Source organism: Achromobacter sp. ACM02, assembly GCF_014851605.1.
Lineage (GTDB): Bacteria > Pseudomonadota > Gammaproteobacteria > Burkholderiales > Burkholderiaceae_B > Achromobacter > Achromobacter aegrifaciens.
The window spans coordinates 508,297-564,585 of the sequence record NZ_JACUZY010000002.1 but is presented as its reverse complement, the minus strand read 5'-3'; the positions used below and the strand labels follow the sequence as shown (position 1 = coordinate 564,585).

The following is a 56,289-nucleotide window of genomic DNA, read 5'->3' as shown; positions in this document are numbered from 1 at the left end:
TTCCAAGCACGAGATCAAGAAGCCCGAAGACATGAAGGGCCTGAAGCTGCGCGTGGTGGGCTCGCCGCTGTACATCGACACCTTCACCGCGCTGGGCGCCAACCCCACGCAGATGAGCTGGGCCGATGCCCAGCCGGCGCTGGCCAGCGGCGCAGTGGACGGCCAGGAAAATCCCCTGTCGATCTACACCGGTTCCAAGCTCTACACCGTCGGCCAGAAGTACCTGACGCTGTGGAACTACGTGGCCGACCCGCTGATCTTCGTGGTCAACCGCGAGGTGTGGAATTCCTGGTCCGAGAAGGACCGCGACATCGTGCGCCAGGCCGCGCTGGACGCCGGCAAGCAGCAGATCGTGATCGCGCGCAAGGGCGTGACGCCTGAAGACCCGTCGCTGCTGAAGGAAATCGCCGGCCACGGCGTGACCGTGACCTCGCTGTCGCAGGCGGACCACGAGGCCTTCGTCAAGGTGACCAAGCCGGTCTATGACAAGTGGAAGAAGCAGATCGGCGAAGACCTGGTGAACCTGGCTGAAAAGTCGATCGCCAGCCGCAAGAAGTAAGCCCGCCAGAACAAGCAGCAAGCCCCAGGGGAACGGCGGCGCAAGCCGCCAACCGAGGCAGGGACGTCAGATCCCGCCCACCAACGGGCGCCAGCCACAAGCTGGCGCCCGTTTTCTTTCATGCGGGATAGCTGACTTCCAGGATGTCCAGCTCTTCGATACCGCCGGGCGTGCGCAGCACCACGGTGTCGCCCTCCTTGGCCTTGATCAGGGCGCGCGCCACCGGCGAGATCCAGCTGATCTTGCCCGCCAACGGCTCGGCCTCGTCGACGCCCACGATGGTCACGTTGTGTTCCTCGCCGGCCTTGTCCGAATACAGCACCGTGGCGCCGAAGAACACCTGGTCGCGGTTGGGCTGCGCGGCCGGATCGACCACTTCGGCGATATCCAGCCGTTTGGTCAGGAAGCGCATGCGGCGGTCGATCTCGCGCAGGCGCTTCTTGCCGTACAGATAGTCGCCGTTCTCGGAACGGTCGCCGTTGGACGCGGCCCACGACACCACCTGCACGACAGAGGGGCGCTCCACGTTCATCAGGTGCGTGAGCTCGCTGCGCAGGCGCTCGTAGCCGCCGGGCGTCATGTAGTTCTTGGTGCCGGCAGGCAGCGCCTGGGCTTGCGGCAGATCGTCGTCGTCCTCGTTGTCCGACTCTTTGACAAAGGCTTTGTTCATGGCGGTTGCGCCGGTCGGGCGCGATTACAGTCGATTGTGTGCAAGGGCTGGCGACATGGCCGCCGCCTGCGTCAGAACCAGTCGTGCCAGACCGGTTTGAGGTCGGGCGGCAGCGCCGGCAAGCGGCCCAGGTCCACCCGGCTTTCCTTCGGACTATGGAAGTCCGAACCGCGCGACGCCAGGAATCCATAGCGGCGCGCCACATCCGCATAATAGCGGGCCTCTTCCGGGGTATGGCTGCCGGTGTTGACCTCGATGCCGAGGCCGCCCAGCTGCAGGAATTCGTCGAACAGCGCGGCGAACTGTAGCGGCGTGTACTTGTAGCGGCCGGGATGCGCGATGACGGCGATGCCGCCCGCGCCGCGGATCCAGCCCACGGCTTCCGCCAGCGTGGCCCACTGCATGGGTACGTGGCCCGGGCGGTCGTCGCCCAGGTGCTTGGTGAACACGGTCTGCACGTCGGGGCAATAGCCGGCTTCGACCAGATAGCGCGCGAAGTGCGTGCGGCTGATGAGTTCGGGGTTGCCTGCGAACGGCAGCGCGCCTTCGTAGGCGCCGGGCATGCCCATTTCCGCCAGGCGTTCGCCGATGCGCTTGGCGCGTTCGGCGCGGCCGGAGCGGGTCTTGCGCAGGCCTTCGGCCAGCGCGGCGTTCTCGGGGTCGAAGCGCAGGCCCACGATGTGCACGGTGACGCCCGCCCAGGTCACGGAGATCTCGACGCCGGTGGCGAAGTCCATGTCCAGCTCGCGCGCCGCGCGGGCCGCTTCGGCCAGGCCGCCGATTTCGTCGTGGTCGGTCAGGGCCCAGACGTCCACGCCGTTGGCATGCGCGCGCTGCGCCACGTCGCGCGGCGCGAGGGCGCCGTCCGAGACGGTGGAATGGCAGTGCAGGTCGATATTCAATGTGCGCGCGTTCATCCAGCTATTGTAGAGAAGGCCCGGCAGCGTGGATAGCGCCGAGCCGTCCCTTGTTTACGGCGCGGTCAGGACAGCAGAAAGGACGCGACCGGATCCACCTGCTCGTCCGAGATCAAGGTGGGCGCATGGCCCACGCCGGCCACTTCGTGGGCCTGCGCCCGCGGATTGCGCTTGAGCATTTCCTCGACGGTGGCGCGCGTCAGCAAGTCGGATTCCGCGCCGCGCACGATCAGCACGGGACACGGCAGGGAATCATACGAACGCCACAGGATCTGTTCGCCGGCCGCCAGTTCCTCGGGAGTCTGCGCGGCCAGGGCCTGCGACAGCGCCAGGTCGTAATGCTTGACCCATTTGTCGCCCTGCTGGGGATACAGATAGCGCGCCAGGTCCGCCCACTGCGCGTCGGTATGCGGGCCGAACGTGACGGAGTTGGCGCGCATGGTGGCCACGGCCTCTTCGAAGCTCGCGAACTCGCCCGGCTCGCCCACATACTGGCCGATGCGCGCCAGGGCGCCCGTCTCCAGACGAGGCCCGACGTCGTTGAGCACCAGTTTGTCCAGGTGGAAGCCTTGCTCGGGCGGCAGCATGCCCGCGTGCGGGCGCATGGCCAGCATGGCGCGCGCGAACACCGCCGCGCCCGACAACGCCAGGCCGATGAGCCCCCCCATGGACGTACCGACCCAGGCCAGCCGCGCCGGCTTCAGGCGCGCCAGCAGGGTCACCATGTCCGAGACGTACTGCGGCACCGTGTAAAACGCGGGATTGGCCAGCCAGTCGGAACGGCCGCGTCCCACCACGTCCGGGCAGACCACGCGATAGCGCCCCGCCAGCCGCCGCGCCAGCGTATCGAAGTCCCGCCCGCTGCGGGTCAGGCCATGTACGCAGACCAGCACCTGGTCGTTGCCCGGGTCGCCCCATTCCCAGTAGGCCATGCGGTGCAGGCCCGCCGGGCTGGCGCATGTGACGAAATCCAAACGGGGTTCCAGGCTGGCGTCCACCATCGATACACTCCACGAGTCGTTGCGCGCCATGGCGAAGGCGCGCCAGGCCGGTATCTTATAGGACGGCAGGCTGCGCCGCCGCAACACCCGGCGGTGGGGTTCTGGACTATCGGCCCGGTCGTCGCTACGATCCTTGCATCCGGATCGCCGCCCCCACCTCCACGCACCGCGGGGTGCCTTTGCCTATCGAGGCGATCCAATCATTAAATTGGAGTTGCGGACCTGTTAGGATCAGACTCGGAAGTTTCAAGCATTGCCAGATCAGTCATCCCAAAATTGATATGGAGTCCGTATGCAGCAGAGCAGTCCTTCCTCGCCGTTGGCCGCCGGCCATCAATCCGCCAGTTCCCCTCCCCCCGAACCTCCCAAGGTGCTCCAGGACGTCCTGGCCCGCGCCGATGTCCGCATCAACGGCAACCGCCCCTGGGACATACAGGTTCATGACAAGCACATGTACGAGCGCGTCTTCGCCAGCTGGTCGCTGGGCCTGGGCGAATCCTACATGGACGGCGAATGGGACTGCGACCAGCTCGACGAACTGTTCACCCGCCTGCTGCGCGCCGACATGGGGTCGGCGGCGCTGGGCCTGGCGCGCGTCAAGCTGATCGCCGAGCACCTGCGCCACAAGCTGTTCAACCTGCAGTCCAAGAACCGCGCGTTCGAGGTCGGCGAACAGCATTACGACGCGGGCAACGACGTGTTCGAGGCCATGCTGGACAGCCGCATGATCTACTCCTGCGCCTACTGGGAAAACGCCCAGACGCTGGAAGAAGCGCAACTGGCCAAGCTGGAGATGATCTGCCGCAAGCTGCAGCTGCGCGAAGGCGAGACGCTGCTGGACATCGGCTGCGGCTGGGGCGGACTGGCGCGCTTTGCCGCCGAACGCTACGGCGTCAAGGTCACCGGCGTGACCGTGTCCAAGGAGCAACTGGCCCTGGCGCAGGAAAGGGTCCAGGGCCTGCCCGTGCAACTGCTGCTGCAGGATTACCGCGACCTGCAGGGTAGTTTCGACAAGGTGGTGTCGGTGGGCATGTTCGAGCATGTCGGCCCCAAGAACTACGACACCTACTTCAGCAACGTGCAGCGCCTGATGGCGCCGGACGGCGTGTTCCTGCTGCACACCATCGGCATCGCCTCCACCAGCCAGAGCACCGATCCCTGGATCGACCGCTACGTCTTCCCCAACGGCAAGCTGCCGTCCGCGCGCGAGATCGCCGCCGCCGTGGAAGGCCGCTTCATCATTGAAGACTGGCACAACTTCGGCGCCGATTACGACCGTACCCTGATGGCGTGGTGGGACAACTTCGAACGCGCCTGGCCCGGACTGGAATCGCGCTACGGCAACCGCTTCTACCGCATGTGGAAGTACTACCTGATGTGCTGCGCGGGCTTTTTCCGCTCGCGCGAGGGCCAGCTCTGGCAAGTGATGCTGACCCACCCGCAACGCCAGGAAATGTACCGTTCGCTGCGCTGAACGCGGTGACGCCATCGCCAGAAAGCCGCCCTTTAAGGGCGGCTTTCTTTTCTGCCGCGGCCACGGTAGATTCAGCGCCCTGCAGCGTCCTCGCGGATCATGTCGGCGGCCCGCTCCGCGATCATGATGGTCGGCGAATTGGTGTTGCCCGACGTGATCAAAGGCATCACCGAGGCGTCGGCCACACGCAGGCCCTCCAGGCCATGGACGCGCAGCCGCGCGTCCACCACCGCCCCGCCGTCCGCGTCGCGTCCCATCGCGCAGGTCCCTACCGGATGGAAGATGGTGGTGCCGATCTTGCCGGCCGCTTCCCGCAGCTCGGCGTCCGTCTGGAACGCAGGTCCCGGCAGCCACTCCTGCGGCTGGTAGCGCTGCAAGGCTGGCGCCGCCGCGATCCGCCGCACCAGGCGGATCGAGTCCGCCGCCACGCGCAGGTCTTCCTCGGTGCTCAGATACCTGGGCGTGATGGCCGGCGCGCCCTGCGGCCCCTGCGCATGCACGCTGCCGCGCGAGGTCGGCCGCAGATTGCACACGCTGGCGGTGAAGGCGTCAAAGCCATGCAGCGGTTCGCCAAACGCGCCCAGCGACAGCGGCTGCACGTGGAATTCGACGTTGGCGCGCGCCTGGCCCGGATCCGACTTGGCAAACGCGCCCAACTGCGACGGCGCCATGCTCATCGGGCCGCTGCGCTTGAGCAGGTACTCCAGGCCGATGCCGGCCTTGCCCAACCAGGTGGAGGCGATGCGGTTCAGCGTCTTCACGCCCTGCACCTGGATGATGACGCGCAGTTGCAGATGGTCCTGCAGGTTCTCGCCCACGCCCGGCAAGGCGTGCTGCAAGGCGATGCCGCTTTCGCGCAGGCGCGCGGGCTCGCCCACGCCGGAGAGTTCCAGCAGGTGCGGCGTGTTGACCGCGCCAGCCGCCAGCACCACCTCGCGGCGCGCGCGCAAGGTAGCGCTCTGGCCGTTGCGGCGCAGCTGCACGCCGACGCAGCGCTTGCCCTCGAACACCAGTTGCTCGGCATGGGCGCCCGTCATCACGCGCAGGTTCGGACGCTTTTGCACCGGCCGCAGGAATGCCTTGGCGGTATTCCAGCGCCAGCCGCCGCGCTGGTTCACTTCGAAATAGCCGCAGCCGAAATTGTCGCCGCGGTTGAAATCCTGCACGCGCGGAATGCCCTCCTGCTCGGCCGCGCCGGCAAAGGCTTCCAGGATGTCCCAGCGCAGGCGCTGCGATTCCACGCGCCATTCGCCGCCTGCGCCATGGAATTCGTCCGCGCCGCGGTGATAGTCCTCGCTGCGCTTGAACACCGGCAGCACCTGGTCCCAGCCCCAGGCGGGGTCGCCGGACAGTTCGGCCCAGTCCTCGTAGTCCTGGCGCTGGCCGCGCATGTAGATCATGCCGTTGATCGATGAACTGCCGCCCAGCACGCGGCCGCGCGGGTAGATCAGGGAACGGCCGCCCAGACCGGCTTCCGCCGCGGTGCGGTACATCCAGTCGGTCCTGGGATTGCCGATGCAATGCAGGTAGCCCACGGGGATATGGATCCAGTGGTAGTTGTCGCGGCCACCTGCTTCCAGCAGCAGCACCTGCACGGCAGGGTCGCGGCTCAGGCGGTTGGCCAGCACGCAGCCGGCCGAGCCCGCGCCAACGATGATGTAGTCGTATGTCTCCATAAGCTCTTCTTATCTTCTTGCCGGGGCGGTACGCCTGCGGACTGGGTGAGCCGACCCGGCTCTGGCGACCTTGCGCGCGCCGGGCATCTACCGTGACTCTCGCGCAGCCGGGTGGAACTGTCCAATGAATTGTTGAAAAACGGTTTATAAGCAACTTAAATAATGCTCAGCCCCTTTTGCTCGCCGCCTACTCCGGGAACCGCCCCATGGACCTGAAGCACATCCGCACTTTTGCCGCCGTGGCCCGTGAGGGCAACCTGACGCGCGCGGCCGAGCATCTGCACCTGACCCAGCCCGCGCTCAGCCTGCAGTTGAAGAACTTCCAGGAATCGCTGGACCTGACCTTGTTCTCGCGCACCGCCCAAGGCTTGGCGCCCAATGCCGACGGCCGCGCGCTGCTGCCTTCGGCGCAGCGCATCCTGGACGCGCTGGACGACTTCCAGCGCGCCCTGGGCGCCCTGCGCGACACCGTCCAGGGCGATCTGCGCATTGGCACCATCCTCGATCCGGAATTCCTGCGCCTGGGCGCCACGCTGCAATACCTGGTGGAGCACTATCCCAAGATCCGCCCCACCCTGCGCCACGGCATGTCCGGATCGGTGGCGAAACAGGTACGGGCGGGCGAACTGGACGTGGGTTTTTCCCTCGGCCCGCAAGGACGTGACGCGGCGCCCGCCGGGCTTGAAGCAATGCCGCTCGCCTCCTTCGCCTATTTCGTCGTGGCTCCCAAGGGCTGGGGCGCGCAGGTGGCCGGCCGCGACTGGGCCGCGATCGCCGCCCTGCCCTGGATCTGGACGCCGCCGGATTCGGTGCACCACCGGCTGCTGTCGGACAAGTTCGACGCGCTGGGCGTCGCGCCCAACGCCGTGGCCGAAGTGGACCAGGAAGCGTCGATGCTGGACCTGGTGCGCTCGGGCGTGGGCCTGTCGCTGGCGCGCGACTCCGTCGCGCTGCGCGAATCCCAGGCCAGCGGGCTGGTGCTGGTCAAGGGCCTGGCGATCCAGGCCGAACTCGCCTTCATCACCCAGGCCTCCCGCCGCAGCGATCCCCTGGTCGCCGCTGCCTTCGCCGCCGTCCAGGCGGCGTTTGCCTAGACCGCTGCGCTGCGCCAAACGGGTGCGGCGCCGCACAGGAATATGCACCGCCTTGATGCACGCCGGCCGGGGCGGTGCGACGCGCGACGCGGCCGCAAAAGCGATCCTGAGGCCGCTTTCCCTATGAAGCGCCCGGCGCGCCCACTCGCGCCGCTGACCGCCGGCATCCCTGGCATGGACTTTGCTTGATGATTCATGCGCGGGCCGCAAGGCCGGCGAGACAACTAGAGCAGTAACGGCAATGGCGCCCCGACCGCAAGGTCCAGGGCGCCTTTGCGTTTTCTGAAACCCGAATACCCAAGCCCACGGGGACATCCCATGAAAGTAGCGGCCTCATCCGATTCTCTGCAGACCCTCGTCGTCATCGGCAACGGCATGGTGGGCCACCATTGCGTCGAACAACTCATCGCCGGCGGCGCGCTTGCGCGCTACCGCATCCACGTCTACGGCGAAGAAAGCCGCCGCGCCTACGACCGCGTGCACCTGTCCGAATACCTGAACGGACGCGACGCCGAATCGATGGCGCTGGGCGACGCGGCGCTGTATGAACAGGAAGGCGTGACCGTGCACCTGGGCACGCCGGTGCTGGAGATCGACCGCCGCCGGCGCGAGATCGTGACCGCGCGCGGCCGCGGCGCCTACGACAAACTGATACTTGCGACGGGCTCCTACCCCTTCGTGCCGCCGATCACGGGCGCGGAAGGCGCATCGCGCCTGGTGTACCGCACTCTCGACGACCTGGACCTGATCCGCGCGGCCGCCCACGGCGCGCGCCGCGGCGTGGTGGTGGGCGGCGGCCTGCTGGGGCTGGAAGCCGCCCATGCGCTGAAGTCGCTGAAGCTGGAGGCGCACGTGGTCGAATTCGCGCCGCGCCTGATGCCGGTGCAACTGGACGAGCAAGGCGGCGCGGCGCTCAAGGCGCGCATCGAGGCGATGGGCGTGGGCGTGCACCTGTCGCGCGCCACCCAGGACATCAAGCCCGGCACGCAGTACCGCTACCGCATGCGCTTTGCCGAAGGCGCGCCGCTGGAAACCGACCTGATCGTGTTTTCGGCCGGCATCCGGCCGCAGGTGACGCTGGCGCGCAAGGCCGGGCTGACGCTGGCCGAGCGCGGCGGCGTGGCCATCGACGATCAGTGCCGCAGCAGCGATGAGCACATCTACGCCATCGGCGAATGCGCGGCCTGGAACGGCAGCGTGTTCGGGCTGGTGGCGCCCGGCTACCAGATGGCGCGCACGGTGGCGGCGGCGCTGTGCGGCAACGGCCTGCAGACATTCAGCGGCGCCGACATGTCCACCAAGCTCAAGCTGCTGGGCGTGGACGTGGGCTCGATCGGCGACGCCCACGGCGCCACGCCCGGCGCGCGCAGCTACCGCTACATCGACGAAGCCGGCGCCGGCTACCGCCGCCTGGTGGTGTCCGCCGACGGCAAGCGCGTGCTGGGCGCGGTGCTGGTGGGCGACAACAGCTACTACGACACGCTGCTGCAATACGTGCAGAACGGCATCGCGCCGCCCGCGGACCCGGCCAGCCTGATCCTGCCGCAGGGCCAGGGTGCGCCGCTCCTGGGCGTGGATGCGCTGCCCGCCGCCGCCACCATCTGTTCCTGCCATAACGTGAGCAAGGGCGCGGTCTGCGCCGCGATCGACGGCGGCTGTGCCGACCTGGCCGCGGTCAAGGGCCGCACCAGGGCGGCTTCCGGCTGCGGCGGCTGCGCCAGCCTGCTCAAGCAGGTGGTCGAACACGAACTGGCCAGCCGCGGCGTGGCCGTGGACAAGAGCCTGTGCGAACACTTTCCCCACACCCGCCAGGAGCTGTACGCCATCGTGCGCGTCAACGGCATCGAATCCTTCGACGAGCTCCTGGCCAGCCACGGGCGCGGCCAGCAGGGTTGCGACATCTGCAAACCCGCGGTGGGCTCCATCCTGGCCTCGTGCTGGAACCGCCCGATCCAGGATCCCCATCTGGTGCCGCTGCAGGACACCAACGACACCTTCATGGCCAACATGCAGAAGAACGGCACCTATTCGGTGGTGCCGCGCATACCCGCGGGCGAGATCACGCCCGACGGCCTGATCGCCATCGGCGCGGTCGCCAAGAAGTACCAGCTGTACACCAAGATCACCGGCGGCCAGCGCATCGACCTGTTCGGCGCGCAACTGCACGAGCTGCCGGAAATCTGGGCGGAACTGATCGCCGCCGGGTTCGAGACCGGCCATGCCTACGGCAAGTCCACCCGCACGGTGAAGTCCTGCGTGGGCAGCACCTGGTGCCGCTATGGCGTGCAGGACAGCGTCAAGATGGCGCTGGACATCGAACACCGCTACAAGGGCCTGCGCTCGCCGCACAAGCTGAAGTTCGCAGTATCCGGCTGCACCCGCGAATGCGCCGAGGCGCAAAGCAAGGACATCGGCGTCATCGCCACCGAAAACGGCTGGAACCTCTACGTCTGCGGCAACGGCGGCATGCGCCCGCGGCACGCGGAGCTGTTCGCCACCGACCTGGACGACGCCGCCCTCATCCGCACCATAGACCGCCTCTTGATGTTCTACATCCGCACCGCCGACAAGCTGCAGCGCACCTCGGTCTGGCGCGAATCGCTGGAGGGCGGCCTGGACTACCTGAAGCAGGTGGTGCTGGAGGACAGCCTGGGCCTGTGCGCGGAGCTGGAAGCGCAGATGCAGCTGGTGGTCGACCGCTACGAATGCGAATGGGCCAACGCGCTGAACGATCCGGAAAAGCTCAAGCGCTTCCGCACCTTCGTCAACGACGCCAGCGCCGACCCCGGCATCCGGTTCGTGCAGGAACGCGGCCAGCCCCGACCCGCTCCCGCGCGCGTCATCGCCATTACCGAGGAGATTGCCTGATGGACGCCCTGATCCACGAATCCCAAGACTGGCGGCCGGTTTGCCGGCGCCAGGATCTGGTGCCAAATTCCGGCGTGGTGGCGCTGGTGGATGGCGCGCAGATCGCCTTGTTCTACGTGCCGCAAGCCGCGGGCGACGGCGTTTATGCGATCGATAACCGCGACCCCAAGTCTGGCGCCAACGTCATCGGCCGCGGCATCGTCGGCCACGTAGGCGGCGAACTCGTCGTGGCCTCGCCGCTCTACAAGCAACACTTCCGGCTCGCCGACGGCGCGTGCGTGCAGTACCCGGAGCAACGGCTGCGGACCTGGCGGGCGCGCTTGAACGGCGATGCGGTGGAGATCGCCTGAAGCGCAAACGCCTCCGGCTCAGCCCAGCCCGATGCGCCGGGCGCCCGTCCTGAACAGCGCCTCGGCATCTCCGGCCAGGCGGAAGGCCGCCAGGAAGTCGTCCACGCAGTATGAGGGATGCGTCTTGCGGATCGCGGCCAGCAGGCCGGAGGTCTCATCGTCCTTGCCGGCTATCGCCAGGCAGCAGGCTGCGATCGCCAGGATGTGCACATGGGCGTTGGGGCGGGCCGCCGCCTTCAGCGCCCAGCCGGCAGCTTCCTCGAACCGGCCCAGGCGTACCAACGCCAATGCGCGCACGGCCAGCATGCCGAACAGCAGCGGGTCGTACGGGCTCAGGTCGCGCGAATGGTCGGACGAGCCTATCGCGGCCTCGGCGTCGCCCGACTGGCAATGGACGAAGCCCAGGGTGTAGTGCGCCAGGGCGAAATTCGGGCTCAAATCCACGGCGCGCGTCAACTCGGCCAGCGATTGATCCTGGCTGCCGCGCAGCCATAGCGCCCGGCCCATGGCCCAATGCGCCGCCGGGTCGCGGTCATCGGCGATCAGGCCCTGGCCGGCGGCTTCGAACGCCATGTCGACGGCCGGCGCCTGCTCGCCCCAACGCTGGAACGCGTCCTGCCAATGGGTGAATGACAAGCCCGCGTAGGCCCGCGAGAACGTCGGATCGAGCCTCAAGGCCATCTCGAAAAAGTGCCGCGCCTGCTCGTTGTCGGCGCGGTTGAAGCGGTACATATGCCACAGGCCGCGGTGATGGGCCTGCCAGGCGTCCAGGGAGTTCGGCGGCTTCAGAATGGCCCGGTTGCGCTCGGCGGCCTCGATTTCGATGTCGATGGCGGCCACGATCCGGTTGCCGATTTCGTCCAGGGCCAACAGGGCATCGTCCAGCTGCCGGTCGTAGACGTCCGCCCACACGATGCGCGCGGTCCGGGCTTCTATGAGTTCAACGGCTACGGCGATGCGGTCTTGCCGGCGCTGCAGCCACCCGCTCACGACATAGTCCACATTGAGCGTGCGGCCGGCCTCGTCGGGTCCCACGTTGCGCTGGTCCAGCGCGAACACCGTGCCTTGCGCTATGACGAACAGGCTGCGCAGCTTGGCCAGCCGGGTGATGATGTCATAGGCCAGGCCATCGGCCAGCCCGCCGCGCACGCCGGCCTGCGCCGAGCGGTCCACGAAGGGCATCACCGCGATCGACGCGCGGCCCGCGCGCTCCGCGGACGCCGCCTCTGACGCCGCTCCTGGCGCCGCCTCGAGCCGCGGCGTCTCGCTTGCCCGCCCCCTCAGATTCCGCCACGTATCGCGCAAGGGCCGCCAGTCCAGCCCGTCCGCCTCGAAGGCGCGGACCGCCGCGGCCAGATGCTCCTCGCCTTCGCGCCATTGGCCGCGCTGCGCCAGCAAGCCCAGCAGCAGCTCATGCGCACGCCGGTCGAAGGGCGCGAGCTGCAGCCACTTATCCAGGCAGGCGAAGGTATCGCCCGACCCTGCCGGAAGGCTGGCCGCCAGATGTTCCAGGACCGCGGCATGGCAGGCCCTCAAACGCCGGCGCTGCGCGGTCAGCCAGTTGTTGAAAAAGGGGTTGCGGTCGATCTCCAGCCCCTCGAGGAAATCGCCCGAAAACAGCGCGGCCAGCGCTTGCAGCCGCCCGCAGTCCAGCTGGGCGATGCCCTGCTGCATCGCGCTGCCGATTTCGATGGCGTCGACGTGGCAGTCGACGAGGTCCAGCCTCACCGTGTCCTGCACGGTCTCCACCCTGCGCCGGCCGGGCTCGTCCAGCAGAGTCCTGGCCTTGCTGAGACACCAGCGCAGCTCGCCGCGCGGATCGTTGGGAACGTCCCACAGCAGTTCGCACAGATGCGCGCGTTGCACGGGATGCGGGGCCAACGCCAGATAGGCAATGAGCGCGCGCAGCTTGCGCGACGGCGGCAGCGCCAGGGCCGTGCCCGCCCGGCTGATCGCCATGGGTCCGAGCAGGCGCAACCGAACCTCGCCGCCGGGGACGGAACCGGACGGCTGCGCGGGGCCGGCCGAACCCTCGGCCGATTCCACGCCGGCTACCACGCCCGCCTCCATGGCCCGCTCTTAACTTGGATTCCGGGAAGCACGGCACACGCAAACCCGCGCGGCGCCGGTTGCGGTTCCCCGGCAGGCCCGCATCGTGCACTGCCGCATACACAGAGCCTTAACGGAGACAGACCATGTCCATTTCCTCCCTCGCCACCAGCCCCGTGCGCGATTCCGCGCAGCCCGACCTGGCCGCCTTGAAGACACGCCAGCAGGGCACCTGGGCTTCCGGGGACTATGCCGTAGTCGGCACCACGCTGCAGATCGTAGGAGAACAGCTGTGCGAATCGCTGGACGTCCGCGCCGGACAGAAGGTGCTTGATGTCGCCGCCGGCAACGGCAATGCCTCGCTGGCCGCCGCCCGCCGCTGGTGCGATGTCGTTTCGACCGACTATGTGCCCGCGCTGCTGGGACGCGGCCGCGAACGCGCCGCCGCCGAGCACTTGAAGATCGAATTCCAGGAAGCCGACGCCGAGGCCCTGCCGTTCCCGGATGGCGGATTCGACGCGGTCGTCTCGACCTTCGGGGTGATGTTCACCCCCGACCAGGACCAGGCGGCCGCCGAAATGGTCCGCGTCTGCCGCGCTGGCGGCAAGATCGGCCTGGCCAACTGGACGCCTGACGGTTTCATCGGCCAGGTCTTCAAGACCATCGGCAAGCATCTGCCGCCGCCCGCCGGGGTCAAGTCGCCGGCGCTGTGGGGCACCCGGGCGCGCATCGACGAAATGTTCGGTCCGCATGCCTCGTCGATCCAGGCCGAGCCCCGCCACTTCGTGTTCCGCTACCGCTCCCCGGAACACTGGCTGCAGGTCTTCAAGACCTACTACGGCCCCCTGCTCAAGGCGTTCGGCGCATTGGACCCGGCGGCGCAAGCCACGCTGACCAGCGACCTCATGGCGCAAATAGACCGGTATAACCGCTCTGGCGATGGCACGATGGTCGTACCCAGCGAATACCTGGAGATCGTGGTGACGCGCCGGTGACCGGACCTTGATGCCTGGCTTGGGCCGGTCCGGGCCATCCACGCGGACAGCGGACGGGAAGCGATCCATGGCGCAACGCCTTCACGGCCGCCCGCGGAATGGCCCGGGCGGCCGATGTAGAGCAACCATACGATGAGGTAGGCAATGGCGTGCCGGCCATTGCCGGACGGGGTGCGAGCCCTTATGCGGAATCATACGCCCGCCATGGCTCGCGCGCCGCTATAGCGCCGAGGCCAGCGCGTACTCCATATACAGCTGCCGCAGCTCGCGGCACACGGGTCCGGGCCGGCCCGTGCCGATGGGCTGGCCGTCCAGCTCGATGACCGGCAGCACGAAGTGCAATGCCGACGTCAACACCAGCTCCGTCGCCCGCCGGCATTCGTCCAGCGTGAACTTGCGTTCTTCCACCGCCACCCCGCGCTTGGCGGCCAACGCCAGCACCGCGGCGCGCGTGCAGCCCGGCAGTATCTCGCGCGACAAGGGCCGCACCACGATCCGTCCTTGCGCATCCACCAGCAGCGCGCTCGACGACGAGCCTTCCGTCACCACGCCGTCGGCATCGACCATCAACGCCTCGAACGCGCCCGCGCCCTGCGCGGCCTGCTTGGCCAGCACCTGAGCGATCAGCGACACGCTCTTGATGTCGCGCCGCTGCCAGCGCATGTCCGGCACGCTTGCCACCCGCACGCCAGATTCCGCCAGCGGATTCACGCGCAAGGACTTCTGGCTGACGTACATCATCACGGTGGGCTCGACGTCGGCGGGAAAAGCGAAGTCGCGCTTGCTGTCCGCGCCGCGCGTCACCTGCACATAGACGGACCCTTCGCGCAAGCCGTTGCGCAGCACCAGTTCGCGGCAACGCGCCAGCAGCGTGTCGCGCGGCAGCGGATTGCGGATGCCGACTTCGGCCAGGCTGCGCGCCAGGCGGGCGGCGTGCCGCTCGAACTCCAGCAGCAGGCCGTCGATCACCGCGATCACCTCATAGACGCCGTCGCCAAAAAGAAAGCCCCGGTCCAGCGCCGGGATGACGGCCTGCTCGGCCGGAACAAGACTGCCGTTGATATGGAAAATGGAGGACATGGAAGTTCTTGTGGGTAAGGGAAATCAGTGGCTGATGATGCGGGACAGGAAGGCGCGCGAGCGCGCCGACGCGGCGTTGCCGAAGAACGCCTCGGCGCTGGCGTCGTCGACGATCTCTCCGGACTCCATGAACACGACGCGGTCGGCGACGCGGCGCGCGAATCCCATTTCGTGCGTGACGACCATCATGGTCATGCCGTCGCGCGCCAGCCCCGTCATCACATCCAGCACTTCGCCGATCATTTCCGGATCCAGCGCCGAAGTCGGCTCGTCGAACAGCATCACCACCGGGTCCATGGCCAGCGCCCGCGCAATCGCGACCCGCTGCTGCTGGCCGCCCGAAAGCTGTCCCGGATGCTTGCCGCCATGCGCCGCCACGCCGACGCGCTCCAATAGCGCGGCCGCCTTCTCCAAAGCCTGCGCGCGGCTGCGGCCCAGCACGCTGACCTGCCCCAGGCAGACGTTCTCCAGCACCGTCAGATGCGGGAACAGCTCGAAATGCTGGAACACCATGCCGACGCGGGCGCGCAGCTTGGGCAGGTCCGTGCCGGGCGCGCCGACGTCGGTGCCGTCGACCACGATGCGGCCCGCATCGAAGGGTTCCAGCCGGTTCACGCATTTGATCAGCGTGGACTTGCCCGACCCGGACGGCCCGCAGACCACCACGACCTCGCCGCGCCGCACGCGCAGCGAACATTGCTTGAGCACCGGCAGATCGCCGTAGCGCTTGCCGACCTGTTCGATCTCGATCATGTATGTAGACTCCTCATGGAAACAGCTTCAGGCCCCGATCCGGGCGCGCAGCGCCCGCACGCCGCGCGAAGCGGTGAACGAGATCACGAAAAACACCAGCGCCACCAGCATGTACATCTCCACCAGGCGGTTGTCGCGCTGCGCGATCTTGGTCGCGGCCCCAAGGAAATCCGTGAGCGACAGGACATAGACCAGCGCCGTTTCCTGGAAGATGACGATCACCTGCGTCAGCAGCACCGGCAGCATGTTGCGGAACGCCTGCGGCAGGATCACCTTGCGCAGCACCTGTCCGTGGGTGAGGCCCAGGGCGCTGCCCGCCGCATACTGGCCGTGCCCCACGCTGCCCACGCCTGCCCGGATGATCTCGGAGAAATACGCGGCCTCGAACAGGATGAAGGTAATGAAGGCCGACCCCATGGCGCCCAGCACGATGGGCCGCTCAGCCCCCGTAACCGCCTGCAATGCGTAAGGCAGGATGAAATAGATCAGGAAGATCACCAGCACCAGCGGCAGCGAGCGGAACAGGTTCACATACACCGTGGCGGGCCAGGCCAGCAGACGGCCGCCGTACAGCCGCGCAATCGCCAGCAAGGTGCCCAGCAGCAGGCCGCCCACGGTCGACGTGAAGGTCAGCAGCAGGGTAAAGCGCAGGCCCGACAGGATCAGGTACGGCAGCGCGTCGACGATGGCTTGCAGGTCGAAATCCGTCATGCCCTGCCCCCTTTCGCCGCACGCCCGCCGACTGCGCGCCCCGGAATGCGCAACTTGTATTCGAGCGCCCGCATCACCACGATCACAATCAGGTTGAGCGCCAGATAGGCCATGGTCGCGGTCAGGAACGCCTCGAATACCTGGAACGAAAACTCCTGCATCGCATGGGCCTGGGCGGTCAGTTCCGCCAGCCCGATGGTCAGCGCCACCGAAGTGTTCTTGATGGTGTTCAGGCAATCCGAAGTCATGGTGGGCAGGACCGTGCGCAGCGCATTCGGCAACAGCACGTGCCAGTACAGCTGGGGCAAGGTCAGTCCCAGCGCCAGGCCCGCGTTGCGCTGCCCTTTGGGCAGGGCCTCGATCCCGGCGCGCAGCTGTTCGCCGATGCGCGCCGACATGTACATGCCGATGGCCAGCGCCGCCGTGTAGAAGGACGCGTCGGGCAACTGCTTGATCCAGTCTCCGGCCGCGGCAGGCAGCAGCTCCGGCAAGACGAAGTACCACAGGAACATCTGCACGATCAGCGGGATGTTCCGGAACACTTCCACATAGACGGCCCCCGCCGCGCGCACCCCGCGGTAGGGCAGCGTGCGCGCGACGCCAACCGCCAGGCCCAGCGCCAGCGCGATCAGCCACGCCAGCGCCGCGGTCTTGACCGTCACGCTCAACCCGTCCAGCAGGGTTTGCAGATAGGTTTGCCCGCCATCGGGCGACGGGGCCAGCAGCACGCCCCAATTCCATTGATATGCCATGCTTTTCTCGATGATCAGGCCGCGCGCGGTCCCGGCCCCCGGGGCGGGGCCGCGCATCGGCGTATTGCGGCAGGTTCCGGGCCTAGCGGTAGGCGGCGGGATCGCCCGAATCGGTGGGCGTGGCGACCACGCGCTTGAGCGCCTCGCTCATCGCCACGTTCAGGTTGATGCCCTTGGGCGGCAGCGGGCTGCGGTACCAGCGGTCATACAGCGCCTGGAACTCGCCGCTGGCATAAAGGGCCTTGATGGTGTCGTCCACCAGCGCCTTGAACTGCGGATCGTCGCGGCGCAGCATGATGGCGTAGGGTTCGATCGACAGAGACTCGTCGGACACCTCGTAGCGGTCCGGCTGCTTGGCGTTGGCGATCAGGCCGTAGAGCAGGATGTCGTCCATGACGAAAGCGGCGGCGCGGCCGGTCTCGACCATCAGAAAGCCTTCCGCGTGTTCCTTCACGGGCACGATCCTCATGCCCAGCCCGCGCTTTTCGTTCAGCTCGTTGATCTGGCGGATGTTCGCGGTCCCGGAGGTAGAGGCCACGACCTTGCCCTTCAGATCGTCGACGCTGCGCAACTTGGAGGACTTCTGGCTGAGGAACCGGTTGCCGGTGACGAAGGTCGTGACCGAGAACGCCACCTGCTGCTGGCGGTCCAGGGTGTTGGAAGTCGAGGCGCATTCCAGGTCTATGGTGCCGTTGCCCATCAGCGGAATGCGCGTGGCGGAGGTGACGGGCAGATACTTCACCTGGATGTCGCTGCGCTTCAGACGGGCCTGCACCGCGCTGACGATGCGATTGCAGATGTCGATGGAGTAGCCGACGGGCTTCTGGTTGCCGTCGTAATAGGAAAACGGAATCGAGGTCTCGCGATGGCCGATGGTGATCGCGCCGGTGTCCGCGACCTTCTTCAGCGTGCCGTCCAGCTGCTGGGCCGCGACGGGGCCTGCCATTGCAACCGTCAATGCCGCGATCAATGCCTTGATGGAAAGTGCCATGCTTTTCTCCTTGGGATTCATGTACTTGTGGGGTGCTGCGCAGGACTCGCCGCCGAGCGCGCCCGTCTCCCGGCCGTGGCGGGAGCTTCGGGCGCGGCCAGTCAACGTTGGGTATAGAGGTTGAACACGCGCTCCACCGGCTCTTGGGCTGGTCCCTGGCGGCGCGCATACATGCAGATCTGCATCGGGACGGCGCAACGCCGGTCCTTGATCGCCACGATCTCTCCCGCGTCCACCGACACCCGGGCGCTGGACTCGGGCAGCCACGCCAAACCCACGCCGGCGCTGACCAGCGTGCGGGCGCCGTCCACGAAATCGGTTTCGCAGACGCGCTGCAGGACGGGGCGTTGCAAGAGGTCGCCGCAAGACAGGTCGACCAGCCGCCGGAAATAGGCGCCCTGGGCGTGCGACACATAGGGGTAACGCGCGGCAGAATCGGCGTCGTACAGTGCGGTCTCGTCCACCGGCATCGTGGCGGGGCGGAACAGCCGCAGGAAGTCGGGCTCCATGCCGGTCCGCATATAGGCTTGCGGATCCAGCTGTATGTCTTCCGCGGCGTGGCGAAAGCACACCAGCAGGTCCACCACGCCGGCCGCCAGCCACTCGACCGAATCATGCACATTGCCCACATGCAGGCGCAGCGACTCGACCCCGCTCTCTTCCTTCCAACGGACGCACCAGCCCGGGAAGTGCGAGGTTGCCAGGCAATGGGGCATGGCAACCCTGAGGACCGCACCGTCATGGCCGGTGACGCCGGCCTCGCCGCGCGCATCCACCACCTTGCGCACGATTTCGGCGGCGTTGGAACGGAACTGTTCGCCCGCCGCCGTCAGACGCAAGGGAAAGCAGCCGCGGTCTATCAGCGCGGCGCCCGCCCAGGTTTCCAGGGACTGGATGCGGCGGCTGAACGCCGACTGCGATACATGCCGCAGCTCAGCCGCCGTGGTGAACTGTCCGCATTCCGCCAAGGTCAGGAAATCCTGGAACCAACGTAGATCCATTGCAACCGCCGCGCCGTCAGAGTGAATGCGAGGCAGTATAGGGACCGCGCCCGGCGGGCTTATGCATAGTTTGCATAACGCCCCCGCAGTCAGGGTTACTCCCGACTTTTCCGTCTAGGGCAGGTTTTCCCGGAAGATCACCTGGCTGCGCGCCAGCTCCACCCCGTTCATCGGACTGCGCTTGTCGCGCAGATTACAGAAGATGCGCACGCAGCTCATCAGCGCCTCCATCGGACTTTGCGTGATGACGGCGTCCATGGTGCCGTCGATCAGCAGCGCGCGGGTGTCGGGCGTGAGGCCGTGGCCGATGAAGACCACCCGGTGTTGCTGCCCGGCTTCCTTCAGCGCGCGCGCCACGCCGTCGGACGCGCCGCCGATGTTGTAGATGCCGGCCAGCTGCGGATACTGCTCCAGCAGCTGGCGGGTCTGTTCGTAATTGCGCTGCGCGTCGTCGTAGCCTTCGCGCAGGTCCACCACCTGCATGGCCTGGAACTGTTCGGCGTACAGCTGCAGGAAGCCGCCTTCCCGCTCTTCGTGGGCGCGGTAGTGGCGCGACCCGGCGATCAGCGCCACGTGCGCCGCGCGCGACCCGATAAAGCGTGCGATCAGGTAGCCCGCGGTGCGCCCGGCCGCGCGGTTGTCCAGGCCCACATAGGCCACGCGGGCGCTGTTGGCCAGATCGGAGATCAGCGTCACCGCAGGCACGCCCTGCTGCGCCAGCAGGTTGACGGCCTCACGCACCGCCGGGTGTTCCAGCGCCATGAAGGCGATGCCGTCGGCGCGCTTGCCGTGCTTGGCCAGGGCCTGCGCCAGCGCGTCCGGATTGAAGCTCTCCACGTACTCGACCTGGCACCTGGCGTTGAGCGGCCCGAAGTGCTCCTGCGCATAGCTGACGGTATCGCCCAGCATGCGCAGGTAGCGGTTGCTGCCGCGCGGCAGCAGGAACACCAGCCGCAGGGGCTCGGGCGCGGCCGCCGCGCGGACCTCCTGTTCGGGCAGGTAGTCGAGTTCGATGGCCGCCTTGAAGACTTTCTGGGCGGTGCTGGCGCGCACGCCGGGCCTGCGGTTCAGGACCCGGTCGGCCGTGGCGGTGGACACTCCTGCGCGCTCCGCCACATCGGCCAGACGCGCGAGCTTGCGTTCGGGAGGCATGCGATTCACATCAAAATCCATCATTAATCAGGTTTGACGATATTGGCAACGATTCACTATTGTCCACTCTGCCGCATGGTACTGGCGCTGTTGTGGCACATCAAAAAACATCATAACCAAGATTATGGAGACAACCATGAAGCTGCTGACACGCCGTAGCGCCCTGCGCCGCCTTTGCGCGGTTCCCGCCGTCGCCCTGACCTCGGGCTTCCCGCTGATCGCCCGCGCCGCCGACTACACGCTCAAGTACGGCAACAACCTGCCGGTCACGCACCCGCTGAACATCCGCGCCCAGGAAGCCGCCGAACGCATCCTCAAGGAAAGCAACGGCCGCGTGGACATCAAGATCTTCCCGAACAACCAGTTGGGCGGGGACACCGACATGCTGGCCCAGGTGCGCTCGGGCGGCATCGACTTCTTCACCCCTTCCGCACTGGTCATCGCGACCCTGGTGCCGGTGGCGGCGATCAATGCCGTGGGCTTCGCCTTCAAGGACTACAACCAGGTCTGGAGCGCCATGGACGGCGCGCTGGGCGCCCACGTGCGCGCCGCCATCGCACAGCGCCGCCTCTACGCCTTCGAAAAGATGTGGGACAACGGCTTTCGCCAGACCACCAGCAGCAAGGCGCCGGTCAAGTCCGCCGCCGACATGGAAGGGCTGAAGATCCGCGTGCCGGTCAGCTCGCTGCCGATCTCCATGTTCAAGGGCCTGGGCGCCGCCCCCGCCAGCCTGCAGTTCAGCGAGGTCTATTCCTCGCTGCAGACCAAGGTGGTGGACGCGCAGGAGAACCCCTTGCCCATCATCCAGGTGGCCAAGCTGTACGAAGTGCAGAAATACTGCTCGCTCACCAACCACATCTGGGACGGCTACTGGTTCATCGCCAACGGCCGCATGTGGGAAGGCCTGCCGCAGGACCTGAAGACGGTGGTGGCGCGCGGCATCAACGAGGCGGGCCTGGCCCAGCGCGAAGACATCAAGAAGCTCAACGCCTCGGTGCAGTCGGACCTGGAGGGCAAGGGCCTGCTGTTCAACCAGCCGTCGGCCGACAGCTTCCGCGAGCAATTGCGCGCGGCCGGCTTCTACAAGGAATGGCAGGGCCGCTTCGGCGACGAAGCCTGGACCCTGCTGGAGCAGGCCGTCGGCAAGCTGGCCTGAGGACGCGCCATGTCCTCCCTGTCCGCTCCCCACGCCGCGCCGCAGGCGCTGCCGGCCCATCCGCTGCGCCGCGCCGCCGGCGCCCTAGACGCGCTGCTGGGCAGCGTGGTCGAACACGTGGCCGCGGCCATCGTGCTGATCGAGATCGCCGTGTTGTTCGCGGGCGTCGTCGCGCGTTACGCCTTCCACAGCCCGCTGGTCTGGTCCGACGAGCTGGCGTCCATCCTGTTCCTGTGGCTGTCGATGCTGGGCGCGGTGGTCGCCCTGCGGCGCGGCGAACACATGCGGATGACGGCGCTGGTCAACAACGTCAGCCCCGCGCGCCGCGCCCAGCTGGAAACGCTGGCGCTGGCCGCATCGCTGGCCTTCCTGGCGCTGATCCTGGCGCCCGCCGTGGAGTACGCGCATGAAGAACACTTCATCATCACGCCCGCGCTGGAGCTGAGCAACGCCTGGCGCGCCGCCGCGATTCCGGTGGGCATGGGACTGATGGCGGTGGTGGCGCTGCTGCGCCTGCTGCGCACCCAGACCGCGCCGCAAATGCTGGCGGCGCTGGCGGGAGCCGCGGCAGTGGTCGCGCTGTTCTGGGTGGCGCAGCCCCTCTTCGCCACGCTGGGCAAGCTGAACCTGCTGATCTTCTTCGTGGGCATCGTCGCCGCCACGGTGTTCTCGGGCGTGCCCATTGCCTTTTCGTTCGCGCTGGCCACGTTCTCCTACCTGGCCCTGACCACCAACACGCCCATGGTGGTGATGGTGGGCCGGCTGGACGAGGGCATGTCGCACCTGATGCTGCTGGCGGTGCCGCTCTTCATCTTCCTGGGTTCGCTGATCGAGATGACCGGCATGGCGCGCGCCATGATCCAGTTCCTCGCCAGCCTGCTGGGGCACGTGCGCGGCGGACTGTCCTATGTGCTGATCGGCGCCATGTACCTGGTGTCCGGCATCTCGGGATCCAAGATCGCCGACATGGCAGCCATCGCGCCCGTGCTGTTCCCGGAAATGCAGAAGCGCGGCGCCAAACCCGGCGACCTGGTGGCGCTGCTGTCGGCCACCGGCGCGCAGACCGAGACCATTCCGCCGTCCATCGTGCTCATCACCATAGGCTCGGTGACCGGCGTGTCCATCGCCGCGCTCTTCACGGGCGGGCTGCTGCCGGCCGTGGTGCTGGGCCTGGCCTTGTGCTCGGTGGTGTGGTGGCGCTACCGCAAGGAAGACCTGAGCCTGGCGCAGCGCTTCAGCGCCCGCGAGATCGGACGCTTCTTCGTCATCGCCCTGCCCGCCGTGGCCCTGCCCTTCGTGATCCGCGCCGCGGTCGTCGAAGGCGTGGCCACCGCCACCGAGGTCTCGACCATCGGCATCGTGTATTCGGCAGTGGTCGGCCTGCTGATCTACCGGCGCTTCGACTGGGCCCGCTTGAAGCCCATGCTGATCGAGACCGCCTCGTTGTCGGGCGCCATCATGCTGATCGTGGGCTGCGCCACTGCCATGGCCTGGGCGCTGACGCAGTCCGGCTTCTCCGGCGACCTGGCCAAGCTGATGGCCGGCATGCCCGGCGGCAGCTACGGCTTCCTGGCCGTCTCCATCGTGGCCTTCATCATCCTGGGCAGCGTGCTGGAAGGCATACCCGCCATCGTGCTGTTCGGCCCGCTGCTGTTCCCGATCGCGGCGCAGGCCGGCGTGCACGAGGTGCACTACGCCATGGTCGTGATCTTCGCCATGGGCATAGGCCTGTTCGCGCCGCCCTTCGGCGTGGGCTACTACGGCGCCTGCGCCATCAGCCGCGTCGATCCCAACGAAGGCATAGGCCCGATCTGGGGCTACGTCGCCGCGCTGCTGGTGGGCCTGGTGATCGTCGCGGCCTTCCCCTGGTTCTCCATCGGTTTCCTGTGAGGTCCGCGGCCCGCAGCGGGCCGCGTCCTCCCGACATCCTCAAACCTCTCCCGCAAAGAATCCATCATGAGTCGTTTCCTGGGCGAAATCCGCCAACTCGGTTATGTGGTCCACGACATCGAAGCCGCCATGGACTACTGGAGCAGCACGCTGGGCGTGGGGCCCTGGTACTACAACCCGCGCGTGCCCATCGTGAACTACCAGTACGACGGCGAGCGCCACGAACCGCACAACTCGGTGGCGCTGGCGAATTCCGGCTTCGTGCAGGTCGAGCTGATCCAGACCCGCAACGACGTGCCCTCCATGTACCGCGACTTCCTGCAGGCCGGCCGCACCGGGCTGCAGCACGTGGCCTATTGGACCGAAAGCTACGACGCCGACCTGGAGCGCCTGCTGGCGCAAGGCTTCAAGCCCAAGATGAGCGGCGAAGTGGGCGAGAAAGGCCGCTTCATCTACTTCGACACCGAGTACCACCCCGGCACCGTGATCGAGCTGTCCGAAGTGGCCGGTCCCAAGGGCCGCCTGTTCGACCTGATCCGCGACAGCGCCCGGGATTGGGACGGCAGGGACCCCGTGCGCCCCTTCCCCGATCTGAACCGGATCTGATCCCCTTACCTGCCACCTCCGCCATGAATTCCCAATCGTTTACCGCCACCTACCTGATCGAAACCCCGCTGGACCCCGGCAAGGTCGCGGAGATCATGGCTGGCGAGCAATCCTGCGGCACCTTCACGCGGGTGCAGGGCGAAACCGACGAACTGCGCGCCCGCGCCCGGGCGCGGATCGAGTCCATCGAACCCCTGGAGTCCGCATCCGCGCCCAGCCTGCCCAACGCCTGGCTGGCGCGGCAGCCGGGCGGCATGCCTGGCCGCTACCAGCGCGCCCGCGTGCGCATCGCCTTTCCCGTCGCCAACGTCGGCGCCAACCTGCCGACGCTGGCGGCCACGGTAGGCGGCAACCTGTACGACCTGGGCGAAGTCACGGGGCTGCGCCTGGAAAGCATGGAACTGCCGGCCAACTACCGCGCCCAGTTCGACATGCCGCGCGCGGGCATTGCCGGCACGCGGCAACTGACCGGCGTGGCGCACGGTCCGCTGGTAGGCACCATCATCAAGCCCAACGTCGGCCTGTCGCCCGAGCAGACCGCGCATCTGGCGGCGCAGCTGTGCAATGCAGGCGTGGACTTCATCAAGGACGACGAGGTCTGCGCCAACCCCGCCCACGCGCCGCTGGCGCAACGCGTCGCCGCCGTCATGGCGGTGGTGCGCGCGCACCGCGAGCGCACCGGACGGCAGGTCATGGTGGCATTCAACATCAGCGACGAGACCGACGCCATGCGCCGCCACGCCGACCTGATCGAACGCGAAGGCGGCTCCTGCGTCATGGCCAGCCTGAACCATTGCGGCTACTCGGCCATCCAGACCTTGCGCCGCAGCACCCCGCTGGCGCTGCACGGCCACCGCAATGGTTACGGCGCGCTGTCGCGCCACCCCATGCTGGGCGTGGGCTTCCAGGCTTACCAGACGCTATGGCGGCTGGCCGGTGTGGACCATATGCACGTGCACGGCCTGCAAGGCAAGTTCGCCCAGGAAGACGCCGAAGTCGTCGAGTCCGCGCGCGACTGCCTGGCCTCGCTGACTCCCGGGATCGACGATCCCGTCATGCCGGCGTTTTCGTCCGGCCAATGGGCTGGCACCGTGCCCGCCACCTGGGCCGCCGTGCGCAGCGACGATCTGCTGTTCATGTCCGGCGGCGGCATCCTCGCCCACCCGGACGGACCCGCCTCAGGCGTGCTCAGCATCCGCCAGGCCTGGCAGGCCATGCGCGACGGCGAGCCCCTGGAAGACTACGCGCGCAACGCCCCGGAACTGCGGCGCGCCATCGAGTTCTTCGGTAGCCGCGCATGAGTTCAGCGGCGCAAGACGCAACGCGGCCGCGGCTGGGCTGGTACGGCGACGACTTCACCGGCGCCACGGATACGCTGGCCGAAACCGCGCGCGCCGGCCTGCGCAGCCTGCTGTTCCTGGGCGTGCCGACGCCGGACCAGCTGCGCCGCGCCGGACCGCTGGACGCCATTGGCATCGCCGGCGCGGCGCGCGGCATGGCGCCAGCCGAAATGCAGGCCGAACTGCAGGCCGTGGGCCGCTACATGGCGGGTGCGGGCGTGCGCGTGCTGCATTACAAATGCTGCTCCACCTTCGACAGCGCGCCGCACGTGGGCAGCATCGGCGCCGCCGTGCGCGAACTGCACCGCCACATGCCCAACCCGCTGGTGCCTATCGTGGGCGGGCAGCCCAGCATCGGCCGCTATTGCAGCTTCGCCCAGCTGTTCGCGCGCGCGGGGTCCGCGCCCGAGATCCATCGCATCGACCGCCATCCGGTCATGAGCGCGCATCCCGTCACTCCCATGCACGAAGCCGACCTGCGCCTGCACCTGGCGGCGCAAGGCTTGGCGGACATCCGCTCCTTGCCGCACACGGCCTACCCGCGGCTGCGGCGGGCGGCGGATGCGCCGCTGCTGGACGACTGGATCGACCAGGTCATCGAAAGCACCGACGGACCGCTGCTGCTGGATCTGGTCGACGAAGAACAGCTGGCCATCATCGGCCGGCTCATCTGGCGCGCGGCGTCCTGCCTGCCGTTACTGGCGGTCGGCCCCAGCAGCGTGCAGCAGGCGCTGGCCCGTGCCACGCCAGCCGGCGGCGGCAGCGCCGCAGCCGCGCCGCTGCAACCGGCCTCGGGCCCCGTGCTGGCGGTCGCCGGCAGCCTGTCTCCAGTCACGGCCAGGCAGATCGCCGCGTGCCGGCAATACCAGCTCCAGCCGCTGCAGGCGCAACGGCTCTTGCAAGACCCAGCCTACGCCGCTCAACAAGCCCAGTTGGCCGCCGCCACGCTGGCCCAGGGGCGTAACGTGCTGGCGCACACCGACCGGCCCGCCCAGCCCCTTGCACCCCATCAGACCGCCGCGACCGCCCGCGCCACCGGTCAACTGGTGGCGGATATCGTGCGCGCCAGCGCGCAAGCCGGCGCGCGCCTGTCACGCATCGGCATCGCCGGCGGCGACACCTCCAGCCAGGCGACGTTGGCCCTGGGCGTCTGGGGCCTGGCGTTCCGCTGCGTGCTGGCGCCCGGCGTGACGGTCAGCCTGACGCGCAGCGATGACCCTGTGACCGACGGCATTGAACTGATGCTCAAGGGCGGACAGATGGGCGGCGATCTGCTGTTCGATGAGTTGGCGTCGGGAGCGGCCTGAGCCGGCATGAAGCGCCACGGCGCGCCATGCCCTCAGAACTTGTGCCGGATGCCCAGCGCCAGGGCGGCCTGGCTATCCTTGCCCGGGGGCAGCGTGGCAAGCGGCGCAAAGTTCAGCGCGGAGTTACGCGCATAGGCGCCGACCGCATACAGGTCTGTGCGCTTGGACAGCCCGCTGTAAAGCAGCTGCAAGACATGCTGTTTGGGATTCGGCGGATTTCCTCCCCCTGCATCGGCCTTCACGTCGTCGTAGTAAAACGCGGCAGTGACCTGCAGGACCCGCGAAAGGCGGCACCCGACTCCGATCCACCACATGTCGTCGCGCTGGTTCAAGCTGCCTCGGGCCGTCTTGTCCTGCGCCCAGCGGTAGCCCGCCGTCAGGTGCCAAGGATCCGGCGCGTAGGAAGCGCTCAAGGCCAGCTTGCGCAGCCGGTTCGACGCGGTTGTCGGCTTTGCGCCGCCGGCCTCGTCGTAGACTGCCGCCAGGCCAAACAGGCCGGACAGGTAGCTCGCTCCCCCGCCCCAGGCCGACCGCTGATAACGCGTGCCCGCCGCATCATCGAGCTGATAATGCGCCTGCGCCGACAGCGCCCCCGTCCCGACACGATATTTGACCAAGTTGTCGTGACGCACACCACCCAAGAGAGCCCCCGAAGGCTCGTAGGCCGGCGCGTAGGCCTGAGGCACCATCGGGAACAACAGGCTGAACATGCTGGTGTATTGCCTTCCCAAAGTCACCATGCCGTAGGGGCTGTTCAGACCCAGGAAGGCCTGGCGGTTGAACGGACGTCCCTCCTCGGCCATGGTTCCCGTATGCGTATTCAAGCCGCCTTCAAGCGTGAAAACAGCCTGCATCCCGCCACCCAGGTCCTCCACTCCCTGCATACCCCAACGGGAACCCGACAACCCGCCGGAGCCCATCCGCATCGAGGATCCGCCGGACGAAGAGGATCGCCCCGCCGACGCGCCGCGCTTCTTGTTATCGATGTTGTTGCTCTTGTACTCGATATACGTGTCCGCTATTCCGTAAAACTTGAGACTGGACTGCGCGAACACCGCAGGCGAGTGCGCGGCATAGACAGCCAATGCCGCGCACATCGCCGGGACCCTGAATTGCTTGCCACACTTCCTGTATTGCTTTCCATACTTCATGAACCACCCCCTTTGAAAATCGTTATGTTTGCCGTGGTCGGCAATAGGCCAGCCCCAGGACACTGCAACTCTCGGCGCCACGCGAACCGGTGTTCGAACGGCCTCGGACTACAGGTTGGTCAGCTTTGCCAGATAGTTTTCTTCGGTGCCATGCAGATCCTGATCCTGCGTCGCCAATGCCAGGATTCCCCGCTTATGCCTACTACTCCCGCGTCGATATCGGACTGATTCCCGCGTATTGGAGGAAGGCATTCCTGCTCATCCTTCCCGCCCCTCGCGACTGCACCAAAGCGTCTGTTCTTTTCTGTTCCACGCCTGTCTCCGTCGCTATAATCAGCCGCGATATTGACATCGCCAAACCCCGCAATTAAAGGGTCGCGCCGGAAATAAACGGTTTCGTTGCGGGAAAGAATATGAATCGCCTGGTCGCAATGAATGTCTTCTGCAAGGTCGTCGAACATGGAAGCTTTACGATCGCTGCAACGCGCTTGAACATGTCCACCGCCTCGGTGAGCAAGAACGTTTCTGCGCTGGAAGACCACATAGGCACGCCGCTGCTTGCGCGCACCACTCGCCGCATCGTGCTCACCGATGCGGGCAAGACCTACTACGAAAAATGCACCCGCATCCTCGAAGATGTGGAAGAAGCCGAACGCACCGCGGGGCAGGTACAGACCACGCCACGGGGCATCCTGAAGGTGCGCGCGCCGATCGCCTTCGGCGCAGCGGATCTGGGCCGCCTGATCACGGAATTCACCGCGATTTTTCCCGAGGTCACCGTTGAAATGACACTCAACGACAAGTATCTCGACCCGGCGGACGAAGACATCGACATCGCGCTGTATATCGGCGCAACCCCCAAGCATTTCGCGGCGGGCGCCCAGACCATCGCCACCCTGCCCAGGGCGCTGGTCGCCGCGCCGACCTATCTAAAACGCCAGGGCACCCCAAAGGACATCCTGGATCTCGCCAGCCATCAGTGCCTGATCTATAAGCGCGGCGCCAACCACAACGAATGGCGCTTTACGCGAGACGACCTGAAGCAAACCGTGCATGTCAGCGGCCCCCTGCGCAGCAACAACAGCCTGACCCTGCGCGACGCAACGCTGAACGGCGCCGGTATCGGACTGCTGCCCGCTTATCTGGTCGCGCAGGACCTGGCCGACGGCCGTCTCATGTCCCTGCTGCCGGATTGGCAGCCCGCGGAGCGAAACCTGTATGCCGTGTACCCGCAGCCGCGGCGCTCATCGCCCAAGGTGCGCGAGTTCATCAATCTGTTGGCCAGCAGCCTGGACCTGGGTGCTGCTTGCTCACGCTAGCAGCGGGTTATGCTGCCGACGCGCCCGCCTTTGCGGGTTCCTACGATCAGGAGACTTGCCCACATGAACTGGCCGATACGCGCTTGCACCATGGCAGCGATCGCCCTCTGCGCGTCCGCGGCTGTTTCCGCCGCCGCCCCTGCGAATCAGACCGAATGGACCACTGGCGCAATGCGCAAACTGCAAAGCCATCTGGAAATGCCCAGGGAAGCGTACGAACTTGACGGTCCCCTAAGCCTGCGCCTGCGCCTCACTGTCCTGCGGGACGGCAAGATCGACGCGGTGGACCTCGCCAGTTCCTCGGGGTATGTCGCCATCGACAAGGCCGCGGTCCGCATGGTCCGGCGCGCCAGCCCGCTGCCCGCCTTCACCAGCGACATGCAGGCTGACAGGGAAATCCTGATGCTGCCGGTGCGGTTCCAGATGATCGAGGAACCCGCCAGCGACGCCGAGCGCCGCTACGCCGACCGGACGCGCGGATTCGGCGTCACCGTGCCCGCTGCCTATCGGATCGTGAAGAGCGGCAAATCCGACGAATTCGATGTGCTGGTCGAGATCGTCCGCGCCAACGGCGCGCCGCAAGCCGCGGGCGCGGCCGGCTACCTGTGCGGCGTCGGCTTCAGCACGCCGCGCAAATCGCTGAAGACGCATCCCGGCGCCGAAGCGCCGCTCTCTGCCGCCGAACGCATGGCTGCGGCCGAAGCGATCCTGGCCGCGCAGGGCGAATCGCCCGAGCAGCGCAGCGGCTTCGAGTTGCAGGGCGCCAAGGGCATCGACTATGTCGCGCCCGCGGGCGCAGGACCGGATGGCACGCGCCTGCTGGAATACAACGCCTTGCTGGATACCGCGACGCTGCGCGTCGCGATGCGCTGCACCGCGACTGCCGAGGACATGCCGGCAGCCTTGCCCGCGTTCCGCAAGATACGGGACGGCATCAGCCTGGGCGGACATACGGCTGCACCGGCCGCGCGCTAATCCAACATTTCGAAGTACGGCGCCATGCGCTCGCGCGACCTGAGAATGTGGTCGCGCATGGCATCCTGAGCGCCATCGGCATCACGCTCGCTCAGCGCCCGCACGATGCGTGCATGCTCGGTCACGGCTTCTTCCGTGACCCTCGAGTGGAAGCGCAGCCGGAACAGATGGGTATGCGCGTACAGCCGGGCCAGCGCTTCGGCAAGCAGTTCATTGCCGCTCTGCTCCGCGATCCAGGAGTGGAACTGCGCGTCCAGCACGGCGAATTTGCCATAGGCCACGCGCGCATCATCGGCGCTCGGGGCGCTCATTGCCGCAGACAGCGCCGCCAGTTCCTGCAGTGACGCGTCCGTCATGCGTTGCGCCGCCAGCCCGGCACCGAATGGCTCCAGCTGCAAGCGCAGTTCGTACATCTGCTCGAAACGCCTGCGCGTAGGCATGGGCGCCGCGCTGTATCCCACGTGATGCGTCTTGACGACCAGCCCTTCGGTTTCAAGCCGGATCAGCGCGGCGCGTATCGGCGTTTGCGATACGCCTAGCTCACGCACCAGCGCATCGACCGCGATGCGCATGCCGGGCGCGATCTTCAGGGAAATGAGCTGCGACAGCAGCGTTTCATAGACCTCGTCGCCCAACGACCGCACGCGCTCGCCCAGGCGCTGGCCGGCCGCGGGCATGGTCGAGGGTACGGCTGCGGAACCGCGAGAGAGTGTCGTCATGGTTGTTTCACCCGATTTGCCAACTATGTGTTGACGTCCAATTTGTTACGAGGTTAGCATAAATCAGATCGTATTTCAGATCCGATCGGATTTAACAACTTAACGACACTATGACGACAACGATAAAAATGGGGGAGGCAAGGCAGGTTTGCATCCGCGCGCTGGAACTGGCCGGGGCCCCGACCGACCACGCCGCGACGCAGACCGACCTGCTGCTTGAAGCCGAATTGCGCGGGCGCGCGTCCCACGGCCTGCTACGCCTGCCGCGCATCATCGAACGCATCCACAACGGCGTGGCCGACCCGAAAACCCGCGGCACGGCCGTCTGGCGCTCCCCAGCTTTCCTGGACATGGATGGCGAACGCGGCCTGGGGCCGGTGATCGCGCTGGCGGCCCTGGAGCAGATCCGCGAACGCGCCCGCGAGACCGGAATCGCCATCGCCGCGGTCAGCAACAACAACCATATCGGCATGCTGGCGCTCTACGCGGAAAGCGCGGCGCGCGAAGGCCAGATCCTTTTGGCCCTGTCGACCAGCGAAGCCCTGGTCCATCCCTGGGGCGGCCGTCAAGCCCTGATCGGCACCAACCCGATCGCTATCGGCGTACCCACCGCGGACGAACCGTTCGTGCTGGACATGGCCACCAGCCAGGTCGCCATGGGCAAGATCCACGACTACGCCAACCATGGCCGGCCACTCGAGCCGGGCTGGGCGCTCGACGGCGCCGGCAACCCCACCACGGATGCCGAAGCTGCCAAAGCGGGCGCACTGGCCCCCTTCGGTGAAGCCAAGGGTTACGCGCTGGGCCTGGCGTTCGAAGTGCTGGTCGCCAGCCTGACGGCGTCCGCGCTGGGCAACGCCGTCAAGGGCACGCTGGATTCCCGCGAGATATGCAACAAGGGCGACGTCTTCATCGCGATCGAGGCCGGGTCGGGCGGGATTGCCAGCCGCGTCACGAGCTACCTGGATGACATCCGCGCCTGCCCTGCCCTGCTGCCCGGGCGGCCCGTCGCGGTGCCAGGCGATCGGGCGCGCACCGAACGCCGCCTGCGGCTGGATGCAGGCATCGAACTGGCCGACGAGGTCTGGCGCCGCATCCTCGACCTGGCGCAATGCGCCGCCTGAATTTTCCCAGACACCCTTTCAAGGATCCACAATGAATGAATTGTTTGGAATCATGCGCGCACCGCGCGCTGTGCTGTTCGGCAACGGCCAGCGCCTTGCGCTGGGCCGCGTCGCAGCCGCCCTGGGCCAGCGCGCGCTGATCTGCACCGACGAGCGCTTCGCCGCCACGGCGGAAATGTCCGAACTGCTGGCCACGCTGGAAAGCGCCGGCGTGCGCGTCCAGGTGTACGACCGCACCCAGCCGGACCTGCCCGTCGAGGGCGTCTACGAATGCGTGGCAGCGCACGGTGCGTTCCAGCCAGAGGTAATCGTCGGACTGGGTGGCGGCAGTTGCCTGGACATGGCCAAGCTCGTCAGCCTGCTGCTGACGCATGGCGGGAAGGCCTCCGATTACTATGGTGAATACAAGGTGCCCGGCCCGGTGCTACCCGTGATCGCGCTGCCCACCACATCGGGCACGGGCTCCGAGGTCACGCCAGTCGCCGTGCTGGCCGATAGCGCCCGCGATCTGAAAGTAGGCGTCTCCAGTCCGCACCTGATTCCCCACACCGCCATCTGCGATCCTGAACTGACGCTGACCTGCCCCAAGGGACTGACCGCCATCGCCGGCGCCGACGCCTTGACCCATGCCATCGAGGCCCTGACCGCGGTCCGTCGCAGTCCGGATGCCGACATCGCGCAGACCCGCGTATTCGTTGGCAAGAACGCCTTCAGCGACCAGCAGGCGCTGATTGCCATCCGCGCGCTCGCGTCCTATCTGCCCCGCGCCGTCGACGACGGCTCCGACCTTCATGCCAGGGGTCAGGTCATGGCCGCGGCGCTTGCCGCTGGCCTGGCCTTCGGCGTGGCGGGTACCGCGGCGGCCCACGCCATCCAGTACCCGATCGGCGCGCTGACGCACACGGCGCACGGCGCAGGCGTGGCGACCCTGATGCCCTATGTCATGGATTTCAACGCAACGGCCTGCAGCGCGGACTATGCGGCCATCTCTATGGCGATGGGGGACACGGAAACCGATCCCGCGCGCCTCGCCGCCCGCGCGCCGCGCCATGTCTACGACCTGTTCTCGCGCATCGGCATCCCTGCAACGCTGGCTGGACTGGGCGTGCGCGCCGACCAGCTCGAATGGATCGCCGCGCAGTCCATGCTGGCCGCGCGCCTGGTCACGAACAATCCGCGACCGCTGGACCAGGACGGCATCGCCGCCATCGTGGCCGCCGCCTACGCGGGACGCGGCTCGTTTCGCGCATCTTGATAACCCGCCTTCCACCCACATCCGGAGCTGACGCATGACCATCGAGGCCAACAAGCTGTCTACAGACCTTTACATCGACGGCGCCTGGCGCGCCTCCACCTCGGGCCGTCGCATCGACGTGTACGACCCGTCGACCGAACAGGTAATCGCCAGCGTGGCGGACGCCACGCTCGAAGACGCCGCCGCGGCCGTGGACGCAGCGGCGCGCGCTGCCGCAGGCTGGGCAGCTACACCCGCGCGCCAGCGCGGCGAAATCCTGCGCAAGTGCTATGAACTGATGGTCCGCGACGCCGACCATCTGGCACATCTGATTTCCCAGGAGAACGGCAAGGCGTTGACGGACGCGCGCGGCGAGGTCGCCTACGCCGCCGAGTTCTTCCGATGGTTTTCCGAGGAGGCGGTGCGCATCAATGGCGACATCAGCGTATCGCCCGGCGGCGCCAGCCGCATCATCGTGCAGTACCAGCCCATAGGCATCGCCCTGCTGGTCACCCCGTGGAACTTCCCCGCGGCCATGGCAACCCGCAAGATCGCGCCCGCGCTGGCCGCCGGCTGCACCTGCATCCTCAAACCCGCGACCGAGACTCCCTTGACCGCTTACGCCGTCATGCGCCTGCTGGAAGAAGCCGGCGTGCCTGCGGGCGTGGTCAACGTACTGACGACCTCCTCGGCTGGCAAGTTCGCCAACGCGGTGCTGGATGATCCGCGCGTGCGCAAGCTCTCCTTCACCGGTTCAACGGAAGTGGGCCGCGTGCTGCTGCGCAAGGCGGCGGATTCCGTCATCAGCTGCTCGATGGAGCTGGGCGGCAATGCGCCGTTCCTGGTCTTCGACGACGCGGACATCGATGCCGCCGTCGAAGGCGCCATGATCGCCAAGATGCGCAACGGCGGCGAAGCCTGCACGGCGGCCAATCGCTTCTACGTGCAGCGCGGCGCAGTCGAGGAATTCAGCGCCCGCTTCGCCGCGCGCATGGCCGCGCTGAAGACCGGCGACGGCGTCGATCCCGGCACCCAATGCGGCCCCTTGGTCAATGCGGGCGCGGTGGACAAGGTGGCATCGCTGGTGGCCGACGCCGTCGCCAAGGGTGCGCGGATCAAGGCCGGCGGCAAGCGGCTGGACCGCGCCGGGCACTTCTACGAGCCCACCGTGCTGGTGGATGTGCCCGCCGACGCCGACCTGCTTGCCGAGGAAATCTTCGGTCCCGTGGCGCCCATCGTGGCGTTCGATACCGAGGACGAAGCCGTGGCCTTGGCCAACGCCACGGAGTATGGGCTGGTCGCATACGTCTATACCCGCGACCTGGCGCGCGGACTGCGCGTATCCGAACGCATCGAAAGCGGCATGATCGCCCTGAACCGCGGCCTGGTATCCGATCCCGCGGCGCCTTTCGGCGGCGTCAAGCAAAGCGGCCTGGGCCGCGAAGGCGCGCACCATGGGCTGCTTGAGTTCATGGAAGCCAAGTACATATCCACCAATTGGTAAGCCCTGACGGCCGCGTCCCGGGCGCGGCCGTCCCTCTGATTGCAAAACCCTCACGAGGAGACAGCCACACATGGCTAAGTATGAAATTGCGACCATCGACGGCGATGGCATCGGTCCGGAGGTCTGCCAATCGGCGATCACCGTACTGAAGGAAGCCTGCGGCGCCGAGCTGCTCTCATTCAGCAGCTACGACGGCGGCGCCGACCACTACGTCAGGTCGGGCCAGGTTTTGCCCGACGACACCTACGCAGCCTGCAAGGCGGCTGACGCCATCCTGCACGGCGCGGCCGGCATGCCGGGCGTGACCTACCCCGACGGCACCGAAGTCGGAAACGACCTGCATCTGCGCCTGCGTTTCCGGCTGGACCTGTACGCCAACGTGCGCCCGATCCGCTTGTACCAGGGCGTCGATTCGCCGCTCAAGAATTTCAAGCCGGGACAGATCGACTACGTCATCGTGCGCGAAAACACCGAAGGCCTGTACGCCAGCCGCGGCGGCGGAATCGTGCTGCGCGATGAAGTGGCGACCGACACCATCGTCGTCACCCGCAAGGGCATCGAACGCGTCGCCCGCTTTTCCTTTGAGCTGGCGCGCCAGCGCAACGGCGCGCCGCGTGACGGCAAGCGCCGCGTCACGGTGTGCGACAAGGCCAACATCCTGCGCACCTACGCCTTCTTCCGCGCGGTCTGCGATGACGTGGCCGCCAGCTATCCCGACGTCGAAATCGATTACGCCTATGCCGACGCCATCACAGTGCACATGCTCAAGCGGCCGGATTTCTATGACGTGATCGTGGCGGAAAACATGTTTGGCGACATCATTTCCGACCTGGGCGCCGCCACGATAGGCGGCATGGGCCTGTCGGCGTCTGCAGAACTGGGCGACACCCACGGGCTCTTCCAGGGCGCGCACGGATCCGCGCCCGACATAGCCGGCCAGAACGCCGCCAGTCCGCTGGCCACCATTCTGTCGGGCGCGCTCATGCTGCGCTGGCTGGGCGACAAGCATGCCGATGCCGCGCTCTCCGATTCCGCGCAACGCATCGAGCGCGCGGTCGAACAGGTGCTCGCCAAAGGCGACCACGTGCCACGCGACCTGGGCGGCACGGCAAGCTGCACCGACATGACCCAGGCCGTCTGCCGCGCGTTGTCGCGCTGACGGCAAGGCCCCCCACCTAGAAAAGAAAATACGAGGAGACACCCCATGCTACGCATCACCCCCTTCCTGTGCGCCGCCCTGACCGCGGCAGCCTTTGCCGCTCCCGCCGCCGCCCAGGACTATCCCAGCCGCGCCATCACGGTCATCGTGCCCTTCGCGCCCGGCGGCACCAGCGACACGCTGGGCCGCCTGGTGGCCACTTCGCTGTCCAAGCAATTGGGCCAGACGGTGGTCGTCGAAAACTCAGGCGGGGCCGGCGGCCTCATCGGCATGCAGAAGCTGCAGAAGAGCGCACCGGACGGCTACACCCTGGCCTTCAACAACATGTCGCTGGCGATCCTGCCGCATCTGCATCCCAAGGCCAACTACGATCCGCAAAAAGAATTGGCTCCCATCGGCATCGTCGCGACCGTGCCCATGGTGCTGTCGGTCAGCAACAAGAGCGGCATCCAGGATCTGCCCGCCATGCTCAAGCGCATCCGCGACGTGAACGCCGTCAAGCTCAACCTGGGCTCAAGCGGGCCGGGCAGCACGGCGCACCTGGCCGAGGCCATGTTTCTGCACTTCGCCGACGCACGCGGCGAACTCATTCCCTATCGCGGCACAGGTCCCGCGCTGACCGACCTGATGAGCGGCATGATCGACGGGGTCATCGACCAGACCGTGACCATGCTGCCCCTGCATCAGGACAAGCGCGTCAAAGCCATTGCCGTGACCGGAACCGCGCGCCTGGCGCAAAGTCCGGACATCCCCACCTTTGCCGAGGGCGGACTGCCTGAGTTCGATCTGGCCATCTGGAATGGCCTGGTGGCGCCGGCTGGCACGCCGCAGCCTGTGGTCGAAAAACTGGCCGCCGCCCTGTCGCAGGCAATAGACACCCCAGAGTTCAAGACTCGTCTGGAACAATTGGCGGCGCAAGCGCCTGCCGCACAGGAACGCGGCCCCATCGCATTCTCCGATCTGCTCAAGCGCGACTCGCAACGCGTATCGTCGCTGGTCAAGAGCGCGAACCTGCTCGGCGCCAATTGAACGCCGCGGGCGGCCTCAGTCAGCGCCCATGCCAATACCGCCGCCCGCGTTCACGCTCAGCCCACACATGCAGACCCCCAGCGCCTGAAGTCGCCATCACCGCGCCATCGCGGTCGCTGCGCCAAAACGCCGCGCCCGCGCGCGTCCACCGCAGTTCCACCGCGCGGGCCGGATGGCGAAAGCGGTTCAAATGCCCCACCTGTGCGATCGCATGGCCGGCTGCGGACGCGTCCACCAAGTCCCTGCCCGAGGACGATGCCGAACCGTGATGCGGCGCCATCACCACGTCGACTCGGGGCAATACCCGGGCCAGCGCATTTTCCTGAGCCACGCCCACATCGCCCGTCAGCAGCAGCGCATGCGATGTCCCCTGCACCAGCAGCACGCAGCTATCGGCATTGCGGCCCTGCCCGTTCCTGCCGCCGGCATCCGCGGGGTTCAGGAAGGTGAATGTCACGCCGTCCACCTCCCAGCTCATGCCGCGCCGGCAACGCCCCACATCGGCGGGCAACGGCGGCGCGGCGTTGCCCGCCTGCGGCCACATCCGGATATCGCGGCGCAGGAACGCAGCGAGATCGAACGATGCGTAGCTGCGCCCTGCCGGAACCGCCACCAGCACCGCGCGCAATCCGCCCACGTGGTCCAGGTCGGCATGCGACAGGACCAACACGTCCAACCGCCGGATACCCCGCGCCAGCAGGAACGGCGCGACGACGCGTTCGCCCGCGTCGCTGCCGCCGTAATGGCGCGGCCCCGCGTCAAACAGCAAGGCCTGGCTGGCCGTCTCTACCAGGATGGCGCTACCCTGCCCCACATCCATCGCGCTCATGCGCCAATATCCTTGCTCGGGCCGGTCGGGCCGCCAAAACAGCAACGGCAGCATGCAGAGCCATCCCAGATGCCTGCCCGGCCATCCGCGCACCTGCAGCGCCCAGACCATGCCCGCCAAGGCCAGCAGCAGCCAGGGCCACGACGCCGCCGCAACCGGCACGCTGGCCCAGGACGCGTTGCCCACCCAGGACACCGGCGCCATGATCAGGTCGAACGCCTGCAGGCCCCATAGCCCGGCCAACTCGGCCAGCCCCTGCGCCCCCGGCAAGACCGACAAGGCGGCACACGCCAAAGCCAGCGGCGTCACGACGAAGGTCACGACGGGAATCGCCACCGCATTGGCAAACGGCGATCCCAACGACACCTGATGCACCAGGTAGGCCAGCAAGGGCGTCAGGCCCACGGTCACCATCAGCTGCAGGCGCACCGCTTGCGCCAGCCTGGCCGAGCAGCGCCGGCGCCAGCCGGCTTCGCGGTCGACCGGCGCATCTGCGATGCGCAACAGCACCGCCACCGCGCCGAACGACAGCCAGAATCCCGGCGACACCGGCGCCCATGGATCCAACGCCACGACCCCCGCAGCCGCGCATGCCAGCACCCGGCCGCCCGACAGCGGCAGACGCGACACCGCGGCCGCCAGCACCACCGACAGCATGAAGAACGTGCGGCGCGCCGGCACGCCCCAGCCCGCCAGCAGGCAATACAGCAGTGCGACCAGCGCGGCCGCCGCCCCGCCCGCCACGCGCGCGGGCACGTGCTCGGCCAGCCCCGCGCCGCGCCAGCGCCCTCGCCGCCACAACGCCGCCACCAACAGCCCGGCGATGCCCGCTATCGAGGTCACATGCATGCCGCTGATCGACACCAGATGCGTGATGCCGCTGCGGTTGAACAGCAGCCAGTCCTCGCGCGCGACGCCGGCCTGATCGCCGATGGCCAGGGCGACCATCACTGGCGCATAGCGATGTTCCCCCAAGGCCGCGCGCAAACCCTCCCGCACGCTGTGGCGCGCCCGCTCTATCGCGATGCCCGGCGTCGCCCAGGGCTTGTCCGCCAGCAGCCTGGGCTGTCCGCGCACCGTAGCCACGGCCCGTATCCCTTGCGCGAACAGGCGCCCTTCCACATCCGGCCCCGCTGGATTCAACAAGCCGTGCGGACGCCGCAACACCAGCGCCATGCGCCAGACCTGGCCGGGCTTGATTTCGGGAATCAGCGCCTGCGGGCCGGGCGGCGCCTGCCACGAGACCTGAATGCGCGAGGGAATGCCGGGTGGCGCAGGCTCATCCAGTTCGGCCAGAAAGCGTTGGCCGCGCTCGTCGCCATCCGGCAGGCTGGCCACGCGCAGCGCCAGGCGCGACACGGCGTCCTGATGCTCATCCGACAGCGCATCGTCCAACCTGGCTTGGGCTTGCAGACTGGCGTTCAGCGAACCCGCACACACGCCCAGCATCAAGGCGGCAAGCTGGCGCGCCGGACCAGGCCGCGAGCGCAGGCAGGCAACCAGCCCAAGCAGGCAAGCCCCTGCCAGCCACCATGCGGCGCCTGCGCCGGGCAGCCGCGGGGACACCTGGACCAGTCCCGCGCCAGCCACGAACGCGACGCAGAAAATTCGGCCAGTGATAGCGATCTCCCAAAACCGGGGAGCGTAGGCGCATGCATTGCCGCACGGGCATGGGAGTGACCGGATTTGCCCACCTCGGCTGGGCGCAAGCGCAGCCAGGGTGCCGCCGCACGCGATATTTCCTGTATTGTTTCGGTGCTCGGCAAAATGCTTCACTCATTAATGAGATAAGTCCATGGCCCCTCCAGAAACGATCCCAGCCGCCTCGTCCTCGTTCCCGGCGACTGAGCTGACCAACGCTTTCGTCGCTTTCCTGTTTTCCGCGTCCGCGCCGGTAGCGATCATCCTGAGCGCGGGCGTGAAAGGGGGACTCAGCCAGGCCACCCTCGCCTCCTGGATCTTTGCGGCCTTCGTGCTCAACGGCATCCTTACCATCGTGATGTCCGCCATTTACCGGCAGCCGCTCGCCTTCCTGTGGACCATCCCGGGCGCGGTGCTGGTCGCCAGCGCCCTGCAACACCTGCCCTTTGCCGAGGTCGTCGGCGCCTATTTGCTGACCGCCGCGCTGATGCTGGTACTGGGGCTGACCGGCTGGGTCGGCGCCATCATGGACCGCATCCCCATGCCCATCGTCATGGGGATGGTCGCGGGCGTTTTTCTGAGCTTCGCGCTGGACTGGATCCGATCATTCGCCTCCGATCCGTGGCTGGCTGGCGCCATGACCGCGACCTTCTTCGCGGTCTCGTTGTTCCCCGCGGTGCAAAAGCGGCTCTCGCCCATCATCGGCGCGCTCATCGCCGGCGTATGCACGCTGGCGTTCACGGGCAGGACGCCCGCGCTGGAACATGTGACGTTCGCGACCTCGCTGGCAAGCCCGCAGTTCTACGCCCCGGTATTCTCTTGGGGCGCCGCGTTCGAACTGGTGTTGCCGCTGGCCGTGACCGTGATCGCCGTGCAGAACGCGCAAGGCATTGCCGTGCTGCGCAACTCGCTGCACCGCCCGCCGGTCAACGCCATCACCAATGCCTGTGGCGTGTTCTCGGCGCTGACCGCCTGCCTGGGCTGCGTCTCCACCTGTCTGGCCGGGCCGTCGAATGCCATCATCGCCTCCGGCGCCAACGCGTCGCGGCACTGGCTGGCCGCGGTCTTCCTCGGGGTGATGGTGATCGTGTTCGGGCTGTTCTCCCCGCTGGTCACGCAGGCGCTGCTGGCCACGCCCGCGGCCTTTGTCGCCACGCTGGCGGGACTGGCGCTCTTGCGCATCCTGCAAGGCGCATTCCACACCGCGTTCCGCCAGCACTTCACGCTGGGCGCCCTGGTTGCCTTCCTGGTGACGCTGGGCGGCCTTCCGCTGCTGGGCATCGGCGCGCCCTTCTGGGGCGTGGTGTTCGGCGTGGCGACCAGCTTCATCCTGGAGCGCGGGGACTTTGCGAAGCAGTCGGCGGCTTGAGATCGCCTGCGCAACAGCGCCCCTCAATCAATTCGGTTCTTCATGAGGACGATGGCTTCTCCGACCAGTTTTCCCTTGAAGAAACGTTGGTTCTTCGCGATGTTGCCATCGGCCGTCAGCTGATACCCGGTGACGAAGACCGACTGGCTGACGTTGCCGCCTATGGCCAACGCAACCTCGGTGCCTACCGCCACGATGATGTCGGAATGGCTGGGAGCTTCCGGATTTTTTGAGGCTGCGAGATATTGATCGAACGTGTAGGGCTTGTCCCGCCAACTGCCGATGATGTCGCCGACCTGCGGTTTTTCTTCCGTTATGCGTACGCCCCAAAACGGCGCGGACCGGTCCTCGCTCGCCCGCTTCTTGATGGCATCCCACATATAGGCCGCGTGACCGACGGACCGCTTGAATGCCTGGAATTCAGGGATGGTCTTCGCCGCATTGCTCACCATGAGGGAAATGGCGACGGCCGACCAGGGATAGCCGGTGTCCTTTCCGGTCAGATTCCTTTTCAGCGCCTTCCACATCTCGTGGATGTAAGTGCTATAGGGTTCGACGGTCTCCTTTCCCCGTCCTTTGTCGAATCGTAGCCACTGTTCCACTGCCGCTGCCACGAGCGCCTCGCGAGCCGGAGTATCGAGTGGCCGCAGCGTTGGCTGCTTGGCAGTGGGGGCCCACTTGAATTTCGAATCCGCCAGGCCATCGACCGAATAGCCTTCGACGGTCAGGCCGCCCATTTTCGTCCGAACATGATGCCACCCCGCGGGTGCGTCTCCCAGATCGTCCACCTCCTGGCCCAGGGTCAGGCTACCGATAGGCGTGTTGTTCTCGGTACTGGGAATGGACCGCAGGTTGACGGCTTCGACACTGACGAAACGCTTCATGAGACGCTCCCCGATCTGCTCGGACATTGGCTGCGTGACCCGACAGTACGCGATAACGTTCCGACAAGCCCTCCTCCGGTCGCATGAGAGGCGCAGCCGCAGATACCATCCGCACAAGATATGGGGATGCCGGAATTCCGAGAGTCTCCCCAAATGCCATAAGCACATCACTTAGTTGGAAATTGCGAATCGGTCGTTTGGCCGGGCGGTCATCTCCCGTACTGTGACCTGTCCGCGCCGGCCTTGCCGAATCCGCAAGGCGCCGCGTCCGTTTCACTCTCGGAGACCCGCATGAACGACCGGCTGCACCGTACCCAGGCTTCCCGCTCCGCCGCAATCAAGGCGAAGCTGGACTATCCCGTGATCGATACCGACGTACACGTCAACGACTACGCGCCCGTGCTGGAGGACTACATCCAGCACTATGGCGGCTCCAAGCTGGTGGACGTGCTGCGCAAGACGCAGGGCTCGCGCTTTGCCACCAAGTCCCAGGGCAAGGACTGGTACCAGCAGACCCCGGAAGAACGGCAGCGCAACCGCACGCTGCGCTCGCCCTGGTGGGCGCGCGTCACGCGCAATACCCTGGACCTGGCGACCGTCACGCTGCCCGAGCTGCTGTACGAGCGCCTGGAGGAACAGGGTTCGGACTACTCCATCCTGTTCCCCAACGACGTGCTGGCGCCGCTGGGCGCTGGCGACGATTACCGTCAGCCGCTGCATCGCGCCATCAACCACTTCCATGCTGACCAGTACCGCAAGTACAGCGACCGCCTGACGCCCGTGGCGGGCATTCCGCTGAATACGCCGCAGGAAGCCATCGAGGAACTCGAATTCGCGGTCAAGACGCTGGGATTGAAGGTGGCCAATATCCCTGGCGGCGTGCGGCGACCGATCAAGGCCATCGCCGACAAGTATCCGCCCGCTGAATTCCCGGAGATCGCGCGCCATGCGTCCTACGTGGATTTCTTCGGCCTGGACAGCGAGTACGACTACGATCCGTTCTGGGCCAAGGCGGTGGAGCTGGGCGTGCCGCTGGCCACCCATTACGGCAGCCAGGGCTGGACCGGGCGCCACTCCATCAGCAACTACATGTTCAACCATATCGGCCACTTCGCCGACGGTTCCCAGGCCTTCGCCAAGGCGCTCTTCTTCGGCGGCGTGACGCGGCGCTTTCCGAACCTGCGCGTGGCCTTGCTTGAAGGCGGCGCGGACTGGGGCGCGCACGTATACGCGCACTTGGTGGACCGCTGGGAAAAGCGCAATCGCAACGCCGTGCAGCAGTACAACCCGGCCAACGCGGACGTGGAGCTGCTGGCCGACCTGTTCGAACGCTATGGCGCCAGCCTGCTCAACGGACGCGAGCTCAACAAGGACACCTTGCTGCGCGACAGCCTGGGCATCTCGGCGCTGCACCACAGCCGCGAACCGCAAGGCGATGAACTCGACGACTTCGCCGCGGCCGGCATCGAGAGCGTCGAGGATATCCGCAAACGCTGGGTCGACAGCTTCTACTTCGGATCGGAGGCCGACGACCGGACCATAGGCGCGGCCTTCAACGACCGCGCCAATCCCCTGAACACCAAGCTCAACGCGATCTGGTCGTCCGACGTCGGCCATTGGGATGTGCCGGACCTGACCGAGCCGCTGGCCGAAAGCTGGGACCTGGTGGAAGACGGCGTGATCTCCGCGGCCGATTTCAAGGCCCTGGTGTTCGACAACCCCTACCGCTTCTACACCCAGGCGAACCCCGAGTTCTTCAAGGGCACGCGCATCGAGCAGAAGCTGCAGGCGCACGCAGAAAAGCGCGCGGCCTGACCTTATCGCATACCTGCAATCCCGCCCGCCCGCACATGCCGGCGGGCGCCTGGCCCTGTCCGCGGCCGGCGCTTGCCCGCCCGGACCTGTCTTTCATCATCGATATACGGAACAACCATGCGCACCCTGCCATCCCCCCTCAGCCTGATCTCACGCCTGATGCTGGGCGCTGCCTTGTGCGCTGTCAGCCTCGCCTCCCTGGCCGCGCCCGACGTGGTCCGCATCGGCGTGGCGACCGCCGGCGGCGGCGACCCCATCACCTGGGGCGGCTCGCCAGGCGGCGTGGCGCGCGCCAACAACTGGCTGGAGGAGGCCTTCAAAGGCACCGGCACCGAAGTGCAATGGTTGTTCTTCAAGGGTGCGGGCCCCGCGGTCAACGAAGCGCTCTCGAACAAGCAGATCGATTTCGCCTACCAGGGCGACCTGCCGTCGGTGGTAGGCCGCTCCAACGGGCTGAAGACCCGCATCCTGCTGGGCAGCGGCGTGCGCAACAACCTGTACGTCTCCACGCCCAAGGACTCCGCGCTGCAATCGCTGGAAGACCTGAAGGACCGCAAGGTCTCGATCTTCCGCGGCACCAACGGCCATCTGGTCGCCATCAACGTGCTGGCCTCGCGCCAGCTGACCGAACGCGACATCAAGGGTGTGAACCTCGACACTGGCAGCGCGCAGGCGGCGCTGGTCTCCAACGGCGTGGATGCGGCGTTCGGCGGCTATGAGTACTTCAAGCTGCGCGACCAAGGGCTGGCGCGCATCATCTACTCAACCAAGGGTCAGGACCCCTCGTTCACGCGCCAGGCATCCCTGCTGGTGCGCGAGGATTTCGAAAAGGAGAACCCCGAAGCCGTGCAACGCGTGGTCGACGTGTTCGTGCGTGCGGCGCAATGGTCCTCGGACGAGCAGAACCGGGACGCGCTCTTCAAGATCTGGGCGCGCAGCGGCACGCCTTACGCGTCCTGGCAGGCGGAGTTCGACGGCGAGGTGCTGGCCGTGCGCAATTCGCCGCTGCTGGACGAGTTCCTCGCCGCGCGCTACCAGGCCGTGGCGGACGACGCGCTGAAACTGAAGCTGATCCGCCGTCCCGTGAGCGTGGATGGCTGGTTCGAACCCCGCTACCTCAATGCCGCGCTGCAAAAGGCCAATCTTGCCGCCCGCTGGACCGCGTTCAATGCGCAAGGCCAGCCTGCCGCCGGCGAGCGCCAGGCCAGCGCCGCCGCCGCGCGATAAGGAGCCGTCATGTCCGGGAACACACTGAGCGCCCCGCTTGCGTCCGCGCACCGCGGCGCTCGCCTGGCGCCTGCCGCGCTGCTGCGCAACGCCGGCAGCCGCTTGCTGCCCTGGCTGCTGCCGCTGGCGCTGCTCGCGCTTTGGCAGCTGGGCGCGTCGCAGGGTTGGATCTCGCCGCAGGTGCTGCCCTCGCCCCACTTCGTCTGGCTGACCTTGCAGGACCTCTACAGCAGCGGCGACCTCTGGCTGAACGTGCAGGCCAGCATGCAGCGCGTGCTGGTGGGTTTCGCAGCCGGCAGCGTGCTGGGCCTGGCGCTGGGCGCCGCGATGGGATTGTGGCGTCCGCTGGAAGCCTACATCCTGCCCACCTTCAACGCGCTGGTGCAGATCCCGGTCCTGGCGTGGCTGCCCTTCGTGCTGCTGCTGGTCGGCATAGGCGAGCCATTGAAGTACATCCTGATCGCCAAGGCCGCGCTGGTGCCGGTAACGCTGAACACCTTGCAGGGATTCCGGCAAACGCCCGCCAGCCTGCTGGAAGTGGCCCGCGTCTACGGCTACACGCGCCGCCAGCAGGTGCTGGAAGTCGTGCTGCCCCACGCCCTGCCCACGCTCTTCACCGGCTTGCGGCTGGGCTTCACCAAGGCCTGGCTGTCGCTGGTGGTGGTGGAGCTGGTCGCGTCCAGCGAAGGTCTGGGCTACCTGATTGTCTACGGCCGGCAGCTGTTCCAGCTGGACCTGGTGATGGCGGCGGTGATCGTGGTGGGCGCCATCGGCTACGCCATCGACAAGCTGCTGGACCTGGCCGAAGCCCGCGCGGGCGGCGGCCAGGCTGCCACCCGCCTGGGCGCGGCATCCACGGGAGCGCGGGCATGAGCGCGGCGTCCATCTCCACGCTTCCCGTGGTCCGACGCGGAGGCGCCTGGTTGCGCGCGCGCTGGCGCGGCCTGGTGCTGCCCGCCGCCGCCATCCTGGCCTGGTGGGCGCTGGCGCGGCTGGACTGGGTATCCACGCCGCTGCTGGTGTCGCCGGGCAAGGTGCTGGAGACGGCGGCCAGCCAGATCTCCTCAGGCCGTCTATGGCGCGCGCTGAGCGCCAGCCTGGCGCGGGAATTCACCGGATTCGCGATAGGCACCGCGCTCGGCCTGATACTGGGTGCGCTGCTGGGCCTGCTGCCCTTGTTCAACCGCATTGTGGGTCCCAGCTTCAACACTTTCAAGCAGATCTCGCTGTTTGCCTGGATCCCGCTGATCTCGGTCTGGTTCGGCCTGGGCGACGTCGCCAAAGTGACGTTCCTGTCGCTTGCCGCCCTGGTGCCCGTGGTCGTCAATACCTGCGACGGCATACGCAGCACCCCCACTGCGCTGCTGGAAGTGGCCCGCGTGTTCGGCTATTCGCGCTGGCAGACGCTGCTGCATGTGGTCCTGCCAGCGGCCGCGCCTTCGATCTTCACCGGGGTATACCTGGCGCTGATCTACTCCTGGCTGGCGACGATAGGCGCGGAGTATCTGCTGGTGGCCGGCCACGGCATCGGCAACACCTTGATCGAAGGCAGCGAACACTTCCAGATGGACCTGGTGATCTACGGCATGTTCGTGATCGGCCTGGTGGGCTGGTCCATGAACGCCTTGGCCCGCGCGCTGGAGCGCAGGCTGGCGCGGCACCGCTACGGCGCCGCCTGATGGAGTAGGAAAGGAATGACGAGCATCTTCGGCAAGGAATTGAACATTCGCGGCGTGGGCAAGCGCTATGCCGGCCCGGGCGACGGCGCAGAAGCGCTGCAGGTCCTGCAGGACATCAACCTCGACGTGCCCGCCGGGCATTTCGTCAGTATCGTGGGCGCCAGCGGCTGCGGCAAGTCCACGCTGCTGCGCCTGATCCTGGGGCTGGATGGCGAGTACTCCGGCCAGATCCTGCTGGACGGCGCCCCGGTGCGAGGCGCAGGCCTGGACCGCGGCATCGTGTTCCAGGACCATCGCCTGTTTCCGTGGCTGAACGTGGAACGCAACATCGCGGCGGCGCTGCGCAACGCGCCGCTTTCGAAGGCAGAAAAGCGCGAGCTGGTGGCCGAGCACATCGCGCTGGTCGGCTTGCAGGGTTTCGAGAAGTCCTACCCGCATCAGATCTCGGGCGGCATGGCGCAGCGCGTGGCGATCGCGCGCGGCCTGGTCAACCGTCCGCGCGTGCTGCTGCTGGATGAGCCGCTGGGCGCCCTGGACGCGTTGACGCGGTCCCGGCTGCAGAACGAGTTGCAGCGCATCTGGCAGCAGGAGCAGATCACCATGGTGCTGGTCACCCACGATGTGGAGGAAGCCGTGTTCCTGGGCGACCGCGTGGTGGTGATGCAGCCGCGCCCGGGGCGCATCCGCCGCATCGTCGACGTCGATCTGCCGCATCCGCGCAACCGCAGCGATCCGCGCTTCATCCGCCTGCGCGACGACGTGCTGAGCGATTTTCTCGATCCGGACGGGCGCGTGACCCGCCATGAAGAACAGCCGCCGCCTGGCGGCCTGGCGGCGACAGTGGGAGCATTGCCTGCGTTGGGACGCTTGCGCATGGCCTGGTAGCTGCTTGCGCACAAAAGCAAGCCGGCGGCACGCGCCGCCGGCTTGGTTGGTTCAGGCGTCAGCCGCTCAATCGATCGACGCGCCCGCCACCTTCACGACCTTCCCCAGCCGCGCATACTCTTCCGCGCCGAACTCCGCCAGCGCCTGGCGCGACGTGGGCGCAGGAATCGCGCCCCGAGACTCCAGCATCTTGCGGACTTCCGGCTGTTGCAGCGCGCGGTTGACCGCGGCGTTGAGCTTGTCCAGCACGGCGGCCGGCGTGCCCTTGGGCGCGTACAGGCCGTCCCAGGCAAAGAACTCATAGCCCTTCAGGCCCGCTTCGCTGATCGTGGGAATGTCCGGATTGGAGGCCACGCGGTCCGGCGTCGTCACGCCCAGCGCCCGCAGCTTGCCCGCCGCGATCTGGCCCGACACGTTGGGCATCACGTCGATCATGAACGAGATACGCCCGCCCAGCAGATCGGTCATGGCCGCGCCGCCGCCCTTGTAGGGAATGTGCATGACCTTGGTGCCGGCCATCTGGTTCAACAATTCACAGGCCAGGTGCGAGGACGTGCCATTGCCGGCGGAACCGCAGGTCAGTTCGCCCGGATTAGCCTTGGCGTAGGCCAGCAGCTGCGCCAGGGTCTTGAAGCGCTCGTCCGTGGCATTGACCACCAGCGCCGCCGCAATGACGGTAAAGCGCGAAATCGGCTCGAAGTCCGACGGCGCATAGCCCGGCGACTTGTACAGCCAGTGATTGGTGGCCTGGGTGCCGTTGGTGCCGTATGACAGCGTATAGCCGTCGGGCTTGGCGCGCGCCGCGATCGAGGTGCCGATATTGCCGCCCGCGCCGGGGCGGTTCTCGACGATGATGGACTGCCCGAGTTCGCGCGACAGCGGCTCCGCGACCAGGCGCGCCAGCGTGTCGCCGCCGCCGCCGGCCGCGAACGGCACCACCAGCGTGATCGGATGGTTCGGCCAGTCGGCCTGCTGCGCCTGGGCGCCGGACACGACGGCGGCACAGGCGGCCGCCAGCATGCAATGCAAGATTCTTGAGGGTTTCACGGTTTGTCTCCTGAGGTATTTACGGTACGCGTCCACTGCTTTTTGAATGGTCCGGACGCGCGGGTTGGTATCGATTCGAGGCCCGTCATTCGGGCGGAAGATGACGGCGGCTGCTCTTGTCGGCCAGCCGCCAGCCGGCGTCCGTCTCCACCAGCACGTCCTGGCATTCGCGGATGGCCACCAGGCGCGGGGCGCCACCCTGTTCATGGGGCACGCTTTCGTAGGCGGTCAGGAAGTAGCCGACGGTGGCGCGCGCGCCGGCCAGCTCGACCAGCCGCAGATTGGTGATGACATGGCAGGTGCTGCGCTCGGGCGCGCGGGCATTCAGGGCTTGCAGGACTTCCTGGCGGCCGGCAAGCCGGCGTCCCTGCCGTTGCCAGACGCCGTCCTCGGCCATCAGCGCGGCCGCTGCCTCGTGACGCCGCGTGTCCAGGGCGTGGAAGAACTCCAGCACCACGGATTCGCAGGCCGTCTTGGCCAGCATGGGCAAAATCGGGTTTTCCATTGCAATCCTCATCCGATCTGGGCGCTGGCCAGCGGCACGTCGGGCCGCTCGAGCAACGCCGGGTCCAGGGCCGCACGCTGCGCGATCCATTTGCGCAGCTGGCGGAAATCGCGCGCCGCATCCACCGATACGCCAGCCACGGCGCGGCCGCTGGCGTCCAGCGCCACCGACAGCAAGGCGCGCTCCCCTGCCTGCGGCCGCAGCACTTCGCTGCGGGCCAGGCCCGGGAATCCGACGATCTGCACCATGGCGTCGTATTGCTCCGACCAGACGGCGCCGGTCGGCGCATAAGGTTCGCCCAGGCCCAAGGCCGACAGCGCGGCTGCCGTGCCCTGGTCCTGCGCGTTCTGCCACGATTCCATGCGCGCATGGCCGTCCTCGGCCGTCAGCACCGCGACGTCCCCTGCCGCATAGACGTCCGGGGCAGAGGTCCTGCAGTACTCGTCGACCAGCACGCCGCGTTCGCAGGCCAGGCCGGCATCACGCGCCAATTCGTCATTGGCCCGCAGGCCCACGCCCAGCACGATGGCGTCCGCATCCAGACGCGTGCCGTCGGCAAGTTCCGCCACGGGGCGGCCGTCCGCCTGCGCCAGCACCGCGCGCAGGCCGGTGTTCAAGCGCAAGTCCACGCCATGGGCGGCATGCAGCGCGGCCAGGTGCGCCGACACCGCAGGCTGCACGCTGCGGGCGCACAACCGCGCCCCCTGCTCCAGCACGGTGACGGCGCTGCCGGACTGGCGCGCCGTCGCCGCCACTTCCAGCCCGATCCAGCCGCCCCCGACCACGACCAGGCGGCTGCCCGGGCCGAGGCTGGCGCGCAGGCGCAGCGCGTCGTCGCGGGTGCGCAGCACGTGCACGCCGGGACCGTTTACGCCGGGCAGCGCGGGGACTACCGGCCTGCCGCCCATGCACAGGATCAGCTTGTCGTAGGCGATGCTGCCGCCGTCCGAGGTATCCACCTGCCTGTCGGCCACGCGCAGCCGCGTCGCCGCCACGCCCGGCTGGAACTCGATGCGCAGCGCCGCCAGCCGCTCGGCCGAAAACAGCTCGGTGCTTTCGGGCACGGCCTGGCCGCCCAGCACCGCCTTGCTCAAAGGCGGGCGTTCGTAAGGCGCGTGGGGCTCATCGCCCAGCAGCACGATGCGGCCTTCGTAGCCGCGTTCGCGCAAGGTCGTCGCGGCCCAGCCGCCGGCCTGACCCGCGCCGACCACCACGATGGCGCCGGAGTTCATGCGGCTTCCGCCTTCAGGTAGACCGTGCCCGACTCCACCCGCACCTCGTAGCGGCGCAGGTCCGTCGTGACCGGCGGGCATTGCGGCTTGCCGGTACGGATGTCGAAGACGCCCTGGTGCAGCGGACATTCGATGGTGCCGTCTTCCAGGTAGCCGTCGGCCAGGCTGGCGTTGCCGTGCGGACAGCGGTCCTGCGTGGCGCAGATATCGCCCTGCAGGTTGTAGAGGCAGACGCCCTCGCCTTCATGCACCACGCGCAGGGTGCCGGTGTCGGGGGAAATGTCCGACACCATCGCCACGGGTTTCCAGGTATCCATGCTCACAGCCCCATCGCCTTGCGGTAGTAATCGTAGAAGGAGCGGATCAGCACCTCGGTCACCATGTAGTCGGCGGGCTCGGTATCGCGGCCGCCCATCTCGATGATGCCGCGCTCTTCCGGATAGCCGGTGACGCCGATCTGCACCTGGTTCAGCATTTCGCTGTCGTCCATCGACACGAAGCCGGCCGGACCCAGCAGGTTGGCGTGCTTCAGGCGCAGGCGGGTCATCTCCTCGTCGTCGTCTTCGTAGCCGTAATAGGTGAACACCAGTTCGTGCTCGGTCGGGCTGCGCGGAATGACGTGGCGGGTCTTGAGCGAGTTGGCCTGGATGCCGAACTGCGCGGCCGGGAACACCCACGCGCCGCCGACGCGGCCGCGGTTGAACTCGGCGCGCGGCGTCACGGTTTCGAGGTCCAGCAATTCGAGGTCGTCGCGGAAACGGCTCATTTCCGTGGTGGCCTCGGTCTTCTTCTTGCCCTCGTTGTGCGACACCATCACGCTGTGCGCGCCGCCGCCGGTGGGGATGCATTCGGACTTGGAGTCCGCGCGCCACAGGCCGAAGGTGATGTAGAAGGTGTGCAGCAGCGTGGCGTGGTACGGATCCTTCAGGTTCTCCAGGTACATCTTCCAGTTGCTGGGGATCAGCTGGCGGCTGTAGCCCAGCAGCTTGAGCGGCTTGCCCGGCAGCATGTGGTCGATTTCCGCCAGCACTTCCGGACCGCAATAGTCCTCGAAGCTGGGCGCGTCCTCGGCGAAGGTGGCCCAGATCGAGCCGCCCCGATTCACGCTGCGCAGCTTGCGGATGCCGTTCTGCTTGGGATCGAAGTCGCGCGGCATGCCGCCCTTGCCCATGGCGCCCCGGCGAAACGGCACGCCCTGCAGATTGCCGTTCAGGTCATAGTTCCACTGGTGGTAGGGGCAGGTGAAGTCCTCGACCTTGCCGGTGTTCTGCCAGCAGATCTGCGCGCCGCGGTGCGCGCAGCGGTTTTCCAACACGTTGATCTCGCCTTCCGCGTTGCGGACCATGACCACGGGGCGGTCGCCGATCCAGTTGCGCTTGTAGCAGCCGACCTCGGGCACTTCGCATTCCAGGCCCACGTAGTTCCAGGTCTTGCCTCCGAAGAAAACATCCATCTCCTTCTTGAAGATGGCGGGATCGGTGTAGACCCAGTTGGGGATTCGCGTATAGCCTTCCTTGGGCCAGCGGCGCTCGATATGGATGGGAGCCGCCGCCGGAGCCTCTGGCGCGGTGCTGTGGGTACAGGTCATGATGGGTATCCTCGGGGCGGATTCAGATGGGAACGATGAGCGAGGTGCGCACACGGTAGTTGTCGTACACGCAATCGCGGCGGCTGAAAGCCAGGCCCTCGGGCGTTACGCGCACCACGTCCAGATAGCGGCCCACCATGTTCAAGGTGGGCTCGCGGTCGGACAGCGACTCCATCACGGCGAAGTTGGCCTGCGCCACGATGTGGTCGCCCTGCACTTCCAGGACGCGCACGCCGCTGATGAAGTGACGCAGCGAACGCGGCTCGAACATGGTGGTTTCGCGCAAGGCCGTAACGCGGTCACGCACCATGTTCTTGTTCATGCAATAGATCAGGCCCAGGGGCAGGCCGGCGTCATGGTTCTCCCGCGACAGCACCCGGTAATGGCAGTCTTCGGTGAAAAATGCTGGCCAGTCCTCCAGCCGGTCTTCGTCCAGGCAGTAGGCGTAATCGTCATAGAAGTCCCGCAGGCGCGCGCGCAGCGACGGGGTATCGGAAAGCTCGGTCATGGTCATTGCGGATCCAGGTATCGGTTCTAGGAAATCGCGTCCTATCGGGCCGCGGCCAGCTGCGCGCGGTTACTCTCGAAACCGCTCTGGCTGCCCAGCGCCAGGATGGGTTCCTGCATGCGCTCCTGCCAGATCAGCGACTCCATGGCGATCTGCAGCGGATGGTCCTGCACCGTCAGCGCGGAGGTGGTTTCCGTGCCCGAGTGATGCGAGTGCATCGCCCAGCCCGGCGCCGACAGGATCAGGTCGCCCGCCTTCCAGTCCAGCCGCGTGCCGTTGACCTTGCTGTAGCCGTTGCCGCGCAGGTAGTAGTTGATGGCCGACGAGCTGTGGCGGTGCGGCACATGGTGGTTGTCCGGCGGCGACGAGGAAATCGTCGCGAAGAAGCTGTGCGTGGTGCCGATGCGGCGTTCGGTCGCCGGGTTGTACAGCACGAACAGGCGACGGCCGTTGTAGCCGCGCGCCATGTCCTCGACGCTGGGCAATTGGCGCGACACCGCGGCCCAGGGCCAATGCAGCGCCTTGGATTCCAGCACGTCGATGTCGATCAGCCATTCATAGCCCAGCAGCCAGGCGCCGTCGGGCGTGATCTGCTCGCGCAGCGCCAGGTCGCGCGAACGGGCCGCGTCGGGCGCGCGCGGCGGCACCGGCTTGGTGTTGGCGTCGGCCGGCGGCACGCTGCCCTCGAACTCCTCGACGTAGTGGATCTCCAGCTTTTCCAAGAGCGGCGCGTTGGAATACGACAGGCGCACCCAGGGCGTCTTGCCCTCGTTGCGATAGGAATGCACCTGCATGGCGGGGGTGTTCCAGACGTCCCAATGCCCGACGCGGATGTCACGCCCGGCCACCGTGGCCACGCCCTCGCCGCTGATACAGATCTCCAGCATGTTGGAGTTCTTGCGCAGGTTGAAGGTGCTTTCGCCCGGATTGACCACGTTGATGGTGACGTCCGTTCCCGGGGCCAGGCCCAGGCCCGGCGCCGTGGCTTCCGGGTGCACGATGAGGGAGGCGCGGCGGCCGTTGTCCGGCCGGGGCGCGTCGGTCAGGCGCGCAATCTCGAGATCGATATCCTCCTTGGGGATGACGATGGACGGCCATTTGTTTTGTTCCCGCGGACTGGCGCCGCTGACGTCTACGAACATGTATGTCTCCTCTTGCCGCCGGCGCCCTGCGCCGGCTGTACGGTTATGCGAATTCGGTATCAGGGCTGCGCCAGCAGCAGGTTCTCGCGGGTCTGGGGCGGCAGCGCCACGCCCAGGCCGTGGTCGCGGGCGTGCTCGTACACGACGCGCGCCATCGCCAGGTCGGACAGGCCCATGCCCATGCCCTTGAAGATCGTCAGCCGCGCGCCTTGCGGGCGGCCCTCGCCGGCGGCGAGCAAGTCGCTCAGCACCGCCACGCCCTGCCACGGCGCGCCGTCGGCGCCAAAGCGTTCGCGCAGTTCACGCGAACCGCGGCGGGCGTTCTCCAGGTCGTCCACCACCACGCGGTCCGCGCGTTCGAACACGTCCTGCGCGAATTCGGCCTTGGCCGGCAGGATCGCGCCGACGGCGTTCAGGTGCCTGCAGTCGGCCAGCATGGCCGCATCCACGAAAGGCTCGACGGCGCGCGTGATCAAGGTGACGATCTCCGCGCCGGCCAGCGCCTGTTCCAGGCTGGCCGCTTCCTCGACTTCGAATCGATACTTGCCTTGCACGCTGGCGACAAAGGCGCGGCGCTTCTCCGGCGTGGGGCTGTAGACGCGCACGCGGCGCAGGTCGCGCACGGCGGCCAGCGCGGCCAATTGGGTGACGGCCTGCGGACCAGTGCCGATCAGCGCGGCACAGGCGGCGTCGGCCGGCGCCAGCGCGCGCGTGGCGACTCCGCTGATCGCCGCGGTGCGCAGCATGCCCAGCGCGCGCGCCTCGATTACGGCGCGCAGGAATCCCGACTCGGCGTCGAACAGGCTGAACAGCGAGCCTCCGCCGCTCTTGGTATGGACCCAGGTTTTGAAACCCGCGTAGCCGCCGGCGCCGGTCTGCACCGAACCCAATGCATGCATCGAGCTGCCGTCGCCCCAGGTCGCCAGCGCCTTGGGCAGGTTGCGCGCCTGTTCGCGCCCTTGCGCGACCAGCATGGCATGCAGGGCTTCGATCGCCTTGGGAATATCCAGGACCGAGACCACGTCCCGTTCCGTCAGGTACCGCAGCGCATCAGACATGCGCGTCTCCTTGTTCGTCGGCGGCGGGCTCGTCCGCCACCGTGTTGACCAGCGTCCCGATGCCGGGAATCTCGACTTCCAGCGTGTCGCCGGCGCTCATGAAGCGTGGCGGCTTGCGGCTGGAGCCCACGCCTTCGGGCGTGCCGGTAGCGATCACGTCGCCCGGCGACAGACGGGTGAAGCTGCTGATGTAGGCGATCAGCTCGGGGATGGGGAAGATCAGGTCGGACACCTGGCCGTGCTGCATGACCTCGCCATTGAGGCGGGAAATGACTTCCAGGCCGGCCGGGTCGCCGATCTCGTCGGCGGTGACCAGGCAGGGACCCAGCGCGCCGCTGCGCTCGAAATTCTTGCCCGGCGTCACCTGCGCGTTGTGCTTCTGGAAATCGCGCACGGAGTTCTCGGCCATGCAGGTGTAGCCAGCCACGTGCGCCAGGGCGTCCTTGGCGGCGATATGGCGGCCGCCTTTGCCGATCACCACGGCCAGTTCGGCCTCGTAATCGAAGCGATCGGAGGCTTGCGGCTTCCACACCGCCTCGCCGTGGCCGACGAAGCTGTCTGCAAAGCGCGCGAACAGCGAGGGGTGCGCCGGTAGTTCGCGTCCGGCCTCGGCCACATGGCGGCCGTAGTTCAGGCCCACGCAGAGAATCTTGCGCGGCGCCACGACTGGCGGCAGCAGGCGCAGCCCGGCCAAGGGCATACAGGGCTGGCCGGCCGTCTCTGCGGCGCGCGCAATCTGTTCCACCCCTGCCTCCAGCGCCGCGACCATGTCGGGCCAGACCTGAGTCAGCGCCACGACTTCGGCGCCGCGCACCGCGCCCCAGGCGCTGCGGCCTGCCTGAACGAAGCTGACGAGCTTCATGTTGTCTCCTGTGCTTGCGGCGGCGCATGGCATGCATTGACGGATTTCTTTGCATGCATTTATCGCTTCAACCGCGCTTGAATCGCTGTTTTTCCGAATTATTGCATGCAATTTTGATAAATCGCAAGGTCATAAAGGTTTTTTTTCTTGACTATTGCATGCAATTTTGACGGTACACTGAAAGCCCTCACAGACCGGAACCAGCCCCCTCCTCTCTATGGCCGCACAAATCGATAAAGTCATTTCCGAACTCCGGGACATGGTGCTTTCGGGCGTCCTGCAACCCGGAGAACGCGTGGTCGAGTTGCAGTTTTCAGCGCGCCTGGGCGTGTCGCGCACCCCGTTGCGCATTGCCCTGACCGAGCTGGAAAAAGAGGGCCTGCTGGAACGGCTGCCTTCGCGCGGTTTCCGGGTACGGGCGTTTACGGTGGATGAAATCGGCGACGCGGTGGACGTGCGCGGCGTGCTCGAGGGCATGGCCGCCCGCCTGCTGGCCGAGCGCGGCGCCTCGCAGGACGTGCTGGACCGCCTGTCGCAAGCGGTGGAAGAAGGACGCGCGCTGCTGGCGCCCGCCCGCCGCGATCCCAATACCACGGTGGATGCGCGCGCCTGGGGGCAGATCAATCGGCGCTTTCACGAGATCCTGTGCGAAGCCGCGGGCAACCGCGCGCTGTTGTCAGCGCTGGAACACAACAACAAGACGCCGCTGGCCGGCCCGGCCGCGCTGACCCTGCCGTCCACGCCGTCGTTGCTGGAAACGCCGTTCGTGCTGCGCGCGCAGGCGGACCACGAAGACCTGCTGCGCGCCATCACGCGCCGCGAGGCCGTGCGCGCCGAAAACCTGATGCGCGAACACGCCTACCGCAGCCGCGAAAACAAGCGCGTGCTGCTGGAATCGCTGCGCGGCGCCCTGCCCGCGCAGCCTGGACTGTCGGACGTCAGCGCATAAACAGGACCCTACGGCATGCAATCCATTCCTGACCTTTCCACCCAGGCGCTGATCTCGCGCGACCTGGTCGCCGCCCTGCGCCGCGACGCGCCGCTGGTGCAGTGCCTGACCAATTTCGTTTCCATGAACACCGCGGCCAACGTGCTGCTGGCCATGGGCGCCTCGCCCGCCATGGTGCACGCGCAAGAGGAAGCGCCCGAGTTCGCGCGCGTCTGCGGCGCGGTCGTGATCAACATCGGCACCCTGTCCTCGCCCTGGCTGGACAGCATGCTGCTGACCGCCGCCTCGGCCAACGAAGCCGGCATACCTTGGGTGCTGGATCCGGTGGCGCACCATGCCACCGCATTCCGCCGCGACGCTGTGCAGCGCCTGCTGGACTTGCGGCCCGCCATCATTCGCGGCAATGCCTCGGAGATCATCGCGCTGGCCGGCGGCCAAAGCGCCAGTAAGGGCGTGGACTCGC

At 67.2% G+C, this 56,289-nt stretch carries 52 protein-coding genes (2 of these 52 cut by a window edge); 26 read left to right on the top strand and 26 right to left on the bottom strand.

What is annotated here, in order from left to right:
* Positions 1-559, top strand: partial view of a DctP family TRAP transporter solute-binding subunit gene (locus IB258_RS07460; protein WP_119451268.1) — the 3' portion only. The gene continues 470 nt to the left of window position 1, outside the view; 559 of the gene's 1,029 nt are visible here — the last part of the coding sequence; its start codon lies beyond the left edge, outside the window; its stop codon occupies positions 557-559.
* A gap of 118 nt (positions 560-677) precedes the next feature.
* Here the strand turns inward: IB258_RS07460 and greB are convergent, their stop codons facing one another.
* The 3 genes from greB to IB258_RS07445 form a co-directional block, all read right to left on the bottom strand.
* Positions 678-1,229: a transcription elongation factor GreB gene (gene greB / locus IB258_RS07455; RefSeq protein ID WP_119451267.1), complete on the bottom strand. Its 552-nt coding sequence runs from the start codon at positions 1,227-1,229 to the stop codon at positions 678-680.
* A 71-nt stretch (positions 1,230-1,300) separates the two neighbouring features.
* Positions 1,301-2,146, bottom strand: a complete 846-nt coding sequence (locus tag IB258_RS07450) for a 3',5'-nucleoside bisphosphate phosphatase (RefSeq protein WP_175162247.1) — start codon at positions 2,144-2,146, stop codon at positions 1,301-1,303.
* 65 nt (positions 2,147-2,211) lie between these two features.
* Positions 2,212-3,147 (bottom strand): alpha/beta fold hydrolase, encoded by a 936-nt coding sequence (locus IB258_RS07445; protein WP_119451266.1) that lies wholly within the window; start codon positions 3,145-3,147, stop codon positions 2,212-2,214.
* A gap of 292 nt (positions 3,148-3,439) precedes the next feature.
* Here IB258_RS07445 and cfa point away from each other — a divergent pair, with 292 nt between their 5' ends.
* Entirely contained in the window at positions 3,440-4,621 is a 1,182-nt protein-coding gene (gene cfa / locus IB258_RS07440) for a cyclopropane fatty acyl phospholipid synthase (RefSeq protein WP_119451265.1), read from the top strand.
* A 71-nt stretch (positions 4,622-4,692) separates the two neighbouring features.
* Here cfa and IB258_RS07435 read toward each other — a convergent pair whose 3' ends face one another.
* Positions 4,693-6,297, bottom strand: coding sequence for a GMC family oxidoreductase (locus tag IB258_RS07435; protein WP_054456238.1), 1,605 nt, complete (start codon positions 6,295-6,297; stop codon positions 4,693-4,695).
* 206 nt (positions 6,298-6,503) lie between these two features.
* Between IB258_RS07435 and IB258_RS07430 the strand changes: the two genes are divergently transcribed.
* The 3 genes from IB258_RS07430 (at position 6,504) to nirD (ending at position 10,609) form a co-directional block, all read left to right on the top strand.
* Positions 6,504-7,391, top strand: a complete 888-nt coding sequence (locus tag IB258_RS07430; protein WP_054456237.1) for a LysR family transcriptional regulator — start codon at positions 6,504-6,506, stop codon at positions 7,389-7,391.
* 318 nt (positions 7,392-7,709) lie between these two features.
* Complete coding sequence (gene nirB, locus IB258_RS07425) at positions 7,710-10,259, top strand: nitrite reductase large subunit NirB (RefSeq protein ID WP_192352342.1); 2,550 nt, start codon at positions 7,710-7,712, stop codon at positions 10,257-10,259.
* The gene (nirD, locus tag IB258_RS07420; protein WP_054456235.1) at positions 10,259-10,609 is read left to right on the top strand and encodes a nitrite reductase small subunit NirD; all 351 of its coding nucleotides are present in this window, start codon (positions 10,259-10,261) and stop codon (positions 10,607-10,609) included. The genes nirB and nirD overlap by 1 nt, the downstream gene beginning before the upstream one ends.
* An 18-nt stretch (positions 10,610-10,627) precedes the next feature.
* Here the strand turns inward: nirD and IB258_RS07415 are convergent, their stop codons facing one another.
* Positions 10,628-12,679, bottom strand: a complete 2,052-nt coding sequence (locus IB258_RS07415; RefSeq protein ID WP_192352341.1) for a transcriptional regulator — start codon at positions 12,677-12,679, stop codon at positions 10,628-10,630.
* Between the two features lie 125 nt (positions 12,680-12,804).
* On the opposite strand from IB258_RS07415, the gene IB258_RS07410 reads away from it, so the two are divergent.
* The gene (locus tag IB258_RS07410) at positions 12,805-13,653 is read left to right on the top strand and encodes a class I SAM-dependent methyltransferase (RefSeq protein WP_192352340.1); all 849 of its coding nucleotides are present in this window, start codon (positions 12,805-12,807) and stop codon (positions 13,651-13,653) included.
* A gap of 219 nt (positions 13,654-13,872) precedes the next feature.
* On the opposite strand, the gene IB258_RS07405 is transcribed toward IB258_RS07410, so the two are convergent.
* The 7 genes from IB258_RS07405 to IB258_RS07375 form a co-directional block, all read right to left on the bottom strand.
* On the bottom strand, positions 13,873-14,733 hold the full coding sequence (locus tag IB258_RS07405; protein WP_192328487.1) for a D-amino acid aminotransferase: 861 nt from the start codon (positions 14,731-14,733) through the stop codon (positions 13,873-13,875).
* A 24-nt stretch (positions 14,734-14,757) separates the two neighbouring features.
* A complete protein-coding gene (locus tag IB258_RS07400) occupies positions 14,758-15,486 on the bottom strand; it encodes an amino acid ABC transporter ATP-binding protein (protein ID WP_054456231.1) in 729 nt (242 codons plus the stop codon).
* Between the two features lie 27 nt (positions 15,487-15,513).
* Positions 15,514-16,197 (bottom strand): amino acid ABC transporter permease, encoded by a 684-nt coding sequence (locus IB258_RS07395; RefSeq protein WP_054456230.1) that lies wholly within the window; start codon positions 16,195-16,197, stop codon positions 15,514-15,516.
* On the bottom strand, positions 16,194-16,949 hold the full coding sequence (locus IB258_RS07390) for an amino acid ABC transporter permease (protein ID WP_054456483.1): 756 nt from the start codon (positions 16,947-16,949) through the stop codon (positions 16,194-16,196). Before IB258_RS07390 ends, IB258_RS07395 begins: the two co-directional genes overlap by 4 nt.
* An 82-nt stretch (positions 16,950-17,031) precedes the next feature.
* Positions 17,032-17,940, bottom strand: coding sequence for a transporter substrate-binding domain-containing protein (locus tag IB258_RS07385; RefSeq protein ID WP_175162228.1), 909 nt, complete (start codon positions 17,938-17,940; stop codon positions 17,032-17,034).
* A 101-nt stretch (positions 17,941-18,041) separates the two neighbouring features.
* A complete protein-coding gene (locus tag IB258_RS07380) occupies positions 18,042-18,941 on the bottom strand; it encodes a LysR family transcriptional regulator (RefSeq protein WP_125470654.1) in 900 nt (299 codons plus the stop codon).
* Between the two features lie 114 nt (positions 18,942-19,055).
* On the bottom strand, positions 19,056-20,117 hold the full coding sequence (locus IB258_RS07375) for a LacI family DNA-binding transcriptional regulator (protein ID WP_054456227.1): 1,062 nt from the start codon (positions 20,115-20,117) through the stop codon (positions 19,056-19,058).
* A 112-nt stretch (positions 20,118-20,229) separates the two neighbouring features.
* Here IB258_RS07375 and IB258_RS07370 point away from each other — a divergent pair, with 112 nt between their 5' ends.
* The 5 genes from IB258_RS07370 (at position 20,230) to IB258_RS07350 (ending at position 26,392) form a co-directional block, all read left to right on the top strand.
* The gene (locus IB258_RS07370) at positions 20,230-21,249 is read left to right on the top strand and encodes a TRAP transporter substrate-binding protein (RefSeq protein ID WP_175213670.1); all 1,020 of its coding nucleotides are present in this window, start codon (positions 20,230-20,232) and stop codon (positions 21,247-21,249) included.
* 9 nt (positions 21,250-21,258) lie between these two features.
* Complete coding sequence (locus IB258_RS07365; protein WP_054456225.1) at positions 21,259-23,139, top strand: TRAP transporter large permease subunit; 1,881 nt, start codon at positions 21,259-21,261, stop codon at positions 23,137-23,139.
* Between the two features lie 66 nt (positions 23,140-23,205).
* The gene (locus IB258_RS07360; protein WP_125470655.1) at positions 23,206-23,745 is read left to right on the top strand and encodes a VOC family protein; all 540 of its coding nucleotides are present in this window, start codon (positions 23,206-23,208) and stop codon (positions 23,743-23,745) included.
* Between the two features lie 23 nt (positions 23,746-23,768).
* Entirely contained in the window at positions 23,769-25,046 is a 1,278-nt protein-coding gene (locus tag IB258_RS07355; protein ID WP_192352339.1) for a ribulose-bisphosphate carboxylase large subunit family protein, read from the top strand.
* Complete coding sequence (locus IB258_RS07350; RefSeq protein ID WP_192328501.1) at positions 25,043-26,392, top strand: four-carbon acid sugar kinase family protein; 1,350 nt, start codon at positions 25,043-25,045, stop codon at positions 26,390-26,392. The genes IB258_RS07355 and IB258_RS07350 overlap by 4 nt, the downstream gene beginning before the upstream one ends.
* Positions 26,393-26,424: 32 nt before the next feature.
* Here IB258_RS07350 and IB258_RS07345 read toward each other — a convergent pair whose 3' ends face one another.
* Both IB258_RS07345 and IB258_RS07340 read right to left on the bottom strand, forming a co-directional pair.
* Entirely contained in the window at positions 26,425-27,543 is a 1,119-nt protein-coding gene (locus tag IB258_RS07345; protein ID WP_192352338.1) for a porin, read from the bottom strand.
* Positions 27,544-27,662: 119 nt separating this feature from the next.
* Positions 27,663-28,004 (bottom strand): hypothetical protein, encoded by a 342-nt coding sequence (locus IB258_RS07340; RefSeq protein WP_166738284.1) that lies wholly within the window; start codon positions 28,002-28,004, stop codon positions 27,663-27,665.
* On the opposite strand from IB258_RS07340, the gene IB258_RS07335 reads away from it, so the two are divergent.
* Positions 27,957-28,862, top strand: coding sequence for a LysR family transcriptional regulator (locus IB258_RS07335; protein WP_192352337.1), 906 nt, complete (start codon positions 27,957-27,959; stop codon positions 28,860-28,862). The genes IB258_RS07340 and IB258_RS07335 overlap by 48 nt on opposite strands.
* A 9-nt stretch (positions 28,863-28,871) precedes the next feature.
* Positions 28,872-29,837 (top strand): TonB family protein, encoded by a 966-nt coding sequence (locus tag IB258_RS07330; protein WP_370539820.1) that lies wholly within the window; start codon positions 28,872-28,874, stop codon positions 29,835-29,837.
* Here IB258_RS07330 and IB258_RS07325 read toward each other — a convergent pair.
* Complete coding sequence (locus IB258_RS07325; protein ID WP_119451254.1) at positions 29,834-30,556, bottom strand: GntR family transcriptional regulator; 723 nt, start codon at positions 30,554-30,556, stop codon at positions 29,834-29,836. The two genes, IB258_RS07330 and IB258_RS07325, sit on opposite strands and share 4 nt — an antisense overlap.
* Before the next feature lie 128 nt (positions 30,557-30,684).
* On the opposite strand from IB258_RS07325, the gene IB258_RS07320 reads away from it, so the two are divergent.
* From IB258_RS07320 to IB258_RS07300, 5 genes are all read left to right on the top strand, one after another.
* Complete coding sequence (locus IB258_RS07320; protein WP_119451253.1) at positions 30,685-31,680, top strand: Ldh family oxidoreductase; 996 nt, start codon at positions 30,685-30,687, stop codon at positions 31,678-31,680.
* Positions 31,681-31,711: 31 nt separating this feature from the next.
* The gene (locus IB258_RS07315; RefSeq protein ID WP_119451252.1) at positions 31,712-32,935 is read left to right on the top strand and encodes an iron-containing alcohol dehydrogenase; all 1,224 of its coding nucleotides are present in this window, start codon (positions 31,712-31,714) and stop codon (positions 32,933-32,935) included.
* Positions 32,936-32,969: 34 nt separating this feature from the next.
* Positions 32,970-34,418 carry an NAD-dependent succinate-semialdehyde dehydrogenase gene (locus IB258_RS07310; protein WP_054456212.1) on the top strand — a complete coding sequence of 483 codons (1,449 nt, stop codon included), beginning with the start codon at positions 32,970-32,972 and terminating at the stop codon, positions 34,416-34,418.
* A 70-nt stretch (positions 34,419-34,488) separates the two neighbouring features.
* The gene (locus IB258_RS07305; protein WP_192352336.1) at positions 34,489-35,577 is read left to right on the top strand and encodes an isocitrate/isopropylmalate dehydrogenase family protein; all 1,089 of its coding nucleotides are present in this window, start codon (positions 34,489-34,491) and stop codon (positions 35,575-35,577) included.
* Positions 35,578-35,622: 45 nt separating this feature from the next.
* Positions 35,623-36,606 (top strand): tripartite tricarboxylate transporter substrate binding protein, encoded by a 984-nt coding sequence (locus IB258_RS07300; protein WP_119451250.1) that lies wholly within the window; start codon positions 35,623-35,625, stop codon positions 36,604-36,606.
* A gap of 19 nt (positions 36,607-36,625) precedes the next feature.
* Here IB258_RS07300 and IB258_RS07295 read toward each other — a convergent pair whose 3' ends face one another.
* The gene (locus IB258_RS07295; RefSeq protein WP_370539819.1) at positions 36,626-39,001 is read right to left on the bottom strand and encodes a DNA internalization-related competence protein ComEC/Rec2; all 2,376 of its coding nucleotides are present in this window, start codon (positions 38,999-39,001) and stop codon (positions 36,626-36,628) included.
* Positions 39,002-39,230: 229 nt separating this feature from the next.
* On the opposite strand from IB258_RS07295, the gene IB258_RS07290 reads away from it, so the two are divergent.
* Positions 39,231-40,445 (top strand): benzoate/H(+) symporter BenE family transporter, encoded by a 1,215-nt coding sequence (locus IB258_RS07290; RefSeq protein ID WP_054456207.1) that lies wholly within the window; start codon positions 39,231-39,233, stop codon positions 40,443-40,445.
* A gap of 23 nt (positions 40,446-40,468) precedes the next feature.
* Here the strand turns inward: IB258_RS07290 and IB258_RS07285 are convergent, their stop codons facing one another.
* A complete protein-coding gene (locus IB258_RS07285; RefSeq protein ID WP_192352335.1) occupies positions 40,469-41,329 on the bottom strand; it encodes a DUF2272 domain-containing protein in 861 nt (286 codons plus the stop codon).
* A 291-nt stretch (positions 41,330-41,620) separates the two neighbouring features.
* Between IB258_RS07285 and IB258_RS07280 the strand changes: the two genes are divergently transcribed.
* The 5 genes from IB258_RS07280 (at position 41,621) to IB258_RS07260 (ending at position 46,935) form a co-directional block, all read left to right on the top strand.
* Positions 41,621-43,144 (top strand): amidohydrolase family protein, encoded by a 1,524-nt coding sequence (locus IB258_RS07280; protein ID WP_125470667.1) that lies wholly within the window; start codon positions 41,621-41,623, stop codon positions 43,142-43,144.
* A gap of 117 nt (positions 43,145-43,261) precedes the next feature.
* Positions 43,262-44,371 carry an ABC transporter substrate-binding protein gene (locus IB258_RS07275; RefSeq protein ID WP_054456201.1) on the top strand — a complete coding sequence of 370 codons (1,110 nt, stop codon included), beginning with the start codon at positions 43,262-43,264 and terminating at the stop codon, positions 44,369-44,371.
* A gap of 9 nt (positions 44,372-44,380) precedes the next feature.
* A complete protein-coding gene (locus IB258_RS07270; protein ID WP_119451246.1) occupies positions 44,381-45,244 on the top strand; it encodes an ABC transporter permease in 864 nt (287 codons plus the stop codon).
* Entirely contained in the window at positions 45,241-46,050 is an 810-nt protein-coding gene (locus tag IB258_RS07265) for an ABC transporter permease (protein ID WP_192352334.1), read from the top strand. The genes IB258_RS07270 and IB258_RS07265 overlap by 4 nt, the downstream gene beginning before the upstream one ends.
* Before the next feature lie 15 nt (positions 46,051-46,065).
* The gene (locus IB258_RS07260; RefSeq protein ID WP_125470670.1) at positions 46,066-46,935 is read left to right on the top strand and encodes an ABC transporter ATP-binding protein; all 870 of its coding nucleotides are present in this window, start codon (positions 46,066-46,068) and stop codon (positions 46,933-46,935) included.
* 66 nt (positions 46,936-47,001) lie between these two features.
* On the opposite strand, the gene IB258_RS07255 is transcribed toward IB258_RS07260, so the two are convergent.
* From IB258_RS07255 to IB258_RS07215, 9 genes are all read right to left on the bottom strand, one after another.
* Positions 47,002-47,955 carry a tripartite tricarboxylate transporter substrate binding protein gene (locus IB258_RS07255; RefSeq protein ID WP_054456196.1) on the bottom strand — a complete coding sequence of 318 codons (954 nt, stop codon included), beginning with the start codon at positions 47,953-47,955 and terminating at the stop codon, positions 47,002-47,004.
* 112 nt (positions 47,956-48,067) lie between these two features.
* Positions 48,068-48,487 carry a nuclear transport factor 2 family protein gene (locus IB258_RS07250; RefSeq protein WP_054456194.1) on the bottom strand — a complete coding sequence of 140 codons (420 nt, stop codon included), beginning with the start codon at positions 48,485-48,487 and terminating at the stop codon, positions 48,068-48,070.
* Positions 48,488-48,495: 8 nt separating this feature from the next.
* Positions 48,496-49,719, bottom strand: coding sequence for an NAD(P)/FAD-dependent oxidoreductase (locus IB258_RS07245; protein ID WP_054456191.1), 1,224 nt, complete (start codon positions 49,717-49,719; stop codon positions 48,496-48,498).
* A complete protein-coding gene (locus IB258_RS07240) occupies positions 49,716-50,036 on the bottom strand; it encodes a non-heme iron oxygenase ferredoxin subunit (protein WP_054456189.1) in 321 nt (106 codons plus the stop codon). Before IB258_RS07240 ends, IB258_RS07245 begins: the two co-directional genes overlap by 4 nt.
* A 2-nt stretch (positions 50,037-50,038) precedes the next feature.
* Positions 50,039-51,307: an aromatic ring-hydroxylating dioxygenase subunit alpha gene (locus IB258_RS07235; protein ID WP_054456187.1), complete on the bottom strand. Its 1,269-nt coding sequence runs from the start codon at positions 51,305-51,307 to the stop codon at positions 50,039-50,041.
* A 22-nt stretch (positions 51,308-51,329) separates the two neighbouring features.
* Positions 51,330-51,821, bottom strand: coding sequence for an aromatic-ring-hydroxylating dioxygenase subunit beta (locus IB258_RS07230; RefSeq protein ID WP_054456184.1), 492 nt, complete (start codon positions 51,819-51,821; stop codon positions 51,330-51,332).
* Positions 51,822-51,856: 35 nt separating this feature from the next.
* Entirely contained in the window at positions 51,857-52,957 is a 1,101-nt protein-coding gene (locus IB258_RS07225) for a cupin domain-containing protein (RefSeq protein ID WP_192352333.1), read from the bottom strand.
* A gap of 59 nt (positions 52,958-53,016) precedes the next feature.
* Positions 53,017-54,015, bottom strand: a complete 999-nt coding sequence (locus tag IB258_RS07220; protein WP_054456180.1) for an ornithine cyclodeaminase family protein — start codon at positions 54,013-54,015, stop codon at positions 53,017-53,019.
* Complete coding sequence (locus IB258_RS07215; protein ID WP_192352332.1) at positions 54,008-54,877, bottom strand: fumarylacetoacetate hydrolase family protein; 870 nt, start codon at positions 54,875-54,877, stop codon at positions 54,008-54,010. The genes IB258_RS07220 and IB258_RS07215 overlap by 8 nt, the downstream gene beginning before the upstream one ends.
* A 217-nt stretch (positions 54,878-55,094) precedes the next feature.
* Between IB258_RS07215 and IB258_RS07210 the strand changes: the two genes are divergently transcribed.
* The gene (locus IB258_RS07210) at positions 55,095-55,826 is read left to right on the top strand and encodes a GntR family transcriptional regulator (RefSeq protein WP_088141226.1); all 732 of its coding nucleotides are present in this window, start codon (positions 55,095-55,097) and stop codon (positions 55,824-55,826) included.
* 15 nt (positions 55,827-55,841) lie between these two features.
* Positions 55,842-56,289 carry the 5' portion of a hydroxyethylthiazole kinase gene (thiM, locus tag IB258_RS07205; protein ID WP_192328522.1) on the top strand. The gene runs 371 nt beyond the window's last position, so the window shows 448 of its 819 coding nt (coding positions 1-448); the start codon lies at positions 55,842-55,844; its stop codon lies off the right edge, out of view.

Bases quoted from the DNA above. Each gene is read 5' to 3' on its own strand.
- IB258_RS07390 (WP_054456483.1), bottom strand. From the start codon at position 16,949: ATGGCATATCAATGGAATTGGGGCGTGCTGCTGGCCCCGTCGCCCGAT.
- IB258_RS07255 (WP_054456196.1), bottom strand. From the start codon at position 47,955: ATGCTGGCGGCCGCCTGTGCCGCCGTCGTGTCCGGCGCCCAGGCGCAG.
- IB258_RS07310 (WP_054456212.1), top strand. From the start codon at position 32,970: ATGACCATCGAGGCCAACAAGCTGTCTACAGACCTTTACATCGACGGC.
- IB258_RS07370 (WP_175213670.1), top strand. From the start codon at position 20,230: ATGAAGCTGCTGACACGCCGTAGCGCCCTGCGCCGCCTTTGCGCGGTT.
- IB258_RS07235 (WP_054456187.1), bottom strand. From the start codon at position 51,307: ATGACCTGTACCCACAGCACCGCGCCAGAGGCTCCGGCGGCGGCTCCC.
- IB258_RS07250 (WP_054456194.1), bottom strand. From the start codon at position 48,487: ATGGAAAACCCGATTTTGCCCATGCTGGCCAAGACGGCCTGCGAATCC.
- IB258_RS07350 (WP_192328501.1), top strand. From the start codon at position 25,043: ATGAGTTCAGCGGCGCAAGACGCAACGCGGCCGCGGCTGGGCTGGTAC.
- nirD (WP_054456235.1), top strand. From the start codon at position 10,259: ATGGACGCCCTGATCCACGAATCCCAAGACTGGCGGCCGGTTTGCCGG.
- IB258_RS07300 (WP_119451250.1), top strand. From the start codon at position 35,623: ATGCTACGCATCACCCCCTTCCTGTGCGCCGCCCTGACCGCGGCAGCC.
- IB258_RS07320 (WP_119451253.1), top strand. From the start codon at position 30,685: ATGGGGGAGGCAAGGCAGGTTTGCATCCGCGCGCTGGAACTGGCCGGG.
- IB258_RS07450 (WP_175162247.1), bottom strand. From the start codon at position 2,146: ATGAACGCGCGCACATTGAATATCGACCTGCACTGCCATTCCACCGTC.
- IB258_RS07360 (WP_125470655.1), top strand. From the start codon at position 23,206: ATGAGTCGTTTCCTGGGCGAAATCCGCCAACTCGGTTATGTGGTCCAC.
- IB258_RS07245 (WP_054456191.1), bottom strand. From the start codon at position 49,719: ATGAACTCCGGCGCCATCGTGGTGGTCGGCGCGGGTCAGGCCGGCGGC.
- IB258_RS07230 (WP_054456184.1), bottom strand. From the start codon at position 51,821: ATGACCATGACCGAGCTTTCCGATACCCCGTCGCTGCGCGCGCGCCTG.
- IB258_RS07380 (WP_125470654.1), bottom strand. From the start codon at position 18,941: ATGGATCTACGTTGGTTCCAGGATTTCCTGACCTTGGCGGAATGCGGA.
- cfa (WP_119451265.1), top strand. From the start codon at position 3,440: ATGCAGCAGAGCAGTCCTTCCTCGCCGTTGGCCGCCGGCCATCAATCC.
- IB258_RS07395 (WP_054456230.1), bottom strand. From the start codon at position 16,197: ATGACGGATTTCGACCTGCAAGCCATCGTCGACGCGCTGCCGTACCTG.
- greB (WP_119451267.1), bottom strand. From the start codon at position 1,229: ATGAACAAAGCCTTTGTCAAAGAGTCGGACAACGAGGACGACGACGAT.
- IB258_RS07445 (WP_119451266.1), bottom strand. From the start codon at position 3,147: ATGGTGGACGCCAGCCTGGAACCCCGTTTGGATTTCGTCACATGCGCC.
- IB258_RS07225 (WP_192352333.1), bottom strand. From the start codon at position 52,957: ATGTTCGTAGACGTCAGCGGCGCCAGTCCGCGGGAACAAAACAAATGG.
- IB258_RS07270 (WP_119451246.1), top strand. From the start codon at position 44,381: ATGTCCGGGAACACACTGAGCGCCCCGCTTGCGTCCGCGCACCGCGGC.
- IB258_RS07435 (WP_054456238.1), bottom strand. From the start codon at position 6,297: ATGGAGACATACGACTACATCATCGTTGGCGCGGGCTCGGCCGGCTGC.
- IB258_RS07365 (WP_054456225.1), top strand. From the start codon at position 21,259: ATGTCCTCCCTGTCCGCTCCCCACGCCGCGCCGCAGGCGCTGCCGGCC.
- IB258_RS07290 (WP_054456207.1), top strand. From the start codon at position 39,231: ATGGCCCCTCCAGAAACGATCCCAGCCGCCTCGTCCTCGTTCCCGGCG.
- IB258_RS07210 (WP_088141226.1), top strand. From the start codon at position 55,095: ATGGCCGCACAAATCGATAAAGTCATTTCCGAACTCCGGGACATGGTG.
- IB258_RS07240 (WP_054456189.1), bottom strand. From the start codon at position 50,036: ATGGATACCTGGAAACCCGTGGCGATGGTGTCGGACATTTCCCCCGAC.
- IB258_RS07260 (WP_125470670.1), top strand. From the start codon at position 46,066: ATGACGAGCATCTTCGGCAAGGAATTGAACATTCGCGGCGTGGGCAAG.
- IB258_RS07285 (WP_192352335.1), bottom strand. From the start codon at position 41,329: ATGAAGCGTTTCGTCAGTGTCGAAGCCGTCAACCTGCGGTCCATTCCC.
- IB258_RS07305 (WP_192352336.1), top strand. From the start codon at position 34,489: ATGGCTAAGTATGAAATTGCGACCATCGACGGCGATGGCATCGGTCCG.
- IB258_RS07280 (WP_125470667.1), top strand. From the start codon at position 41,621: ATGAACGACCGGCTGCACCGTACCCAGGCTTCCCGCTCCGCCGCAATC.
- IB258_RS07325 (WP_119451254.1), bottom strand. From the start codon at position 30,556: ATGACGACACTCTCTCGCGGTTCCGCAGCCGTACCCTCGACCATGCCC.
- IB258_RS07265 (WP_192352334.1), top strand. From the start codon at position 45,241: ATGAGCGCGGCGTCCATCTCCACGCTTCCCGTGGTCCGACGCGGAGGC.
- IB258_RS07385 (WP_175162228.1), bottom strand. From the start codon at position 17,940: ATGGCACTTTCCATCAAGGCATTGATCGCGGCATTGACGGTTGCAATG.
- IB258_RS07340 (WP_166738284.1), bottom strand. From the start codon at position 28,004: ATGTTCGACGACCTTGCAGAAGACATTCATTGCGACCAGGCGATTCAT.
- IB258_RS07330 (WP_370539820.1), top strand. From the start codon at position 28,872: ATGCTGCCGACGCGCCCGCCTTTGCGGGTTCCTACGATCAGGAGACTT.
- IB258_RS07355 (WP_192352339.1), top strand. From the start codon at position 23,769: ATGAATTCCCAATCGTTTACCGCCACCTACCTGATCGAAACCCCGCTG.
- IB258_RS07415 (WP_192352341.1), bottom strand. From the start codon at position 12,679: ATGGAGGCGGGCGTGGTAGCCGGCGTGGAATCGGCCGAGGGTTCGGCC.
- IB258_RS07215 (WP_192352332.1), bottom strand. From the start codon at position 54,877: ATGAAGCTCGTCAGCTTCGTTCAGGCAGGCCGCAGCGCCTGGGGCGCG.
- nirB (WP_192352342.1), top strand. From the start codon at position 7,710: ATGAAAGTAGCGGCCTCATCCGATTCTCTGCAGACCCTCGTCGTCATC.
- IB258_RS07430 (WP_054456237.1), top strand. From the start codon at position 6,504: ATGGACCTGAAGCACATCCGCACTTTTGCCGCCGTGGCCCGTGAGGGC.
- IB258_RS07220 (WP_054456180.1), bottom strand. From the start codon at position 54,015: ATGTCTGATGCGCTGCGGTACCTGACGGAACGGGACGTGGTCTCGGTC.
- IB258_RS07335 (WP_192352337.1), top strand. From the start codon at position 27,957: ATGAATCGCCTGGTCGCAATGAATGTCTTCTGCAAGGTCGTCGAACAT.
- IB258_RS07400 (WP_054456231.1), bottom strand. From the start codon at position 15,486: ATGATCGAGATCGAACAGGTCGGCAAGCGCTACGGCGATCTGCCGGTG.
- IB258_RS07345 (WP_192352338.1), bottom strand. From the start codon at position 27,543: ATGAAGTATGGAAAGCAATACAGGAAGTGTGGCAAGCAATTCAGGGTC.
- IB258_RS07405 (WP_192328487.1), bottom strand. From the start codon at position 14,733: ATGTCCTCCATTTTCCATATCAACGGCAGTCTTGTTCCGGCCGAGCAG.
- IB258_RS07410 (WP_192352340.1), top strand. From the start codon at position 12,805: ATGTCCATTTCCTCCCTCGCCACCAGCCCCGTGCGCGATTCCGCGCAG.
- IB258_RS07275 (WP_054456201.1), top strand. From the start codon at position 43,262: ATGCGCACCCTGCCATCCCCCCTCAGCCTGATCTCACGCCTGATGCTG.
- IB258_RS07315 (WP_119451252.1), top strand. From the start codon at position 31,712: ATGAATGAATTGTTTGGAATCATGCGCGCACCGCGCGCTGTGCTGTTC.
- IB258_RS07375 (WP_054456227.1), bottom strand. From the start codon at position 20,117: ATGATGGATTTTGATGTGAATCGCATGCCTCCCGAACGCAAGCTCGCG.